Annotated in this window: 40 protein-coding genes, 4 tRNA genes and 1 pseudogene (1 of these 45 running past the window's edge); 17 read left to right on the forward strand and 28 right to left on the reverse strand. The window is 68.7% G+C overall.

From position 1 onward, the window contains the following. Window positions 1-195 precede the first annotated feature (195 nt). A complete protein-coding gene (locus JOL79_RS28650) occupies window positions 196-1,350 on the reverse strand; it encodes a YopA family protein (protein ID WP_210159028.1) in 1,155 nt (384 codons plus the stop codon). A 378-nt stretch (window positions 1,351-1,728) separates the two neighbouring features. Between JOL79_RS28650 and JOL79_RS28655 the strand changes: the two genes are divergently transcribed. Then, window positions 1,729-2,145 (forward strand): helix-turn-helix domain-containing protein, encoded by a 417-nt coding sequence (locus JOL79_RS28655; protein ID WP_210159029.1) that lies wholly within the window; start codon window positions 1,729-1,731, stop codon window positions 2,143-2,145. A 90-nt stretch (window positions 2,146-2,235) separates the two neighbouring features. On the opposite strand, the gene JOL79_RS28660 is transcribed toward JOL79_RS28655, so the two are convergent. The 5 genes from JOL79_RS28660 to JOL79_RS28680 all read right to left on the reverse strand — a co-directional run bounded on the left by JOL79_RS28660 (window position 2,236) and on the right by JOL79_RS28680 (window position 4,897). After that, a tRNA-Phe gene (locus JOL79_RS28660) sits at window positions 2,236-2,312 on the reverse strand. Between the two features lie 20 nt (window positions 2,313-2,332). Then, window positions 2,333-2,407: transfer RNA gene (locus JOL79_RS28665), tRNA-Asp, on the reverse strand. Between the two features lie 106 nt (window positions 2,408-2,513). Then, window positions 2,514-2,586 (reverse strand) — tRNA-Glu (locus tag JOL79_RS28670). Next, a complete protein-coding gene (locus JOL79_RS28675) occupies window positions 2,587-4,206 on the reverse strand; it encodes a metallophosphoesterase family protein (protein ID WP_210159030.1) in 1,620 nt (539 codons plus the stop codon). Beyond that, window positions 4,163-4,897, reverse strand: a complete 735-nt coding sequence (locus JOL79_RS28680) for a TetR/AcrR family transcriptional regulator C-terminal domain-containing protein (RefSeq protein ID WP_210159031.1) — start codon at window positions 4,895-4,897, stop codon at window positions 4,163-4,165. Before JOL79_RS28680 ends, JOL79_RS28675 begins: the two co-directional genes overlap by 44 nt. Before the next feature lie 68 nt (window positions 4,898-4,965). Between JOL79_RS28680 and JOL79_RS28685 the strand changes: the two genes are divergently transcribed. From JOL79_RS28685 to JOL79_RS28700, 4 genes are all read left to right on the forward strand, one after another. Then, entirely contained in the window at window positions 4,966-5,898 is a 933-nt protein-coding gene (locus JOL79_RS28685; RefSeq protein WP_230985670.1) for an ATP-binding cassette domain-containing protein, read from the forward strand. After that, window positions 5,895-6,728 (forward strand): ABC transporter permease, encoded by an 834-nt coding sequence (locus JOL79_RS28690; RefSeq protein WP_210159032.1) that lies wholly within the window; start codon window positions 5,895-5,897, stop codon window positions 6,726-6,728. The genes JOL79_RS28685 and JOL79_RS28690 overlap by 4 nt, the downstream gene beginning before the upstream one ends. Window positions 6,729-6,807: 79 nt before the next feature. Continuing rightward, window positions 6,808-7,149 (forward strand): metallopeptidase family protein, encoded by a 342-nt coding sequence (locus JOL79_RS28695; RefSeq protein ID WP_210159033.1) that lies wholly within the window; start codon window positions 6,808-6,810, stop codon window positions 7,147-7,149. Between the two features lie 126 nt (window positions 7,150-7,275). Beyond that, a complete protein-coding gene (locus JOL79_RS28700; protein ID WP_210159034.1) occupies window positions 7,276-8,568 on the forward strand; it encodes an MFS transporter in 1,293 nt (430 codons plus the stop codon). A 1-nt stretch (window position 8,569) separates the two neighbouring features. Here the strand turns inward: JOL79_RS28700 and JOL79_RS28705 are convergent, their stop codons facing one another. Further along, window positions 8,570-9,100 (reverse strand): PspC domain-containing protein, encoded by a 531-nt coding sequence (locus tag JOL79_RS28705; RefSeq protein ID WP_210159035.1) that lies wholly within the window; start codon window positions 9,098-9,100, stop codon window positions 8,570-8,572. Window positions 9,101-9,185: 85 nt separating this feature from the next. Here JOL79_RS28705 and JOL79_RS28710 point away from each other — a divergent pair, with 85 nt between their 5' ends. The 4 genes from JOL79_RS28710 to JOL79_RS28725 all read left to right on the forward strand — a co-directional run bounded on the left by JOL79_RS28710 (window position 9,186) and on the right by JOL79_RS28725 (window position 12,667). Next, entirely contained in the window at window positions 9,186-10,343 is a 1,158-nt protein-coding gene (locus JOL79_RS28710; protein WP_210159036.1) for an acyl-CoA dehydrogenase family protein, read from the forward strand. A 96-nt stretch (window positions 10,344-10,439) separates the two neighbouring features. After that, window positions 10,440-10,511 (forward strand) — tRNA-Lys (locus JOL79_RS28715). Window positions 10,512-10,745: 234 nt separating this feature from the next. Then, window positions 10,746-12,038: an aminotransferase class I/II-fold pyridoxal phosphate-dependent enzyme gene (locus JOL79_RS28720; protein ID WP_210159037.1), complete on the forward strand. Its 1,293-nt coding sequence runs from the start codon at window positions 10,746-10,748 to the stop codon at window positions 12,036-12,038. Between the two features lie 101 nt (window positions 12,039-12,139). Further along, the gene (locus tag JOL79_RS28725; protein ID WP_210159038.1) at window positions 12,140-12,667 is read left to right on the forward strand and encodes a TSCPD domain-containing protein; all 528 of its coding nucleotides are present in this window, start codon (window positions 12,140-12,142) and stop codon (window positions 12,665-12,667) included. A 61-nt stretch (window positions 12,668-12,728) separates the two neighbouring features. On the opposite strand, the pseudogene JOL79_RS34625 reads toward JOL79_RS28725, so the two are convergent. Together JOL79_RS34625 and JOL79_RS28740 are read right to left on the reverse strand one after the other, a co-directional pair. After that, window positions 12,729-13,491 (reverse strand): annotated as a pseudogene (locus JOL79_RS34625) (IS3 family transposase); the annotation flags it as partial. Window positions 13,492-13,603: 112 nt separating this feature from the next. Beyond that, window positions 13,604-17,407, reverse strand: a complete 3,804-nt coding sequence (locus tag JOL79_RS28740) for a tetratricopeptide repeat protein (RefSeq protein ID WP_210159040.1) — start codon at window positions 17,405-17,407, stop codon at window positions 13,604-13,606. 547 nt (window positions 17,408-17,954) lie between these two features. On the opposite strand from JOL79_RS28740, the gene JOL79_RS28745 reads away from it, so the two are divergent. Both JOL79_RS28745 and JOL79_RS28750 read left to right on the forward strand, forming a co-directional pair. Further along, a complete protein-coding gene (locus JOL79_RS28745) occupies window positions 17,955-20,753 on the forward strand; it encodes an AfsR/SARP family transcriptional regulator (RefSeq protein ID WP_210159041.1) in 2,799 nt (932 codons plus the stop codon). 175 nt (window positions 20,754-20,928) lie between these two features. Further along, window positions 20,929-21,339, forward strand: coding sequence for a hypothetical protein (locus JOL79_RS28750; RefSeq protein WP_210159042.1), 411 nt, complete (start codon window positions 20,929-20,931; stop codon window positions 21,337-21,339). Between the two features lie 169 nt (window positions 21,340-21,508). Here JOL79_RS28750 and JOL79_RS28755 read toward each other — a convergent pair whose 3' ends face one another. Next, window positions 21,509-25,597 carry a golvesin C-terminal-like domain-containing protein gene (locus tag JOL79_RS28755; protein WP_210159043.1) on the reverse strand — a complete coding sequence of 1,363 codons (4,089 nt, stop codon included), beginning with the start codon at window positions 25,595-25,597 and terminating at the stop codon, window positions 21,509-21,511. Window positions 25,598-26,235: 638 nt separating this feature from the next. Further along, complete coding sequence (locus JOL79_RS28760; protein WP_210159044.1) at window positions 26,236-27,288, reverse strand: helix-turn-helix transcriptional regulator; 1,053 nt, start codon at window positions 27,286-27,288, stop codon at window positions 26,236-26,238. A gap of 196 nt (window positions 27,289-27,484) precedes the next feature. Between JOL79_RS28760 and JOL79_RS28765 the strand changes: the two genes are divergently transcribed. From JOL79_RS28765 to JOL79_RS28775, 3 genes are all read left to right on the forward strand, one after another. After that, a complete protein-coding gene (locus JOL79_RS28765) occupies window positions 27,485-28,351 on the forward strand; it encodes a polysaccharide deacetylase family protein (protein WP_210159045.1) in 867 nt (288 codons plus the stop codon). 124 nt (window positions 28,352-28,475) lie between these two features. After that, window positions 28,476-29,414, forward strand: a complete 939-nt coding sequence (locus JOL79_RS28770; RefSeq protein ID WP_210159046.1) for a MerR family transcriptional regulator — start codon at window positions 28,476-28,478, stop codon at window positions 29,412-29,414. A 283-nt stretch (window positions 29,415-29,697) separates the two neighbouring features. Continuing rightward, entirely contained in the window at window positions 29,698-30,195 is a 498-nt protein-coding gene (locus JOL79_RS28775; protein WP_210159047.1) for a GNAT family N-acetyltransferase, read from the forward strand. Between the two features lie 147 nt (window positions 30,196-30,342). On the opposite strand, the gene JOL79_RS28780 is transcribed toward JOL79_RS28775, so the two are convergent. From JOL79_RS28780 to JOL79_RS28795, 4 genes are all read right to left on the reverse strand, one after another. Next, window positions 30,343-31,815: an amino acid adenylation domain-containing protein gene (locus tag JOL79_RS28780; RefSeq protein WP_210159048.1), complete on the reverse strand. Its 1,473-nt coding sequence runs from the start codon at window positions 31,813-31,815 to the stop codon at window positions 30,343-30,345. A 53-nt stretch (window positions 31,816-31,868) separates the two neighbouring features. Beyond that, complete coding sequence (locus JOL79_RS28785) at window positions 31,869-32,105, reverse strand: phosphopantetheine-binding protein (RefSeq protein ID WP_210159049.1); 237 nt, start codon at window positions 32,103-32,105, stop codon at window positions 31,869-31,871. A 16-nt stretch (window positions 32,106-32,121) separates the two neighbouring features. Next, on the reverse strand, window positions 32,122-33,420 hold the full coding sequence (locus JOL79_RS28790) for an MFS transporter (RefSeq protein WP_210159050.1): 1,299 nt from the start codon (window positions 33,418-33,420) through the stop codon (window positions 32,122-32,124). A gap of 85 nt (window positions 33,421-33,505) precedes the next feature. After that, complete coding sequence (locus JOL79_RS28795; protein WP_210159051.1) at window positions 33,506-34,342, reverse strand: hypothetical protein; 837 nt, start codon at window positions 34,340-34,342, stop codon at window positions 33,506-33,508. Between the two features lie 111 nt (window positions 34,343-34,453). Here JOL79_RS28795 and JOL79_RS28800 point away from each other — a divergent pair, with 111 nt between their 5' ends. Beyond that, a complete protein-coding gene (locus JOL79_RS28800; RefSeq protein ID WP_210159052.1) occupies window positions 34,454-35,212 on the forward strand; it encodes a thioesterase II family protein in 759 nt (252 codons plus the stop codon). 1 nt (window position 35,213) lies between these two features. Here the strand turns inward: JOL79_RS28800 and JOL79_RS28805 are convergent, their stop codons facing one another. The 10 genes from JOL79_RS28805 to JOL79_RS28850 are packed head-to-tail and all read right to left on the reverse strand — an operon-like array spanning window position 35,214 to window position 45,522. Further along, on the reverse strand, window positions 35,214-35,474 hold the full coding sequence (locus JOL79_RS28805; protein ID WP_210159053.1) for an acyl carrier protein: 261 nt from the start codon (window positions 35,472-35,474) through the stop codon (window positions 35,214-35,216). Beyond that, complete coding sequence (locus JOL79_RS28810; RefSeq protein ID WP_210159054.1) at window positions 35,467-36,441, reverse strand: TIGR03560 family F420-dependent LLM class oxidoreductase; 975 nt, start codon at window positions 36,439-36,441, stop codon at window positions 35,467-35,469. Before JOL79_RS28810 ends, JOL79_RS28805 begins: the two co-directional genes overlap by 8 nt. Before the next feature lie 7 nt (window positions 36,442-36,448). Next, window positions 36,449-36,787, reverse strand: coding sequence for a PqqD family protein (locus JOL79_RS28815; RefSeq protein ID WP_210159055.1), 339 nt, complete (start codon window positions 36,785-36,787; stop codon window positions 36,449-36,451). Further along, complete coding sequence (locus tag JOL79_RS28820; RefSeq protein WP_269143953.1) at window positions 36,784-39,144, reverse strand: type I polyketide synthase; 2,361 nt, start codon at window positions 39,142-39,144, stop codon at window positions 36,784-36,786. Before JOL79_RS28820 ends, JOL79_RS28815 begins: the two co-directional genes overlap by 4 nt. Further along, window positions 39,141-40,094, reverse strand: a complete 954-nt coding sequence (locus JOL79_RS28825; protein WP_210159057.1) for a hypothetical protein — start codon at window positions 40,092-40,094, stop codon at window positions 39,141-39,143. Before JOL79_RS28825 ends, JOL79_RS28820 begins: the two co-directional genes overlap by 4 nt. Next, on the reverse strand, window positions 40,087-41,076 hold the full coding sequence (locus JOL79_RS28830) for a M20/M25/M40 family metallo-hydrolase (protein ID WP_210159058.1): 990 nt from the start codon (window positions 41,074-41,076) through the stop codon (window positions 40,087-40,089). The genes JOL79_RS28825 and JOL79_RS28830 overlap by 8 nt, the downstream gene beginning before the upstream one ends. Beyond that, on the reverse strand, window positions 41,073-41,858 hold the full coding sequence (locus JOL79_RS28835; RefSeq protein ID WP_210159059.1) for a GNAT family N-acetyltransferase: 786 nt from the start codon (window positions 41,856-41,858) through the stop codon (window positions 41,073-41,075). The genes JOL79_RS28830 and JOL79_RS28835 overlap by 4 nt, the downstream gene beginning before the upstream one ends. Next, window positions 41,855-42,439 (reverse strand): HAD-IA family hydrolase, encoded by a 585-nt coding sequence (locus tag JOL79_RS28840; protein ID WP_210159060.1) that lies wholly within the window; start codon window positions 42,437-42,439, stop codon window positions 41,855-41,857. Before JOL79_RS28840 ends, JOL79_RS28835 begins: the two co-directional genes overlap by 4 nt. Further along, the gene (locus JOL79_RS28845; protein ID WP_210159061.1) at window positions 42,432-43,898 is read right to left on the reverse strand and encodes a coproporphyrinogen-III oxidase family protein; all 1,467 of its coding nucleotides are present in this window, start codon (window positions 43,896-43,898) and stop codon (window positions 42,432-42,434) included. Before JOL79_RS28845 ends, JOL79_RS28840 begins: the two co-directional genes overlap by 8 nt. 10 nt (window positions 43,899-43,908) lie before the next feature. Continuing rightward, window positions 43,909-45,522: a B12-binding domain-containing radical SAM protein gene (locus tag JOL79_RS28850; RefSeq protein ID WP_210159062.1), complete on the reverse strand. Its 1,614-nt coding sequence runs from the start codon at window positions 45,520-45,522 to the stop codon at window positions 43,909-43,911. Window positions 45,523-46,150: 628 nt separating this feature from the next. On the opposite strand from JOL79_RS28850, the gene JOL79_RS28855 reads away from it, so the two are divergent. Continuing rightward, window positions 46,151-49,150, forward strand: coding sequence for a non-ribosomal peptide synthetase (locus tag JOL79_RS28855; protein ID WP_269143954.1), 3,000 nt, complete (start codon window positions 46,151-46,153; stop codon window positions 49,148-49,150). Between the two features lie 17 nt (window positions 49,151-49,167). Here JOL79_RS28855 and JOL79_RS28860 read toward each other — a convergent pair whose 3' ends face one another. Both JOL79_RS28860 and JOL79_RS28865 read right to left on the reverse strand, forming a co-directional pair. After that, window positions 49,168-50,157, reverse strand: a complete 990-nt coding sequence (locus JOL79_RS28860) for a pyridoxamine 5'-phosphate oxidase family protein (RefSeq protein ID WP_210159064.1) — start codon at window positions 50,155-50,157, stop codon at window positions 49,168-49,170. A 54-nt stretch (window positions 50,158-50,211) separates the two neighbouring features. Beyond that, window positions 50,212-53,481, reverse strand: a complete 3,270-nt coding sequence (locus JOL79_RS28865; protein ID WP_210159065.1) for an ATP-binding protein — start codon at window positions 53,479-53,481, stop codon at window positions 50,212-50,214. Between the two features lie 352 nt (window positions 53,482-53,833). Between JOL79_RS28865 and dnaE the strand changes: the two genes are divergently transcribed. Beyond that, window positions 53,834-57,418: a DNA polymerase III subunit alpha gene (gene dnaE, locus JOL79_RS28870; RefSeq protein ID WP_210159066.1), complete on the forward strand. Its 3,585-nt coding sequence runs from the start codon at window positions 53,834-53,836 to the stop codon at window positions 57,416-57,418. Between the two features lie 55 nt (window positions 57,419-57,473). Here dnaE and JOL79_RS28875 read toward each other — a convergent pair whose 3' ends face one another. Next, window positions 57,474-57,671: the end of an MFS transporter gene (locus JOL79_RS28875; RefSeq protein ID WP_210159067.1), read on the reverse strand. It continues 1,236 nt past the right edge of the window; 198 of the gene's 1,434 nt are visible here — the last part of the coding sequence; its start codon lies beyond the right edge, outside the window — the gene reads right to left on this strand; it ends in the stop codon at window positions 57,474-57,476.

Raw genomic sequence — 57,671 nt, forward strand, 5'->3', positions numbered from 1 at the left:
CCGCGGGCCCGTGGAACCCCGCCCACCCGGCGCGACAGCCGGGCCACCACCCTGACCACGGCCGCGATTTCACACTCCAGCCGAACCGCTCAGCCAGCCACCGGATGGGCACGAAAGATCGAGGCTAACTATCGGACCAACAGCGCCTCTGACCTTCGTAGGCCGAGGCGCTTTTTCTCTTTTAAGCAGGGCACGTCAGAGCCACGGCACCGACTCGACGTCTCCCGCCCATCGATCGTTTTTAATTGCCTTCTGGTAGGAACCGCTGTACTCCATGTGGTGCAGCAGGAGTAACGTCAGATAGTGATAGCAGAGAAGCCAGGCATCGCGGACGAGGCCTTTGGATTCATATAGCTTCTTCTGAGGCTGTTTGGGATGAACAATCTCATTGCGTATTCGTGTTATCGCGGCAGGACCATCCAGATTGGCATCTTCTGCAAATTTGGCCAACCCTTGCAGAACATCAGCGTCTATATCACATCCAACGTTCGCCCGATTAAGGAGTTCTCGAAGGCGACCGACAGCCTTCAGCCTATCATAGTCTTTTTTACTCATTCCATCTTGCGCCCTCAAGGTTATCCAGGATAAATGCTCGATGGCGGCAAACGCAGTCATAATTCTTTGCTCAACGAACCCCGCAAAATTCATGAGAACCGCAGAAGTCATAAGGAACTGCGTTGAGAATCTCCTATCGGGGTCACTGAAGCGGACAATCGCCTCGTTCAGGTAGTCCCTGATGTCGACCCCTTGCGGCCACCACCAAGCAAGTGCGCCGCTCCGGCCGTTGGAACAGTGGTACGGGGCCCATTCTCGCCAGACCGGCCGATCTTCACCGTCCAGGCCCACTGGTAGAGCTGGAGCCACCCAACGACCCAAGGCGAAAGAAAGTGCGAATTGTAATGCCTTCAGCACTTGCTTCGCGTCCGCGGCCGTGAAGTCCCGCTCGTCCGCGCGCCGCACCTCCATCACATGAGTGACGGCAATCGAGTGCGCTTCTCCCAGTGCACGCCAAACATCCGCATGATCAGGACGTCTATCTATAGTAAGGCGCCACTCTCCAAGAGCGGCTGTCCATCGACCAGTGAACCACTCCAATTGGCTGCCGCCATTAATTCGGATTGGACTTCTCAGGGCCGGCAAGTTCAGCCAGTGAGCGACAATGCGCTTGATTGGCGCTTCCGTAGAGCCGATCTCAAGCCCGTCGAGCCAACCCTCTCGAAAGTTCCGGCGGTGCGCAACGAAGGAGCGGTCGCCTTCCTGTCTCAAAATCAACTCAAGATCATCTATATCCAGAAGATTGGCCCTAAGGCTACCCGGTTCCTCTCCTTCCAACCGCCAGACAAGATCCATGTTTGGAGAGCAGCGGAGCTCTACTACTCCATGTAGGTCAGGATCGGCAAATCCGCCTATTGGACCGTCATATAGGGTTACCGGTTCACCCGGTGCGTTGAACGGATAGATAGGGTCAACGGGAGCGCGAACCGCTCCAATGTCATCCGCCGAGTCATCTGGGGCCATACAGACACGGTAGGCCTCAACGGTAGGGCGCGTAGCCCTCATCGAAGACACGGCCCGTTTTCGCATCCCCCTGATGGAGCCGACTCCGCGAAGCTACAGAGCCGTCCCCGAGGCCGGCTGAGGGACACGGGTCACCGTCCGACTGTTGCGAGGCGGAGCCTTAGGTTCACGGGCTTGAACGTTCTGTCCATCTGTTCTAACGTAATAGCCGTGACAGAGGAACCGTTCACAGACCACGTGCGCCGCCTTCGTTCTGACGGTCTCACCTACAAGGACATGGCCCTCCGTTCGAGCGGAGCACGGTCGTCTGCTTGGTGGCATGGCCTGGTTACGGGGAAGCCCTCACAGCCACCAGAGCCGGAAGTGATTCCCGACATTGCCAAACTGTTTGACCTACCGGAGGAGACGGTGTCCGAGATGATCGCCCTTCAGTGGTACAGCGTTAGGCCATCACGCGGACATAGCGACATGGCTGACAAGGTTGCCCACTTCTACGACCAACTGCCGGAGATGGACCAGCAAGCCGTCAGAGCGGTCGTCAGCGCCTTCTATAGCCATGTAGTGGAAAAACAAGCGCAGGAACTGCAGCGCAGGTACGAGGCCGGAGAGGATCTCCTCGCCCCCTGATCACGTGTGACGTTGCTGTCAGCGTTGCTGTCACTAGAGATCAAAAAGCCCCGGGCCGTGATCGCTCGGGGCGTTTGGGCTGTTCAATGGTGGTGGTCAGGGGCAGGGTCGAACTGCCGACCTTCCGCTTTTCAGGCGGACGCTCGTACCAACTGAGCTACCTGACCTCGGCGGCTGCCGCCGTGCGCGGTCCTGACGGGACTTGAACCCGCGACCTCCACCTTGACAGGGTGGCGAGCACTCCAAACTGCTCTACAGGACCTTTATGTCCGGGAGATTTTCGCTCCCGTGTTGTTCGGCTTGCCTAGCGTACCAGTTCTTCGGAGGTCTTCGACCTTCGTGTCCCCGGTGCGCTCAGCGCCCCGTTGTGCCCCCAACGGGATTCGAACCCGTGCCGCCGCCTTGAAAGGGCGGTGTCCTAGGCCGCTAGACGATGGGGGCTCAGGGACGATGCCCTGTTCCGTGACGCCTTCCGTCGGAGACCTCTGAAGCATAGGGGACGTTTGCCCCCGATGCCAAAGCGGTTGGCGACGGCGAGCCAGTGATCGTTTCCACAGGCGAGGGAACGCTCCCCGGCTCTGGGGAAATTGTACGGCCGGGGTTCGGCTCGATATGCCGCTGACACTGGATCCACTGCTCGCCCAGACCGCCCACGGTGATGTCGTCCCACGCCTGGAGCCGGTGGGTGCTCTTGCTGAAGTAGAGCACCGACGCGGTCAACGGGGTGGGCTCGTCGTGCTCCAGCCCGCGCAGGCCCGCGCCTCCCGTGGAGCCCTGGATCATCAGCCGCGTACCGGTCGGCAGGAGCTCGGTGGAGCGCGCGTGGACGTGCCCGGCCAGGACGAGCGCGACGCGTCCGGACAGTCCGCGGCCGATCGTCGGGTCGTGTACGGCCGCGATGTCGGCGGCGATGTAGTCGGCAGACGACGTGGCGGGCGATCGGGGCCACTCGGGCGGGGCGAGGCGCTGGGCCTCGGTCCGGCCGAGGTTCAGGAGCGACTGGTCGGAGTCGTTCGGCAGCTGTACGGCCTTGTCGGGGGTGAATCGCGGGTCCCCGATGCCGAACACGCGCAGGCCCTTCACGGTGGCGGCGCCGCCGTCCAGCACGATCGCGTTCTTCTGCTTGGCGACCGCCCGCTGGGTGGTCATGGAGTCGTGGTTGCCACGCACGTAGATGTACGGCACGCCGAGGCCGCCGATCTCCTCGACGAACTCGTTCTCGGCCTTGGTGCCGTGGTCGCTGATGTCTCCCGTGTCGATGATCATGTCGACCTTGAACTGGTCCTTGAGCGACCGGATGACACTCCAGCCCACCGGGTTGATGTGCAGGTCGGAGACGTGCAGGACCCTGATCATGTCCGGGTCGGGATCGAAGATCGGCAGGGTCGACCCGGCCTCGTAGAGCTGCGAGACGTTGGTCAGCAGCTTGGTGAGCTGGCCGCGATATTCGGAGAAGCGGTTCACGATGGACTCCGCGCTGCCCACCAGGGACGGCACGCCGGTCAGCAGACCGGTGTAGCGGGGCTCGTACACCGAACGGGGATTGAACGTCAGCGCCGACACGCAGCCGATGACCCCGGCCAGCACCAGGGAGACGGCCCCCGTCCAGCTCGCCGTGGAGACCCTCCGGAAGACCACCAGGCCGGCGAGGAAACCCGCGGCGACCGCGAAGATCACGGCACGGATCACCAGCCGGCGGAGCCCGTCCAGCACGTTGTCCTCGATCAGCCGGGGCAGGTCGACGGTCCAGCGCGGGTTCTGCAGGATCTGCTCCGCCGCGTCGGGGTGAACGGCCTCGATTGTGAGGCTGAGCCGGATCGGACCGTTGTGGCTGTTGAAGTCGAGCGTGCCCAGCGGCCGTACGTCGACGACCGTCTCGCCCCGCCACGACGGCTGGAGTGACATCCCGATGTCGGCCGGGCCCACCGCCGTCTCCACGGAGGCGCCGAGGGCCAGGCCGAGCCAGCCCCCCGCGACCGCCACCAGGACGACCGCGAGGGCCCGCGCGACCCTCCCACTAGCCAGACGTCGGCTGTACGCCTTCCACCGAGAGATCTCCATCTCCTTCCCGACCGACAAAACCGACAGAACCGATGGCACCCGCAGAATCCGCGGGATCCGCAGGGCCGGACGCCAGCCGCGCCCGCATACCCGCGATGATCAGGGACAGGCCATGCTCGAACGAGGCGTCGCTCTGGGGCCCGCCGGTCTCCGCCATGACCGCCCGCAGGTGGGGGTACGGCGCGAGATCTTCCATGGCTTTGTCGAACTGCGACTGATCACTCAGCCCCCGTTCCCGATCCGCCTGCTCCTCATGCACGAACCCGCCCAGAAAGCTCGCGAGCGTGCCGAGGCCCCACATCGCGTCGACTCCGGTGAATCCGGCCCGCTGCAGCGACTCCAGGATGAGCTCGACGGCCTCCAGGGTGGCCCGGCCCGGGTGGGTACCGGCGATGAGACGGGCGGCGTCCCTGTGGGAGTTGAGGACCTCACGCCGGCCACGGATCCAGTCGCCCAGCCAGCTCTCCCATGACTCACCCTCGGCGAGGGGTCGCAGCGGCGGCGACTGCCCCACGCTGATGACCTCCGTCATCTCGTCGAGGAGCTCCTGCTTGCTGCGGAAGTGCCAGTAGAGGGCGGGCGCCTGCACGCCGAGCTCGGCCGCCAGGCGGCGCAGGGTCAGCTTGTCCAGCCCCACCTCGTCGAGAAGCCGGAGGGCGGTGCCGACGATCCTGTCCCGTTCGAGAGCCACGCTTGACAGCTTAACCAGGGCCGAGGAAGCTTAACGTCGTTAAATTTAACGACGTTAAGGAGGCCCTCTTGATACGGACGGAAGGGCTGCGGAAGCGCTACGGCGCCGTCGAGGCCCTGGACGGCATCGACCTCGACGTGCCCGAGGGATCGGTCTGCGGCCTGCTCGGGCCCAACGGGGCGGGCAAGACGACGCTCGTACGCGTCCTCACGACCCTCCTGAGGCCCGACGGCGGCACCGCTCGGGTCGCCGGCTGCGACGTCGTGGCGGACGCGGCCCGCCTGCGTCACCGCATCGGCCTCGCCGGGCAGCACGCCGCCCTCGACGAGGTGCTCACCGGCCACCAGAACCTGGAGCTGTTCGGCCGGCTCTACCACCTGCCCCGCCGTACGGCACGGCGGCGGGCCGGTGAGTTGCTCGACCGCTTCGGCCTGACGGACGCGGGCGGACGGCCCGTACGGACCTACTCGGGGGGAATGCGCCGGAGGCTCGACCTGGCCGCCAGCCTGATCGTGGCGCCGCCGGTGCTCTTCCTGGACGAGCCGACCACCGGCCTCGATCCGCGCAGCCGCCTCGCGCTGTGGGACATGCTGCGCGAACTCGTCGCGGAGGGAACGACGTTGCTCCTCACCACGCAGTACCTGGACGAGGCCGACCACCTCGCCCGGCAGATCGTGGTCATCGACGCGGGACGGGTGGCCGCGGCCGGCTCGCCGTCCCAGCTCAAGGCCAAGGTGGGCGGCGACCGGGTCGACGTCGCCTTCCGGGAGGCCGGCGACCTGGCCCGCGGCGTGGAGGTGGTGCGCGGCGTGCTGCCGGGCGAGCCCGACATCGACCACGGCGAGCGCCGCCTCGCCGTACGGGTCGACGAGGGGGTGGCGGCGCTCGTCAAGGTCGCCACGGCCCTCGACGCGGCCGGGGTCGGCGTCGAGGACCTCGGCCTGCGCCGGCCCACTCTCGACGAGGTGTTCCTGCGGCTGACGGAGGCGAACGCGGCATGACCCTGCTCCTGGAGCCACCGGTCACCGTCCTGGACCGGCTGCGGTGGGGCGTGCACGACACGCTCGTCATCGCGGGCCGCAGCTACGCGCGCCTGCGCGCCCAGCCGGGCGAGCTCGCGGGCGCGCTGATCTTCCCGATCATCATGACGGTGCTGTTCGGGTACGTCTTCGGCAGCGCGATCAAACTGCCCGGCGGGGCCGACTACCGCAGCTACCTGATGCCCGGGATCTTCATGCAGGTGATGGCGCTGGGCGTGGTGGCGTCCGCGACCGCGGGCGCCGAGGACATGGCGCGCGGCGTCATCGACCGCTTCCGGGTGCAGCCGATCGCGCGCGCCGCGGTGCTCGCGGGCCGGAGTGTCGCGGAGATCTCCCGGGGCTTGCTCTCGCTCTGCATGATGGCCCTCTGCGGGGTGCTCATCGCGGGCTGGCGTCCCCACGGCACTCCGTTGGAGACGCTGGCGGGCTTCGCGCTGCTCGCCCTGTTCGGGTACGCCATGCTCTGGGTCGGCACCTACATCGGGCTGTTCGTGCGGAACGGCGCCCAGGCGGACGCGGCCACATTCAGCTGGGTCTTCCCGATGACGTTCCTGGCCAACGCGTTCGTACCGCTCGACGGGCTGCCGGGCTGGCTGCGCCCGCTGGCCGACTGGAACCCGATGAGCGCGGTCGTGAGCGCGGCGCGGCTGCTGTTCGGCAATCCGGGATCCGCGGCGGCCTCATGGCCCCTGCGCCACCCGGTCGTGGCGACGCTCGGCTGGTGCCTGGCGATCCTCGTCGTGTTCGTGCCGCTGGCCGTACGGCGCTACCGGACGACGACCTCCCGTTGATCCACGGCCCTCGCGGAAGGGGCGGATCCGGGCGGGGCGGCGCTTCCGCCGGGGGACGCGGCGGTGCCACGATGACAAGGTGATCGGCATCCCACGCGCGAGGTTCGAGGAGCTCGTCTCCGACGCTCTCGACACGATCCCGCCCGAGCTCGCGCGGGTCATGGACAACGTCGTGGTCGTCGTGGTCGACGACCCGCCCGAGCCGGGGCTCCTCGGTCTCTACACCGGCGTGCCGCTCACCGAACGCGGCGACTGGTACGCCGGGGTGCTGCCGGACCGGATCGAGATCTACCGCAACCCCACGCTGGAGATGTGCGCGAGCGAGGAGGAAGTGGTCAAGGAGGTCCGGGTCACCGTGGTTCACGAGATCGCACACCATTTCGGCATCGACGACGAGAGGCTCCACGAACTCGGCTGGTAATCACCGGTCCGCAAAGCATCGCCACGCCGGATACTTTAAGTAACATGTTGACCACGGCGTGTCAGGCTCGGTGTCGAAGCACGCCCGCGCGATCCCACCCCAGCGGAGACGTCAGCGGAGCGACATTTGGCGGCGACCAAGCCCGGCAGGCTAGCAGGCAGACATCGTCGTCCCCCCGAGGCGCGGGCCACCTATCGGGAGGTCCTCGCGATCAGGGAGTTCCGCGCGCTGTGGCTCGGGCAGGGGATGTCCCTGCTCGGAGACCAGCTCGCCCAGGTGGCGCTGGCCGTCCTCGTCTACGACCGCACCCGGTCGCCCCTGGCCACCGCCGCCGTCTACGCGCTGACCTACCTGCCGCCGATCATCGGGGGGCCGCTGCTCGCGGGGCTGGCCGACCGGTATCCCCGCCGCCGGGTGATGCTCAGCTGCGACGTGCTGCGCGCCCTGCTGCTCGCCGTCATGGCCGTGCCCGGCATGCCGTTCGCCGCCCTGTGCTGCCTGGTCTTCTGCGTGGTGCTGCTCAGCGCGCCGTTCTCGGCCGCGCGGGCGGCGCTCCTGCCGGAGATCCTCGACGGCGACCGGTACGTGGTGGGCTCCGCCGTCCAGAACGTGACCAACCAGGCCGTCCAGATGCTCGGGTTCGCCGTGGGAGGGGCGGCCATCGCGACGCTGGGGCCCTACCGGGCGCTGGCGCTCGACTGCGCCACCTTCCTGGGGTCAGCCCTGATCATCGTCGCCCGCGTGCGGAGGCGTCCGGCGCCGCTGCGCTCCGCACAGGGGAAGCCGTCCATGTGGCGGATGACCCTGGCCGGCTCTCGGCTCGTCTTCGGTGACCGGCGGCTGCGGACGCTCGTGATGTTCGCCTGGCTGTGCGGCTTCTACGTGCTGCCCGAGGGGATCGCTGTGCCCTACGCCGAGAGGCTGTTCGACGGCACGCTGTCCGTACCCGTGATCACCGGGCTGCTCATGGCGGCGATGCCGAGCGGGACGGTCGTCGGGGCGTTCCTGTTCGGCCGCTTCGTCAGCCCCTCGGGGCGGCTGCGGGCCATGGGGTGGCTCTCGATGCTGACGTGCGCGCCGCTCGTGGCCTGTGTCGTACGGCCGCCGTTGGAGGGGGTGCTGGCGCTCTGGGTGCTGTCCGGCATCGGCGGGGCGTACCAGCTCGCCGCGAACGCGGCGTTCGTCCAGTGTGTGCCGGCCGAGGGCCGGGGGCAGGCATTCGGGCTCGTCCAGTCCGGGCTTCTCGCCGCCCAGGGGATCGCCATCCTCATCGGCGGCGCCGCCGCGCAGCAGCTCGGTCCAGAGCCGGTGGCCGCACTCGCCGGAGCCGCCGGGCTGTCGGCCGCCGCCGTGCTCGCCGCGCTCTGGACCGATTCTCGTACGGAGATCATCGCTACGGCCCGGGCCACGGTCACCTGACTCAGCCCTGCGGCCCGTCCTCGGGGCGGGGCGCCGGGGGACCCTGAGGAGCGTCGGGGATGGTGGCGTCGGGCGGCGTCGCGGGGGCGCTCGGAGCCTGGGGAGCCTGCGTCGTGGCGGCACCGGGCCGGCCGTACGGGTGCTGCTCGTAGGACTGCCCCGGGGCGTGCGGCGGGTACGGCGACTGCGGCGCCTCGCCGGACGGCCGGTTCTGGCTCTGCTGGGACCAGTTGCTCTGGGCCTGGTCCCACTTCGACTTCACGTCCTGCCAGACGTGGCCGTCCTTGTTCTTGTCGATCAGGTCCTGCACGATCGAGGCGTCCCTCCCTTCCTCGGGCAGCAGCAACCACGCCACGGCGTACACGCCGATGCCGAGGCCGCCGAAGAAGCTCGCGACACCGAGCGCGAGGCGCAGGATGTTGGGGTCGACGCCGATGTACTGGCCGACTCCGGAGCACACACCGGCGATGATCCTGCCGTTTCTGGTGCGCTGCAGTTGCTTGCTCGAACCGTTGAAGTTCATTTCGCTCATGCCTCCACATTGCGCCGTGGGCGGCGTTGGGGACATCGGGATTCCCCCTGGCCCTACCCCGAGGGCGCCCGGATACCCTGACCGCATGGACGACCTCCTGGATCTCGACGATCAGCTCTCGGCCGAGCAGCGCATGGTCAGGGATGCCGTAAGGGATTGCGTCGCCGACCATGTCCTCCCCTATGTGGGCGACTGGTTCGAACGGGGCGTCTTCCCCGCCCGCGAGATCGTCCCGCGGCTCGGATCGCTCGGCGTGCTCGGCATGCACCTGGAGGGATACGGCTGCGCCGGCCTCGACGCGGTCTCCTACGGGGTGGCCTGCCGGGAACTCGAGGCCGGCGACTCAGGGCTGCGGTCCTTCGTCTCCGTGCAGGGGTCGCTCGCGATGTTCCCGATCTGGAAGTACGGGTCGGAGGAGCAGAAGAGCGAATGGCTGCCGCGGCTCGCGTCCGGCGAGGCCATCGGCTGCTTCGGGCTGACCGAGCCCGATCACGGCTCCGACCCGGCGGGCATGCGGACCACCGCCAAGCAGGACCCTTCCGGAGACTGGATCCTGAACGGCGCCAAGATGTGGATCACCAACGGCTCGATCGCGGACGTCGCGGTGGTCTGGGCCCAGACCGATCAGGGCGTCCGGGGCTTCGTCGTCCCCACGTCCACGCCCGGCTTCTCCGCCCCCGAGATCCACCGCAAACTTTCGCTCCGGGCATCGGTGACGTCCTCGCTCTACCTCGACGACGTACGGCTGCCCGCGTCGGCCGTACTGCCCGGCGTGTCGGGCCTGAAGGGCCCGCTGTCCTGTCTCAACGAGGCGCGCTTCGGCATCATCTGGGGAGTGGTCGGGGCCGCCCGCGCCTGCCTTGAGGCGGCGGCCGACTACGCCACGACGCGGATCCAGTTCGGCAAGCCCATCGGGGCCTTCCAGCTCACGCAGGAGAAGCTGGCGTGGATGGCCGTCGGCCTCGGCCAGGCGGGCCTCACCGCCCTCCACCTCGGCCGCCTCAAGGACGCGGGCGTTCTCAAGCCCCGGCAGGTCAGCTTCGGCAAGCTGGCCAACGTACGCGCCGCCCTCGACATCGCCCGCCAGGCACGATCGGTGCTCGGCGCGAACGGGGTCACCCTGGAGTATCCGGTGATCCGGCACATGAACAACCTGGAGTCGGTGCTGACCTACGAGGGCACCCAGGAGATCCACACTCTCGTCCTCGGTGAGGCGATCACCGGACTGCAGGCCTACCGGTAAGGCCCATTGACGTCGCCGAAGAGCGATACTCTCTGTACCCTGCATCTAGGAGTGTTCCGTAGCTCTTGTCATGGTTCACGGGACACGTCCTGCCCAGGGGCGCTAGCTCAATGGCAGAGCTGCGGACTTTTAATCCGTCGGTTCAGGGTTCGAGTCCCTGGCGCCCCACCGACCAACCACCTGCGAAAACATACTCCTGGAAGATCGCTCCGAGCGGCCGGTGACAGGAGAGATTGACAGGGCACAGCCCCCAGAACAGAACGGGCGGGCGCGGAAAGCCCGCGCCCGCCCGTCACACCCCCACGATCACCCCAGCGCCGGCCCGACCGGAAGGTCGAACACCCCGCCCCTCACGCCCTCGACTTCGACCACGGCTACCAGCCTCGCGTCCCAACCAGGTCTGTGCTCGACCTGCTCACCGAGCACATCGGCCGGGCCGACGAGACACCACGCGACGTGCTCAACTACGTCACCTCCCGCACCCACAAGCTCGGCGCCTACCGCGGCGGCACCAGCGGCTACGACGACGAGGCGCAGGCGTTCGCCGCCGCGCACTTCCACTCCTGCGGCATCCCCACCAGACCCTCGCAGGTCATGATCTTCGCTGGCGGCGCGAAGGGCGCCTTCGCCGCGTTCTTCGCCGCGCTGATGACCCGCCGCGATCACGATCAGCTCCACCACGCCGGCGGAGTGATGCTCGCCCCGGCCGGGTACTACCAGAGCCTGCGGCTGATCCCAGCCCTGTTCGGCGGCAGCATCGACGTCGTCCCGCACCTGACCGGCACGTCCGTACGGGCGTGGCTGTACTCCACCGCCGGACATCCACATCGCTGCATCTACGTGCCGCTGGTCAACAACTTCAGCGGAGAGGTCCTCACCACGCCACGGGCCCGGGCGATCGCCCGTACTGTGCTGAGGTACAACGCTCGCCACCCTCGTACCCCCGTGTACGTGCTGGCCGACGACGTCTACGTAGACAGCTACCTCGACGATGTGCAGGGCCACCCGATCGGCTCCATCACCGGCGAGGACCTTCAAAACCCGCGCCTGGGCGCGATGAGCGACTGGACCCTGTCGGTCGTCACCGCCTCCAAGACGTTCGCCCTGCCCACCTCCCGCATCAGCTTCGCCACCACGACCAACCCGCGGCTGCTCCAGGCGCTCGCGCACTACCGCACCGTCCTCGCGCAGGGCAGGGTCCCTCAGGTGACCGAGCTGACCGCGGCCGCGGCGCTGTGCCTGACCCCACCCAGCTGGGTGGCTGATTGGAACCGCCGCTACCGGCGCCGGCTGGACGATCTGTCCAGCCGCCTCGACGAGATCAACGCCGTCGCTGGGTTCCCCGCCCTCACCATCGGACGCCCCCAGGGCGGGTGGTACCTGCCGCTGCGGATCAACCCGAAGCTGATGCCGGGTGCCACCAGCAGCATGGACGCCTTCTCGGTTCTGCTGCACGCGGCCAGGGTGGCGCTGCTGCCCGGCGAGCTGTTCGGCTACCGCGACTACGCCAACGGCTACGTCCTACGCGGAACGCTCGCGGTCAGCCCGGACGACCTGGCGCGATTCACCGCCGCGTTGAAGGCCACCGTGGTGAAGCTCATCGGCCCCGACGGTCCGGAACAAGTGGAGCTGGCGAAACGCAGAGCACGCCAAGTCGCCGATGTCGACGCGATCCTCGCCAGCTGCACCTATTGATCTTCAGTGATCGCCGGGACAGGCCACACTCGTCTCACTAAGCTCGTTGCCCCCACATGTGGGGCCAGCGATCGGGCATAACACAAGACTAGGAGGGATGCATGGGCGAGGCAGCCACACGCCGGCGGGTGCCAAGGCGGCGGCAGGGCCGCACCACGCAGGTCACCATCAGCGGCGAGGACATCACCCTCATCGCGACCGCCGACGATGACGGACTGCTGGCCGACGTCGCCATCCACTGGGGCAAACACGGCACCGCCACCTCCGGCCTCATGGACATGTACGCCCTCGCCGTGACGATCGCCGTGCGGCACCATGTGCCCCTCACCGAGCTGGTCGCCGAGCACCGCAGCATGTACTTCGCGCCCAGCGGCGCCACCGACGACCCGGACCTCCCGGTGGTGCGCTCCCCGATCGACTGGGTGGTGCGCCGCCTGGCCCTGGACTGGCTGCCGTACGCCGAGCGGACCCAACTCGGCGTGCTGACCTTGCAGGAGCGCCTCGGCGTCGCCCAGGAGCACCTGGACGCCGAAAGCTTCGCGCTGACGTCCGGAACGGCGCCCGCCGACCCGCTGGACGGCGACCGCTGGATGCTGGCCACGACGATCGGCGCCCCACCCGGGCAGTAACCCGCGCCCAAGAAGCTCCAGCCCCTACGGCTGAATCGCGCCGGGTTCCGTGGAGACTCGGCTACTTGGTTTGTGCCGCGGTGAGTGCGGCCTGTTGGTGACGGTAGTAGATGGCTTCGTACTCTGCGGGCGGGATGTCGCCGCAAGCGGTGTGCAGCCGGCGGTGGTTGTACCAGTCGAGGTACTCCAGGGTGGCCAGTTCGACGTCGTCCATGCCTTTCCAGGGGCCATAGCGGCGGATCAGCTCCGCTTTGAACAGCCCGTTGAAGGATTCGGCCAGGGCGTTGTCGTAGGATTAACCGGCTAATGATCTTGTTTTCTGGTGTTGGCCGGTTATAAGAGGGAGTCGCCGCGGCTGCCAACGGAGGCGACCGCGCCGGCGTCGGCCAGGCGCTCGGTGTAGCGAATTGCCAGATATTGCACGCCGCGGTCGGAGTGATGAACCAGTTGCGACAGGTCCGCACCGCTGTCGTGGCCGCGCCGCCAGATGGCCATCTCCAGTGCGTCCAACGCCAGGTCGGTGCGCAGGTGCGTGGCGACCTGCCACCCGACGACCATCCGGGAGTACACGTCGATGACGAAAGCCGCGTATACCCATCCCGACCAGGTACGGACATAGGTCAGGTCGGCAACCCACAGCCGGTTCGGCGCCGGCGCGTGGAACGCGCGCGCGACCAGGTCGGCCGGTCGCTCGGCCTGGTCGGCGGTGATCGTGGTGCGGCGGGCCTTGCCGCGGACCAGGCCGGTGATGCCCAGCTCACCCATGCGCCCACCGCGCGCATCACCCGCCGTATCCAACACCCCGCCGCACCAAGGCCGCGCCGCCACCCCAGCTCAAGGTACTTTCGCGCCTCCGGCGGGGGCCTCCGGTTCCGGGATGATCACCCGCGTACGAGCCGGGGCGTAGGTGGTTGCGGTGCTGATCGGGCGACCGCTTCACGATTCATTGACACTCTTCTGATGACCGCGAAGGAGCGCTTGCGCTTCATTGGATGCTGCTTCCGCCTCTGCGGGGCGATCCAGCGCCGAGAAGGTGGCGCCGAGATTGGACAGCGAGGCGGCGAGGTCGGGACGGTACCGGTCCGGGTAGGCCTCGGCCAGCTCCCGATAGATGGTCACCGCATCCTGCGCCGGGGGCAGGGCCTCAGCGGGGCGGTCCAGCTCCAAGAAGGTGGCGCCGAGATTGGACAGCGAGCGGGCGAGGTCGGGACGGTACCGGTCCGGGTAGGCCTCGGCCAGCTCCCGATAGATGGTCACCGCATCCTGCGCCGGGGGCAGGGCCTCAGCCAGGCGGCCCAGTTCCGAGAACCGCACGCCCAGGTTGGACAGCGAGGCGGCGAGGTCGGGACGGTACCGGTCGGGATAGGCCTCGGCCAGCTCCCGGCGAATGGTCACCGCCTCCTGCTCGACCGGCAGGGCCTCAACAGGGCGGCCCAGCTCCGAGAACCGGATGCCGAGGTTGGACAGCGAGGCGGCGAGGTCGGGACGGTACCGGTCCGGGTAGGCCTCGGCCAGCTCCCGATAAATGCTCACCGCCTCCTGCTCGACCGGCAGGGCATCGTCGGGCCGCCCCAGCTCAGAGAACCGCACGCCCAGGTTGGACAGCGAGCGGGCGAGGTCGGGACGGTACCGGTCGGGATAGGCCTCGGCCAGCTCCCGGCGTATGGTCACCGCCTCCTGCGCCGGGGGCAGGGCATCGTCGGGACGGCCCAGCTCAGAGAACCGGATGCCGAGATTGGACAGCGAGCGGGCGAGGTCGGGACGGTACCGGTCGGGATAGGCCTCGGCCAGCTCCCGGCGAATGCTCACCGCCTCCTGCTCGACCGGCAGGGCCTCAACAGGGCGGCCCAGCTCCGAGAACCGGATACCGAGGTTGGACACCGAAGCGGCGAGGTCGGGACGGTACCGGTCGGGATAGGCCTCGGCCAGCTCCCGGCGTATGGTCACCGCCTCCTGCGTGGGAGGCAGGCCCTCAACGGGGCGGCCCAGCTCCGAAAAGGTGGAGCCGAGATTGTTCAGCGAGGTAGCGAGGTCGGGACGGTACCGGTCCGGGTAGGCCTCGGCCAGCTCCCGATAAATGCTCACCGCCTCCTGCTCGACCGGCAGGGCCTCAGCCAGGCGGCCCAGCGCCGAGAAGGTGAAGCCGAGATTGGACAGCGAGTCGGCGAGATCGGGACGGTACCGGTCAGGATAGGCCTCGGCCAGCTCCCGGCGAATGCTCACCGCCTCCTGCGCCGGGGGCAGGCCCTCAACGGGGCCGCCCAGCTCCAAGAAGGTGGAGCCGAGATTGGACAGCGAGCGGGCGAGATCGGGACGGTACCGGTCAGGATAGGCCTCGGCCAGCTCCCGATAAATGCTCACCGCCTCCTGCTCGACCGGCAGGGCCTCAGCCAGGCGGCCCAGCGCCGAGAAGGTGAAGCCGAGATTGGACAGCGAGCGGGCGAGATCGGGACGGTACCGGTCAGGATAGGCCTCGGCCAGCTCCCGATAAGTGCCAACCGCCTCCTGGGTGGGAGGCAGGGCCTCAGCCAGGCGGCCCAGCTCCAAGAAGGTGGAGCCGAGATTGGACAGCGAGCGGGCGAGATCGGGACGGTACCGGTCAGGATAGGCCTCGGCCAGCTCCCGATAAGTGCCAACCGCCTCCTGGGTGGGAGGCAGGGCCTCAGCCAGGCGGCCCAGCGCCGAGAACCGCACGCCCAGGTTGGACACCGAAGCGGCGAGATCGGGACGGTACCGGTCGGGATAGGCCTCGGCCAGCTCCCGATAAGTGCTAACCGCCTCCTGGGTGGGAGGCAGGGCCTCAGCCAGGCGGCCCAGCTCCGAGAAGATGGAGCCGAGATTGGACAGCGAGCCGGCGAGATCGGGACGGTACCGGTCAGGATAGGCCTCGGCCAGCTCCCGGCGAATGGTCACCGCCTCCTGCTCGACCGGCAGGGCATCGTCGGGGCGGCCCAGCTCAGAGAACCGCACGCCGAGATTGGACAGCGAGGTGGCGAGATCGGGACGGTACCGGTCGGGATAGGCCTCGGCCAGCTCCCGGCGAATGGTCACCGCCTCCTGCGCCGGGGGCAGGGCATCGTCGGGACGGCCCAGCGCCGAGAACCGCACGCCCAGGTTGGACACCGAAGCGGCGAGATCGGGACGGTACCGGTCGGGATAGGCCTCGGCCAGCTCCCGCAAGATGGTCACCGCCTCCTGGGTGGGAGGCAGGGCCTCAGCCAGGCGGCCGAGCTGGCTGAGCAGGGCGCCCTTGATCATGAGCCATTGACCACGCTCGGCACTACGATCAGCCGGGGGAAAGGTGTCGAGAACCTTGCCGGCGATGATGGCGTCCGCCTCGGCGAGGGCCAGCGACGGATAGGGCATGGCGTTTGAGATCGCGATCAGCGTCTCCCGGGGCGCTTGCAGCTCGGCAGCCACGCGACTGACCAGAGGCAAGATACGTTCCAACAGGGACTCAGCGGCCTCGTAGTCGGTCGAAGCCCGACCCAGCACGATCAACGCCTGCTGAGTCTGGATGTCGTCCAGCTTGGTCAGGCACGCCCGCGCCAAGTCATCGGAGGCGGCAAGCTGGTGGGTCACATGCAACTCCGCCAGCCGATCCGGGCGCAGGCTGCCCAACCAGCCCTCTCCACCATCAGGGGGATACAACCCGCGCAACCACTCGGCGATCTTCCTGCTCTGGGGCACGCCCGGCACCCGACCGACTATCGCCACCGCCTCAGCGGCCGTTCGCGCCCCGAGCAGTGCCCCCGCGGCGACGATCTGGGCCAGCATCTCTCCAGTCAGACCGGCTGGCCCGTCACACAGCCCCATCGCTTCAGCGCTGCCCCGCCAGAACCGCGCCTCATGTCCCAGCAGATCCTCAAGGACCATGCCAAGATCCACGCGTACGGTACGCAACCCTCCCGACTCTCGGGCAGTCAACAGGCCCACCAGCGCCGCCGCATGCAGGTCGAGGATGCGCGCCCGACCGACGGTGTCGCCAAAGACAACCTTCGGGGCCGCGGTTACCCCCAACTCTCGGGCGAAGTCCACAACCGCGGCGTCCACCACCTCGGCGTCGGTCATCTCCGCTTTCACCTGCGGCGACAAGACCATCAGCTCAACGGTGGCACGGGCATGCGCCTCGCGAACCGGGCGCTCTGCCGAGCCCAGCCGATCCCACCACTCGCCGACATCACGGGCCAGCAACAGCAACCGCACCCGCTTGCCGTCATCGGCCACCACCGACCGCAGCAACGCCTCCAGCCCCCGGCGCGTCTCGGCATAGTCCACGACCACCAGCACGTTCGCCTGGGAGACCTCCCGCCACCGCTCCAGTGCTGTGGCCTCCGCGCGCGCTCCCACTTGGATCACGCCCCACGTGCGCGTATCCAGGCGTGAGATCAATCGAAGCATCAGCCGTGTCTTGCCGACACCGCCCGGCCCGGTCACCAACCGCACCCGCGCCGCCGATGGGTCCGCGCACCAGGCCTCCAACGCGGCCAGCTCCACCTCACGGCCGACGAAGTCAACCGCTTCACGATGCGGCGCGAGCAGACTCGCCGGCCCGGTGTCGCCACTGGTCAACTCGGCCACCGACCGCGCCGTCTCCCTGGCCCGGCCACGCTCACGGACCGCGTCGTAGACGGTTGGGGCGAACGCCCCCGACACCGCACCGACGATGCCCCCCACCCAGGCCCAGGACGTATCGCCGAACACCTGCCCGACCGCCGCCCCCGCGCTGGCCAGTCCCACTCCCAGGCCTCCGGCAGCCAAGGACCGTTTCGCACCGCCCATGGCCTCCATAGTGGAAGCCGCCCATACGCCTGTCGCCCTCCGTCACCACAACGTGATCCAGGGGCGGTGGAGGGCTACGTTTCCTACCCAGTGCCGTTGGTTGCAGTTTGGGTTGCAGTACGAGGCCGTCCAGGACGGTTCAAGACGGACCCCGCAGGCCCGCTGACCTGTAGTGAACTCTCTGGAACCATGATCGGCCGAGCTTTTTATCCGTCGGTTCAGGGTTCGAGTCTCTGGCACCCCACCGAAATGTGAGTGATCTGTGCGGTGAACAGGTCGGCGAGCGACCACCGGCGCGCTCCGCTTCCGCGCCCGGGATGGTGGTCCGCATCGGGCCGTACGGGCCGCGTGAAGGCGCCCGGGGACAAGGGGTTCTCACGGCGCCGGGCACTGCCTTGATCATATGTCGGCGGGCACGAATAGACTGTGGGCCGCCACCGTCGCGGAACGCCGATGACCCGCCGCCGCCCCACGGGAGCGGCCGTCAGCGGGCGGGGAGGTCAGCATGGATTTCCGGCTCCTCGGCCCCGTCGAGGTATGGGACGTCGACGGACAGGTGGCACTCGGGCGGCGGGCGGAGCGGTGCCTGCTCGGGTTGCTGCTGCTCGACACCGGGCGGGTCATCCCCGTCGGGCGGTTACTGGACCTCCTGTGGGAGGGCGAGCCGCCGGACAACGCGCGCGGCGTACTGCAGAGCCACGTCGCGCGACTGCGCGGCACACTGGACCCGGACCGCACCGGCGGACGCGGGTTCCGGCTGCTCCGCCGAGGCGACGGCTACCTGGCCGAGACCGACCCCGGCGCGGTGGACGTCCACCGGTTCCGGGAGGGCGTCGGACGGGGGCAACGCACGTCCGACCCGGGGGAGCGGGCCCGGCTGCTCCGGGAGGCTCTGTCCTACTGGCGCGGTCCGCTGCTCGCCGACGTGGCGAACGAGCGGATGCGTGATCGGGTCGGCGTCGGGCTCGAGGAGCTGCGGCTGTCCGCGCTGGAATCCTGCCTGGAGGCCGAGCTCGACTGCGGCCGGCACCGGGAGCTGCTGCCCGAGCTCGCCGACCTGGTGCTGCGGCACCCCGACAGGGAGAGGCCGATCCGGGCCTACATGGTGGCGCTCTACCGTGACGGCCGTCCGCCCGAGGCGCTGGCTGTGTACCGCAGGGCGCGTGCCCACTTCAGCCGCGAGCTGGGCCTGGAACCCACCGCGGAGCTGCGCCGGCTCCACCAGATGATCCTCGCCGGAGACGCCTCGCTGCATGCCCGGACGCCGGACCCGGCCCGTACGGCCGTGGTGCGGCCCCGCCCTCCGGTGCCGGCGCAGCTCCCGCCGGACCTCCCCCACTTCGTCGGGCGGACGGCCGAGGTCGCCCGGCTCGACACCGTCCTCGCCGGGGCCGCGTCGATGACCGTCTGCTGCCTGTCGGGGACCGCCGGGGTGGGCAAGACGACGCTGGCCGTCCACTGGGCCCACCGAGTGCGGGACCGGTTCCCGGACGGGCAGCTCTATGTGAACCTGCGCGGCTTCGATCCGGACGCCGCGCCGGTGGATCCGTTCGACGCGCTGCGCCGCTTCCTGGGCGCGTTGAACACCCCGCCCGAGCGGATCCCCCAGGACTCGGACGCGCTGGTCGGGCTGTACCGCAGTCTTCTGGCCGGACGGCGCGTGCTCGTGGTGCTCGACAACGCGCGCGACGCCGAGCAGGTCCGTCCCCTGCTGCCCGGCGGGGCGAGGTGCCTGGTCCTGGTGACCAGCCGCGATCCCCTCACCGGGCTGGTCGCGGCGGAGGGCGCGCAGCCGCTCACGATCGGCCTGCTGTCGCCCGGGGAGGCCCGGGAGATGCTGGCCGCCCGCCTCGGCGCGCCGCGGCTCGCGGCCGAGGGAGAGGCGGCCGACGATCTGGTCGCGCTGTGCGCGCGCCTGCCCCTCGCCCTCGCCGTCCTGGCGGCACGCGCGGCCACCGAGCCGGACCTGCCGCTGGCGGACCTGGTGGCGCGGGTGCGCGGCGCGGGCGCCGAGCTCGACCCGTTCGGCGGCGAGGACCGGGCGACGGACGTGCGGGGGGTGTTCTCCTGGTCGTACCGCACGCTCGGCGCGCCGGCCGCGCGCCTGTTCCGCCTGCTGGCGCTGCACCCGGGGCCGGACGTCTCCACGCGGGCCGCCGCCGCCCTGGCCGGGCTTCCGCACGGGCGGGCGGGCGACCTGCTCACGGAACTGGCCCGCGCCCATCTGGTCACCGAGCATCTCCCCGGGCGGTTCGCCCTGCACGACCTGCTGCGCGCCTACGCCAGGGAGCTCGCCGACCGGGACAGCGCCGACGAGGGCCGTGCCGCGCCGCTGCGGCTGCTCGACCACTACCTGCACACCGCGCACGTGGCCGCGATGGTCATCAATCCGCGCCCGGACCCACTCGGTCTCGCGCCCCCCGCCCCAGGGGCGGCCCCCCAGGAGCACCCGGACTACGACCACGCCATGACCTGGTTCGCCGAGGAACGTCCGGTGTTGCAGGCGATGGTCCCGTGGTCGGTGGCGAAGGGCTTCCCGGCGCACGCCTGGCGACTCGCCTGGACCATGGTCGACTTTCTCGACCGGCGCGGCTTCTGGGACGAGTGGGCCAAGGCCGAGACCGTCGCGCTCGACGCGGCCCGCCGGACCGGCGACCTCGCCGGTCAGGCCCTGTGCCACCGCGACCTCGCCTCCGCGTACACGCAGATGCAGATGTTCGAGGCGGCGGAGGCGGACCTGCGCGCCGCGCTCGCGCTGTTCACCGAGCTCCAGGACGTGCGCGGCCAGGCGGGCTGCTACAACAACCTCGGCTGGCTCTACGGGGTCCAGGACCGTTACCAGGAGGCGCTGGAGAATGCCGAACAGGCGCTGCACCTGGTCAGGCTGATCGACGACACGGTGGAGGAGGCCCGGGCGCTCAATTCGGTCGGTCAGAGCCATGCCCTGCTCGACCATCCCGAGCACGCCATCCTCTACTGCAGGGAGGCGCTGACGCTGTTCGAGCGTGCCGGCGACCTGCACGGGCAGGCCGCCGCTCTCGACGGGCTCGGGCTGGGGTATCAGAAGCTGGCCGACCACGCCGAGGCGGCCTCGTGCTACGAACGCGCGGTGGGCCTGTTCAGGAAGGCCGGCGAACGCTACTTCGAGGCGGACACACTATCGAAGCTCGGCGACGTGCTGCGCGCGGCCGGCGACGACCGGGGCGCCCGTCTGATCTGGCGTCAGGCCCTCGACATCCTCAGCGAGCTGGACCACCCGGACCGGGCACTGCTCCAGGAGAGGCTCGCCGGCCCGGGCGTGTGACGCCGCGGTTCGGGCGACCGGCCCCGGGAGCACCCCGGGGCCCGCCGCTTGACATGCCCTTGACGCCCCGGGTCGCGGCGACCGCCCGTCCCGCCCGCATGCCGCCGCTGGTGGCAAGCCCACGTCAAGCCGCCCCCGCGATGCTCTCCGGGGAAACGAAAGAAACGGAGACAGCATGAAGACCACCCGGAAGCTCGCCGCAGCGGCGACCACGGCCGTCCTGGGCCTCAGCGTCCTCCCCGCCTCGCCCGCGCACGCCGCCGCCACCCGCAGTTTCAGCGTGTCGGCCTACGACGGCGCCGCCTGGGGCACGGTCACCTTCAACAGCTACTCGTGGACCGTGGACGCGTACATCTACCGCGACTCCAGCGCCTCGATCTCGTTGGAGGTGTGCGGCTGGCAGACCTTGAACAACGGCAGCTCCGCTCAGCTGGTCTGCAAGACGGCCAGCAACGGTGGCTCGGTCGGCTCGACCCGGCACGTCACCACGCTCGGGGCGTCCGCGAACTGGGCCCAGGTCTACGCGGCCACCGCGTACCTCTACGTCAACGGTGCGTACGTCGCCGGACAGTGGGTCTACAAGTAGTCGTGCGACCCGGTAGGACGGCTGGCGCCCGGTTTCACTCTCCGCGGCCCGGGCGCCGGTCAATGCCGATCACGAGGCGGCGGCGACCGCGCCGCCCCTCGTGACGGGGGCATGGTGAAGGCGGGGCACCTCCGGACGAGGTGCCCCGCCTTCACCGTTTCTCCTGTGTCTACCAGCCTGTGTAGTTCACCCCGGAGCTGCGAAGGTGGTTGCCGAGCACCGTCGCGAACTCCGTCGCCCCTCTCTTGGTGGGGTGCATGGAGCTGCGGCTCGCGCAGCGCACCCCGTCGGTGATGCAGCCGTCCCAGAGGTCACCGAAGTCGCCGGGGCCGGTCTTGGTGAACATGACGGGGTTGATCCACCTGTCGCTGTCGCACACTCCGTGCCCGGTGAACGCCGGCATGGAGTCGGCGAAGGACACCTCGAGCCCGGCGTCCCTCAGGACCCGGATGGTGTCCTTCGTCTCGTTGACCAGGTATTCGGCGACCCCGTGCAGGGTCGCCCGCTCGTAGGTGTCGAAGTGCGCGCAGTCCGGCGCGCTGCCGAACACGTCTGGGTAGCCCATGAGCACGATCTTGGCCTTCTTCCCGCGTGCCGGGCTGCTGTTCTCCGTCTTCGTCTCGATCCGCTGGAGGATGTCCGCGACATTCGCCGGGTCTCCGGACACCGTCCGGTAGTTGAGCACGGCGGGGATGTCGGCCTCGAAGTGACCGTCGTCGTCGTTGCAGTTGAGGGCGTAGCACTCCGCGATGACGTCGGACCACCTCGCGTCGTTGGCGCCGACCGACAGGGCGACCAGCGTCGTGTTCTTGTTCAGGAAGCCGCTGTTGAGCTGGGCCGCCTCCCGGAACCGACCGTCCGCGTTCCCCCGGTAGTCCGACCAGGATCCGATCGGCTGATCCATCCAGTCGTACTGCCCCACGGTCATGTCGCGTGTCCAGGCCCCGGAGCACGCCACGAACGCGAAGTCGAGCTTCGGGTCGAAGGAGTCGGCGAGCTGGCCGATGGTCTGGGTCTCACCCGGGAGGACCGTCTGCCTGATCCAGGCGTCCTTGCTGCGCCGGCAGGCGTTCCACCGGGGGGTCTGATACTCGAAGTCGGTCTCGGGGTAGTAGTTGCCGACTCCTTCGCCTGAGGTGATGGAGTCACCCATGGCGACGACGAAGTGCTTGGGCCGTTTCGCGAGCACCTGGAAGGCGATCGCGTCCCAGGAGATGGCAGCCGTGCCGTCGCCTTCCAGGTTCAGGTTGGTGAGGGACACCTTCGGGGTCCCGGCGAACTGGAAGACGCCCAGGTTGTACCACTGGTTCTGCTCCCGGCTCTGGTTGAGGTAGCGGGTCTCCGTGACGCCGTTGCCCAGGTCGACGGTGTACGGAGCCTGCTGCGTCTCCGCGCGCCGTTTCGGGATGTGGACGAGGACACGGGCCCACCCGTTGATGGCCTGGTCCGGCTCCCAGGTGCCGGTCACCTGCATCACGCCGCCGTTCCTGGACCACGTCCGCGTGTACCCGAACCACTCATGGCCGCCGAACCCGTTGCCGAGCTGCTGGAAGTCGGCCCTGGCGGGCACTCTGCCGGCGGAGTCCTGGGCGAACTCGAAGGTCAGCGTGCCGTGGTTGGTCCACCCGGAGTTGTCGCAGCCGCCGCGGATCGCCGGGACGGTGACGTCGTCGACGATCAGGACCTTCGTCGTGTCCCCGGTGACCGGTGGGAGCCCCGGCGTCAGGCACGGCGTCCACTGGTCGGTGGGCTCGACGCGTTCCGTTCCGGCCCAGGTCGAGTCGTACCGTAGTGACGCCTCGTTGCCGCACGCCGACGGGCAGGTCTTCCACGTCTTGGGCAGGTGCCACCAGCACTTGGAGTCCGCCCGCTGGCACGTGCCTGGCCTGTTGTTCGAGGGCGGCTGGCATTCGTTGTTGTCGGGTCCCGCGGAAGTCGGCACGCAGAAGGCGTTGACGTCCACGAACGACGTGTTGAGGACGGTGGGCACGACATTGGTGCGGTCGCTGGCGGCGGTCCACCAGGCGTAGTTGTACCCGCCCTCCGTGACGAGCTTGTTCGTGGCGGGGTCCAGGTAGGTCTTGGCGATCGGCCACGCCGCCCAGCCCAGCACCTTCTCCTGGTAGGGCCAGTCCTGCGGGTGCGCGGCGTCGGCGTAGCTGTTGCCGTCCAGGAACGGGTGCCGGTCCTGCCGGTACGCGGGGTTGGCGGGGTTGTTCAGCCAGCCCACACCCCACGCGCCGTTGTTCGGCTGGTTGTCGGCGTCCCGTCCCCACGCGTCGGCCTTGACGTGCCAGCCCGAGTTGTACGCCCAGACGGCGAGATACCAGTTCTCGATCTTCGACGGGTCACCGTCGTTGATCTTCGCCATCCCGTTGGTGTCGGTCCAGATCTGGTTCCACTTGCTCGCCAGGGTGGACATCCCCGCGGCGATGTTGGTGACGTAGTCGAGGGCCACCCGCTTCTGCTTGTTGGCGTCCCACCCGGGGGCGCCCTTCCTCATGTTGTCGGTCTGCTGGGAGATGCCGTACCCGCAGTCGGCCTTGGAGAAGTCGACCGCCCAGTCGTTGGTGGGGTCGCTGTCGTAGATGTTCACGCCGTAGTAGTTGCCGACGAGCGGGTTGCCGGTCTCGCCCTCCTGCACACTCCGCTGGGCCTGCCAGAGGTTGGACTCCTGCGCGAGGATGCCGAACATGATCGACACAGGGATGCGGCCGCCTCCCTGCAGGTCCGGGGCGGGGAACTCGGTCTGCGGGTTCCACCCGGGCAGCCCCGAGCCCTTCCAGTTGTTCGGGCGCGTCACCTGCAGCCGGTTCTTGAAGACGAGCTGGTCCACCGCCCACTCCACCTGGCGCCAGTGCGGCTGGTACACCTGGATCGCCGGGTCGTTGCGCGGGACGGCGCAGGTGTAGCCCTGGTCGACGGTCCCGGTGACGGCCGCGGTCACGGCGGCGCCCGCCGTCTTGGAGGTCAGCGCCAGCCGGGGGTTGGCCACGCGTCCCGAGGAGGCGTCGGGGGCGAGGTCCGCGCCGGGCTGCACCTCGAAGCCGACGTCCGCCTTCGTCGCGACGACCCGCGCGGTGATGTCGACGGGCTCCCCGTCCGGCATGTCAGGGCTGACGCCGCGCTTGTCGTCGCCCTGGGAGGCCGCGGGGTCCGGCCGCCCGGCGGGTGGGGCGCCGGGTCCGGCGCGCAGTCCTCGCCGCGCCGCCGCCGTGATCGCCAGACCGCCCTCCGAGGACACGTCGGCCGTCGCCGGCGCGTCCAGCACCGACACGGCCTGGGGCAGGGCACCGCGCCGCTCGGTCTTGCCCACGAGGAAGACGCGGCCGTTCGTGCCGGCGTGCACCGCCAGCTCGCCCAGGGGGCCCGACGCCAGCTCCCGGGTCTGTCCGCGCAGGTACTGCCGGATCGTCACGGTCGCGCCGTCGCGCGCCGCGAAGGCCACGCCGCCGTCGGCGGTCGCGCGGAGGTCGAAGGGCACCGAGCCCGTGTCCGCGAGCTGCTTCAGCTCGCCGCCGGTCCGCACCTCCACGAGCCGCGGCCCGTGCGCCGCCACCAGCGTGTCTCCCACGGGGACGGCCGAGGTGACCTGGCCGGAGGCCACGACGGCCCGCGTCACGCGCGCGGTGGCGGTGTCCACCATGAGCAGGCGCGTGGTGTCGCGCTGCTCGCTGACGCCCTGCGTGAGCGCGACCGTGTCACCGGCGCCGCAGCCCGGGTTGAAGTAGGCGAGAGTCACCTGGTCCTTGAGCTTGGTGACCGCGCCGGTCTCGGCGTCGATGATCGCGGCGAACGCGCCCCGGCTGAACAGCCAGGACCGGTTGGTGAAGTGGCGCGGCGCGTAGACGGCCACGATCTTCTTGCCGGATCCGGTCAGGCAGGCGTTGCCGATCCACTGGTCGGTGTCCATGCCGGGCTCGCTGAGCGTGGCGACGGTCCGCCACTGGTAGCCCGTTCCGGCCGCCGCCGTGAGCACGTGGAACCCGGTCGCGTCGCCGGCCGTGGTGACGGCGACATCAGTGGACTTCTGCCAGTTCGCGCCGAGCACGCGGTCACGCTGGGCCGGCTGGACGGACGATCGGTCGAGGTGTTCCGGCCGGTCCGCGGGCGGCTGGGCGGACCCCGGGGCGGCGGAGGCGGCCGGGGCGGTGGGCGCGGGGGCGGCCAGTGCGATGTTCGCGGGGGTGGTCAGTAAGGACAGACAGGCGGCGATCGTGGCGCCGAGAAGCGGCAGCCGTCGCCGGTGGTGTCTCATAACGCTCCAGGGGTCGGTATGACGGGGAGACAGGGGAGGGGAGAACCGAAGGCCGAAACCGGCACGCCGGGCGACGCCGACCTATAAGGTCTCCGACAGCATCGCGAGACCGGCTTGACACGGGCTTGCCATGCGCGGCCGTGCGCGCGCCTCACCAGGCCCGCGCGGCCGGGGCGTGCGGCCCTCGGGGCCAGGGGCGTCAAGGTCCCGTCAAGCGTGCCCAGACGAGATCCCGGTCCTACCACCTCTCCCCCGCCGCCGCGCGCCCGGCCTCCTGGGCTTCACGGTGCAGCTTCAGGAGCGGGATCAACGGCGGAGGAAGCGGGACCACCCTGTCAGCCGACTCCGGCATCGTTTATCCGCCACGGCTGAATCTCACCGGCACGGACAAGGATGTATCCCCCAGACCGTGGGACCGTTCGGCATGGAGCTCTCGTCCGGCGACAGTTGTCGCCCCAATTGCCTGTCATGGGCGTTGATCGCATCGATGTAGGCCGCCACCACCCGCTGAGGTGACGCGCCGGCAGGGTGATCGCCCTCCTGCAGGACCTGTCCGACCGGGACCGGCAAATCCTCGCCGAGCTGATCAAACAGTTGGCAGGAATTCCGGCTTCTCATACGTTCTCGCCCAGAATTGACTACGTTGGGCCACTCGCGCGGACGGCGGCCGGTCCGTGACCGTACCAGCGGTTGATGGCTCGCCGCAGGGCCCGGGAGTCGGTGAAGCCGACCCGCGCGGCGATGGAATCCACGCTGAGTGACGTCTCCCGCAGCAGGCGGTCCACCCGCCGCTGCCGAAGCTTCTCCAGCTCCTCCCGCCAGCTACTGCCCTCCTCACGCAAGCGGCGCTGGAGAGTCCGGGGGCTCATCGCCAGCCGCCGAGCGACTTGGTCAAGGCCCGGCGCGCCATCGGCTATCGCGGACTGGAGGATGGCGTGGAAGCGGTCGAGCCAGCGCCCCACCGGACGGGCGGCCGCGGTGGACAGGTGCGCGTGGTCGTCCAGGATCGCGGCGAGCAGAGGATCGGCGCGCGGCAGGGGTGCGTCGACGTCCGCCTCGGCGAACGTGATCGACGGATAGTCGGCCTCGAAGTCGATGCGCCTGGTGTCGTACAGCTCGGCCAGGCGCTCAGGCGAGATGGACGGGCGGTGTGGCAGCCCCACCTGTGTCGGCGTGAGCCGCCGACCGGCCCCCGAACTTGCCACCATGAGCAGCATGTACGGCACGAATTCCGCTATCAGCGGATATTCGGGGTAGTCCAGGTAGGGGCCCTGCCAACCGACCGTCAATCCGCCATCGTGACGTGTGACCAGGAGCCGGTCGGCGGGGTCGGCGATGGCCGTGAAGCGGCGGCCGGCCACGCGGAACGCGTCGTCGAGGGTGCTGGAGGCGGAGAACAGGTAGTCCCATACGCCCAGCGTGCCCGGTTGCCACAGTTCCATGATCCTGTCGCTGCCGCCCGCCTTCCACACCGGGCCGGCGACCAGTTCCCAGACCCGCAGGATGGTGGCGGTCGGGATGCGGATCCCGTCCTCATGCAGTACGGCCAGGCCGGGAACGCCGACCAGGCATGACCGATCCAGGCCCGTCGCGATGCCCGCGCGGACCAGCAGGCGGGTTAGGTGAGGCGAGACGGTGCCATTCACGGTGTCGCTCACCGCGCCGCCGTCCTGCATCGCGTTGTTCACCATGACGGGCCCTATCTCCCAGGGACGGTGCCGACACCCTTGGCATGACATACCGAACAAGCAGGATATGCCGCAACGGAGATGGCGCCTTCGGCCCTCCTCGTGACGTGTTCGGCCCTCTTGGCCCGCACCTCGGGCTCCTACCTTCATGGACAGGCGACCCCTTCACAGGGCGCGGAAGCAATCCAGGAGGAACGCTATGAAGAACACGCTGTTCGACTACAGCCCGATCGTCGGGCGCGAACCGATCAGCTGGCCGGGCGGCGCCCGCGTCGCCTTCTACGTGGGCCTCAACGTCGAGCATTTCACGATTGACCGCCCCTCCACCAGCATCAACGAGGCGACCGCGGCTCTCGTGCCCGATCCCCTCAACTACGGCTGGCGCGACTACGGGCCGCGGGTGGCGATCTGGCGCGTGATGGAAGTCCTCGACCGGCACGCCATCCGGGCAAGCGTGCTGCTCAACGCCGACGTGTGCGAGCAGTACCCCCAGATCATCGAGGCGGGCAACGCCCGCGGCTGGGTGTGGCTCGCCCACGGTAAGAACAACTCCACTCTCCAGGCCGACGTCGACGACGAGCGCGCCTACCTGACAGAGGTGGTCGAGACCATTCAGAAGGCCACCGGGCGGCGGCCGCGCGGCTGGCTTGGGCCTGCGCTCACCGAGACGTTTCAGACACCGCCCCTGCTTGCCGAGCTCGGCCTGAGCTACGTGCTGGACTGGACCAACGACGACCAGCCATACCGGCTGAACGTTCCCGGAATGCTGAGCGTGCCGTACTCACTCGAACTCAACGACCTGGGCATCTTCACAATGCACGGCAGGAACGGCGGCGACTTCGTGCAGATGGTCAAGGACCAGTTCGACCAGCTTTATGCCGAATCCGCCGACAGCGGGCGCGTCATGGCACTGGCGCTGCACCCGTTCGTCATAGGCCAGGCGTCCAGGGCGAAGTACCTCGACCAGGCGCTCGAGTACATCGCCAACCACCCCGGCGTATGGCTGACGACAAGCGACGAGATCGCCGAGCACTACGCGAGCATCGTCACGGCCACACCCGCCTGACAACTCCCGGACGGGGGCATGGGGAAGCTCGCACGCCCACCGCCGTGCCGATCCGCTGGAGTGGAACAGCGACCGGGAAGAGGAGCTTGAGTCTCCAGCAGGGGGAGACGCGAGGGTGAGGGGTATGGACGGCGGCACGTTTTACTCGATCGGCGATCTGGCTCGGCGGACCGGGCTGACGGTCAAGACCATACGGTTCTACTCCGACTCGGGAATCGTGCCGCCGACTGACCGCAGCCCGGCCGGCTACCGGCTCTACGACATCGATGCCCTCGCGCGTCTGGACCTCGTGCGGACGCTGCGCGACCTGGGACTCGACCTTGCCGCCGTCCGGCAGGTCCTGGACCGGGAGATCTCGCTGCCCGAGGTCGCCGCAGCACACGCCGAAGCACTGGAGGTGCAGATCCGTACCCTGCGACTGCGGCGTGCGGTGCTGCGAGCGGTAGCCAAGCGTGGCTCCACCCCTGAGGAGATGGACCTGATGCACAAGCTCGCCAAGCTCTCCGACGACGAACGCCGACGTCATATCAGCGACTTCATCGACGACACCTTCGGTGGTCTCGACGCCAACCCCGACCTGGTGGCCATGATGCGCTCGGCTATGCCCGACCTGCCCGACGACCCCGCGCCGGAGCAGGTCGAGGCCTGGGTCGAACTCGCCGAACTCTCCCAGGACCCGGACTTCCGCGCCTCCGTGCGCCGGATGGCCGAGTATCAGGCGGCCGAGCGCGCTCAAGGCGACACCACGGGCCTGCACCATGACCTCACCGACGCCGTTCGCGACCGGGTCGGCCAGGCGCTGGCAGCCGGTGTCGCCCCGGCCTCGCCCCAGGCCGCCCCTGTGATCACAGCGCTCATGACCCGCTACGCGCACGTCTTTGGCCGCCCCGACGACGCCAACCTGCCGCGTTGGCTGCTGACGCGCTTGGAGACCGCCAACGATCCCCGCGTGGAGCGGTACTGGCAGCTGCTGGCCGTGATCAACGGCTGGCCGGTCCCCGAGAGCCTGGCTCCGGTGTTCGATTGGTTCGTCCGGGCTCTGCGTGCCCACGTGGAGCGGTAGCGCGAGTCCGAACAGGACGCGGCATGGCCCGACCATGCACCCCCAGGGCGTCGATCAGCTTCTGTTCCTTCGGTTCAGGGTTCGAGTCCCTGGCACTCCGCCCTCAATGAGCTGGCCAGACTCCCGAATCATGATCGATCGAAAGCCTGCCCGGCCGCGTTTCTGGCTGAACGATCGACCGCTCCCGAAAACCGTTGGACACCGTCCAGGGCGCTCCGCAATCATCCGCGCTGTGACAGATGAGCCCGAACGCCGGCCACCAGCCCGTACCGACCTGAGGTCGGTGAGACTTGTCGATCTGACGAGCAAGGCCATGGCCGCCTTGCTGGACGACGACCTTGCCCAGGCCAGTGCCGAGGCAGGAGTCGAGCTCACGGACTACTTCCTCACCGATCAGGCGAAGTGGGTCTGGCGGTATCGGATCAATCAGCTGACCTCGAACCCGGGTAGCGCGGGGTGGCTCACCCGAGCCGTAGTGGCCGAGCCCGAGGGCGTCGTGGTGGGGTATGCCGGGTTCCATGGGCCGCCGGACGAGACGGGCATGGTGGAGATTGGTTATTCGGTGGCTCCCAGCCACCGTCGTCAGGGGTACGCCAGGACGATATTGACCGAGTTGATGCGTCGAGCCGCAGCCGAATCCGGAGTCAGGACTGCGCGAGTGACGATCAGCCCCGAGAACACCGCGTCTCTGGCCACGATTTCCGGATTCGGCTTCGTCGAGGTCGGAGAGCAGTGGGACGAGGTGGACGGCCTCGAGCTCATATTTGAAGTCCCTGTCTGAACGAGCCGCGGATCTCGTTGTCGCTCGTCGTTCGCTCACCCTTGCGGGAGGCCAACCGAAGAAGACATCTGAGATCGCTCCGACTGCAATGATGACCGCATGAGCGACATGGTCCTGGAGATCGCAGACCTCCGCTTCGGCGGAGTCTCATCGAAGGGGTTCGCGCGGGGTGGGTGCCATCCATTCCGGCACGGGTAGCGCGCGCCGGTCGACCTTGCCGTTCCTCGTGATCGGCAGATCGTCCAGCACCACGTATCGGGCCGGCACCAGGTAGGACGGCAGCCGCGCCGACAACGCACGCCGAAGCTGGGGAACGCGGAGGTCGGCGCCGGGCGAGAGGACCAGGTAGGCCACGAGGCGCTTGTCACCGGGCCGGAACTCCTGGGCGGTCACCACGGCCCTGCGTATGGTGGGCTGCTCGACAAGAGCGGCTTCCACCTCGGCGGGCTCGATGCGGTATCCGCGTACCTTCACCTGGTCGTCGATCCGTCCGAGGAATTCCAGCAACCCGTCGCCGCGCAGCAGCACCAGATCGCCGGACCGGTAGGCGCGGGAATCCGGTCTCCCCGGTTCGGGAACGAATCTGCGGCTGCTCTCGTCCGGATCGCCCAGGTAGCCGAGTGACACCCCATCGCCGGCGATCCACAGCTCGCCCGCCTCCCCGGGGGGCGCGGGCACACCCTCCTCAGTCATGATCCATAACCGGGCGCCGGGGATCGCGCGGCCGATCGGCACCGGATGTCCGACGTCCTCGACCGCGGACACGCGATGACAACAGGCGAAGGTCGTCGTCTCCGTCGGGCCGTAGCCGTTCACCACGGCTCGGCCCGGCACCGCCGCGAGCGCCCGCCGCACGTGATCGGCCGAGAGTACATCGCCGCCGGCCAGCAGCTGGGTCACCGGTTCGAGTGCCGGTAGGTCCGTGTCGACGATCCGGTGGAACAGCGCCGAGGTCAGCCACATCGTGTCGACCTTGTGGTGCGCCAGCATCTCGCCGATCCGGTCGCTGCCGAGGAGATCCTCGGGTGCGACCACCAACTTGGCGCCGTTCAGCAGGGCACCCCAGATCTCGAACGTCGACGCGTCGAACGAGATCGGCGCGAACTGCAGCAGCGTGCGGGCCGGGCTAAGATCCACATAGTCGGCACCGGTCGCCAGATTGACAATGTTGTGATGTGAGACCACGACGGCCTTGGGCCGGCCGGTGGTGCCCGACGTGAACATGACGTACGCCGGGTCCGAAGGCCGGCGCTCGGGCTCGGCGAACGGGCCGGCCGCCGCGACGTGCCGTTCCTCGTCGAGGAGGATCAGGTCCACGCCGAGGTCTCCGGCGGGGTCGTGAGCGGCGGTCGTCAGCACCAGCGTGGTGCCGCACTGCTCGATCAGCCCCAGGAGCCGTGCCTGGGGGTACGCCGGATCGAGAGGCACGTAGGCCGCGCCGGCCTTCAGGACGGCGAGCAAAGCGACGATGGTCCGCGTCGAGCGGCCGAGCAGAACTCCTATGAACCCGCCCTGCCCTCCACGGTCGACGATGAGCCTCGCCAGCTCCGTCGCCCGCTGATCCAGCTCGGCGTAGGTCAGACAGTCCTCGTCGTCCTCGACGGCGACCGCTCCAGGCATCGACTGAGCGAAGCCGGCGAAAACTCCGTGCACCGTCCGTGGCGAAGCCCGAGTCACGCTGTTCCCCTTCGCACCGCGTCGGCGAGCGCCGCCACCGTCGGATGGCGCAATACGGCCGCCGGTTGCATTGGCATCCCCGCCGCGGCCGCTTGCCGAGCCACCGCGAGCGCCAGCAGCGAATCACCGCCGAGGTCGAAGAAGTCGTCGTCGGGGGCGACGGCGACACCCAGTTCCGCCTCCCAGATCGCCGTCAGCCTCGGCACGAGTTCACCGCCTGCAACCTGTGACATGACCAGGCTCCTCTCATCAATGCGATGCCGGATCCGCGGCCTGGTTCCGCATTTCCTGATTGCTGGGCACGGCGCGCGATCGGGCCCAATGCCTCTCGATCAACGCACAGATGAATCCGGCAACGGAGACCACCAGGCCGAGCGCGGCCCAGCCGTATATTCCTCCGTTGACGCACAACGTGATGACGATCACCGGCGCCACTGCGGCGGCAATGGCGTGGCCCAGGCCCATGACGCCCTGGTACTGTCCCTGCGCCTCGGGCTGCGCAAGGGCGAAAGACAACTCGAAGGTCCCACCGGCCTGCCATACCTCCGCCAGCGAGTGCACTAGCACACCGAGCAACAGCAGCACAACGGCGATCCACTCGGCGGGGCCGGCCGACAAGGCCATCAGGAGCCAGGCGACCAGGAAAAGTGGTCCGGACAGCGTGATCAGACGTGCAGCCGATTGTGGGCCGTCAATGGATCGCGTCGCCGGCATCTGCATCAACGCGACGGCGATCGACGCGACGAAGAGCATCAGCGCCGCTGCCGAACGCGGCGCGTCCGTCTTGAACACAATCCACACGGGAAGGGCTTGGACAAGCACCCAATACTGCAGGCTGGCCACCGACGACGCGACCGTCAGGCCTAGATAGTGACGGTCACGCAGGGCAATCCACTTACGTTCCTTCTTGGCGGATTCGTCGATTTTGGCGACCCGCGTCGGCGGAAGGTGCGGAAGCCGGGACAGAACGGCGGCGGCGAGCAGGAACGTGACCGTGTCGGTGACGATGAGGAAGAGGTAGGCCGGGCGAGTATCGATGGACAGAGCGACAGCGGCCGACAGCATGCCGATCGCGAGTCCGACGTTCGTCACGGCACGCAGGTACGAACGCAACCGTGCGCCCTTGCCCGGTTCGGCGAGCACACCGATCATCGCGCCGCGGGCGCTGCTGGTCCCTCCGTTGCCGATGGAGGCGAGGGCGGCGACGGCTATCAAGGTCCACAGATTGTCGACCAGCAGAAGGCAGATGCTTCCCACGGCCTCCAGCACCATGGCGGCGATGACAACCTCGCGTGAGCCGCGGCGATCGGCCAAATCACCGATCAGCACGCCGGCCCCGACACCGATCAGGGATCCGATCGTGAGCCCGGCACCGACCGCGGCCGGACTCAGTCCGGTGAATTTGATCAGGAAGATCGTGCCGGCGGACAGGAACATTCCCATGCCGATGGTGTTCACGATCGTCGCCCGCGCCAGCAGTCGCTGACGACGTTCCGCCGGACCGCGCAGCGCGGCGCGTAACCGGGTCAGCCGGCCGGTACCGCTCATCGGCCGCCCCTCTGTGACAGGTCCGACAGTATCCAGCTCGATCTCCTCGTCATTGTTCGCGAACTCACGATGCGCCGTGGCCCGGTCAGGAGCCCGTCAGGAATTCGCCTTCGAGCCGGACGAGGTGCCCTTGGGCCCAACGGGCCACGCGCAGCGCGCAGTCGCCGTCGGACTCTCCCGGGCGGGCGCCGTCCAGCACCGCGGACCGGAATTCGTCGGCGTCTATTCCGCACTCGGGCTTGCTCCGCAGACGGCGCATCGTCCATTTTTCGTCGTGGCAGTAGTCCCCGTACAGGGCGAGACAGGCGTCGGCCGCACGGAACGCCGCGACTCGGGCGGAGATGCGCGCGGAGGCCTGGTCTCCGGCATCCAGCTGACCCGCCACATCGGTGAGGGAGTTCTCCGCCCATACCTTGGCGGTCCGGGCGCGTGCGCGACGGAACGACGACCGGTCCAGCAGTTCGCGCGCTTCCTTGAAGAAACTGTCGTTCTTCAGCGGGATGGCGATGGACATCCGGTAGACGAAAGCCAGCATGCCTTCGCTCGTGCCGCAGAGTTCGAGCTCGTCGTCGAGGTAGGGCTGCAGCACCTTGGCGAAAGTGCCGGTCGGCCACACCGTCAGATCGACGCGTGCCTTCTCGTACTCGCCCATCCAGTTGTCCCAGCGGATCCCGCTCTTGTCGACCCCGGGCCACGCCTCCATGGTCTCGTCCACGGGGAGCTCGAGGGTCCGATCCGAGAACGCGAACAGATCGTAGTCGCTGAAAACGTTTCCCCAGCCGATCGCGGTCGATCCGGTCCAGCAGACGGCGTCCGCCTCCGCCAATCCGGGGAATCGCTTGAGGATGCTGTTGAAACTCATGTCCGGAGGCTGCCGGAATCTCGGCTGAGCCACAATGACTTCGATAGTGGGGTTGAACATCGGAATCCCTCCGGGTCGTCGTCAGAAGACTTTTGAAATGCAGTGGAAAGCTGACTGGAAACGCCTCTCCGGCACTACACATCGGACGACCGGCGACGTAGTATCCACGCTATGAAGCAGGCCGATCCGACACCGGAAAAGGGAAGATCGCTCGTTTCCTGGGGAGCGCCGGCGAAAACTGAACTGGCGCTCGTGTGTATTCCGTGGGCCGGTGCCGGAGCCGCTCCTTTTCGCTTGTGGAGTCCGGTGCTCGGCGACGTGTCCACCGTTTACGGTGTGCGACTGGCGGGGCGCGAGAGCCGCCGGACGGAACCGCCGGCGGACACGGTCGCCGAGGTTGTCGGCGACATCGCCGGCGAGCTGGTCGATCTGGGCGTACGGCGCGTGGCGCTGTTCGGCCAGTGCTTCGGAGCGGTGCTGGCGTTCGAGCTGGCGAAGGCCCTGGCCAGATCCGGTCATGACATCGAGGTGGCCCACCTTCTCGTCGCGTCGCAGCTGCCGCCCCCCTGCTTCGCCGAGGCCGATCCCGAAGCGGAGCACGACCTCATGCAGTACGTGCCGGAGAATTTCCGGGAGGAACCCGACTTCGTCGAGTTGCTGCTTCCCGTCATCGCCGCGGACATCGGCCTGGTGTCGCGCTACGTCTACGAGCCCGGGGTCTTTCTCGCGGTGCCGCTCACCGTCGTGTACGGCGCACATGACAGTCAACTGAGCAGGGCCCAGGTCGATGCCTGGCGCCGGGAGACGACGGGGCCGACGAACTTCCGCGAGATCGCCGAGGGTGATCACCTGTTCGGGGGTGAGGCGTGGCTGCGGCTCGCGGAGACGGTCCGTGCCGCGTTGACGTGCCGGACCGCATCCGGGGTCTGACCTATTCATCGTCGAGGAACGCCGCGAGCTGCGCGACGGTCGGGTGGGAGAAGACGTCCACGATCCTGAGTCGGGGCCAGCGCCGGCGGAGAACGCGAACCACGCCGAGGATCATCTCCGATGTCGCTCCGAGGTCGAAGAAGCCGGCGTCCGGGTCGACCTCCGCGACGCCGAGGGCATCCGCCCAGACGGCTTGAAGGATCTCGGCCGGGGTGCCGTCGAGGTCAAGACCGTCCTCCGGGACGCGTGTCCGATCAGTCATCCAGTGCCTCCCGCAAGGTCGTGCCGACGGCATGCAGGTGCGCGACATCGGTGGGGTCGAGGACGGCCAGGATGAATCCATCCACCCCTGACTCGCGGTACTTCCGCACCTGACGCCGCACCTGGTCCCTGGTGCCGCAGAGGGCGAAGCCACGAGCGGCACTCGGTGTCAGATCCAGGAGTGTTCCGAGCCGATCCAGCGCCTCATGGAGCTCCCACTCGGAATCTGTGATGATCACATGGCCCAGCCACGTCTTCGTGATCTCGCTGCTGTCGCGGCCCGCGGCCACGCATGCCCGTTCCAGAACGTCGATCTTGTGTCGTACGGTCGCCGGCCCGCCGAAGAAGTTGCAGGCGTCGCCGAGCCTGGCGATCATCGGAATCAGCACCCGCTCACCGCCACCCCCGATAAGGATGGGCGGCCCGTCGGGATTGATGGGTCCAGGCATGTTGAGTGGCTCGTCGATGCTGTGGTAGCTCCCGGAGAACCGCGGCGCGTACTCAGTGAACATCGCCCGGCAGATCTGTACCGCCTCGGCGAGCTCAGCCAGGCGCTCCTTCGCGGACGGGAAGTCAAGCCCGTACGCGCGGTGCTCCTCCTCGTGCCAACCGGCACCGATGCCGAGGATGGCCCGGCCACCGCTGATGATGTCGATCGTGGTGACCATCTTGGCCAGGACGGCTGGATTCCGGAATCCGCAGGCGGAGACGAGCACCCCGAGACGTGCGACGGAGGTGACGGCCGCGAGGGCGGCGAGGGTGGTGTACGCCTCCAGGATGGGCTCGTCCCGGCCCCCCACCGACGCGATCTGGTGGAGGTGATCCATGGTCCACAGGCTGTCGAAGCCGGCGGCCTCGGCCGCCAGTGCGGAGTCCGCGACGCGCTGGAAAATCTTGTCGTCCGTGACGCCTGCGAACGAGTAGCCACTGAACTGGAGGCCGATGCGGGTGATCGGTTGGCGGGCCATCCGAGACCTAACGGCTGGTCAGGGCGCTGACATCGGCAGGCGTGGCGACGTCGACGAGGCCGAGTTCGAGCAGCCGCTCGCAGAACCGGTACGTCGGCTGCCGGATCTGTTCGAGCGGCAGACCCGACGCCTCGGCGACACCGTCGAGCAGTTGACCGACACTGCGGCGACCATCCATCAGCAGCCACGCCAGACGAGCGTCGCTGTCGAGGACGTAGCGGCCCGTCACGGTTTCCAGCAGGATGCCGCCGGCGGCACGGTCGCTGAGTTCGGCGACCGTCTTGGCGAGGCGGGCCGTCACGTCCAGCCCGCGGATGAGAATCGTGTTGTCGTTGATGGTGGTCATGAACCTGTCTCCTTGCAGGCCGAGGCCTCCTCGACGAAAGCCGCTGTGGCAGCGACTGTGGGTGCTACGTACGGCAGGTCGACCGGCAGTTCGAGCCCGAGCCCCTCGCGGAGGCGGGCTGTGACCTCCACCGCGTATATGGAGTCGCCGCCGAGGTCATCCGAGAAGTGCGCGTCCACCGGGATGTGGTCGACGCCGAGAACCTCGCGCCACACCTGCTCGACGTAGTCGACGATGTTCACACCGTTCCGGCGCGTTGATCCGCCCGGGGAGCTGCCGGCGGCGCCAGAGGATCGCACGGGACGGTCAAGCCAGAAACGGCGCCGGGTGAACGGATAGGAGGGCAGCGAGACACGCCGTCGCGGCTCTTCGGCGTAGTAGGCCGCCCAGTCGATCCCCGATCCCGCCTGCCACGCCGTGGCCAGCACTTCGTCCAGGTCGAACGACGGGCCGATCACCACTTGACCGGGGCTGTGCCGGGCGTCTCGAGCCTCGGCGGCGCCGGTGCAGGCGTCCAGGGCCGCGGTCAACGACGCGGTGTCGGCGCCCGTGGCGAGCCACTGTGCGATCGGCCGCGCCCACGCCTGCGCGTCCACTCGGGAGAAGGTCAGCCCCAGACGCCGCAGGATCCGGCCGATGACAGCCGCCACGAGCGCGCCTGCTCGTTCCGCGGGTAGGTCGCTCAGCTCCGCCGATCCGGTGAGTTCGACGATGCCCGACCGCACCATCGGCTCGGACGCCTGGAGCCGCTTCCCCAGCTCCGCCAGGTCAGCGGGCGCCCCGGCGATCGCCAGCGACCAGCGGGCAGTGGACCTGGCCGTCTCATCGGGTGCTCGTAATTTCGCGATCGCGTCGGCACTGCCGCTCACCACCGCCGACCACCGTCTGACGAAACGGCCGCGCCCGACGGCGAGCGTGTAGGCGATGTCGGCGAGTTCGGCGGAGTCGGCCGGCGTCACGGTCGCGAGCCGTTCGGCGAGCCGCTCGCGCATCCGATGCAGCTCGTCGTCGGTACGCGCGGACAGCGTCAGCACGGCACGGGGTCTCATCGTCGCCACGGCCGGCTCGGCGAGCGCCCTTTCGAGAACGACGTGGGCGTTGGACCCGCCCAGCCCGAAAGAGCTCACACCGGCGACACGCGGACCGTCCGTCCGCCATGGCCGGGTCTCGGTGGTCACGACGAAGGGCGTCGAGTCCATGTCGAGTTCGGGATTGGGAGCGGAGAAGTGCGCCGTCCCCGGTAGCGTGCCGCTCTCGACGGCCAAGATCGCCTTGATCAGCCCGGCTACGCCCGACGCCGCATCGGCGTGGCCGATGTTCGCCTTGACCGCGCCGAGGGTGACGGACCCGGGCGGCCGGCCATCGCCGGCGAAGACTCTGCGGAGCGCCTCGAACTCGACGGTGTCCCCGATGGCGGTACCGGTGCCGTGAGCTTCGACGTAGCCGACCTGGCCGGGAGTGAGACCGGCCCGGGCGAGCGCGGCTCGGATCACCGTCTCCTGACCGTCCACATTGGGCGCGGCGAATCCCACGCGCGCTCCACCGTCGTTGTTGACGGCCCAGCCACGGATCACGGCCCGGCGGTTGTCGCCGTCGGCCTGCGCGTCATCGTCACGTCTGAGGACCACGATTCCGGCGCCCGAGCTGGGCACGGTCCCCAATGACCCGGCGTCGAAGGGACGGCAGCACCCATCGGCGGACAGGATTCCGCCCTCGTGATAGGTGTAGCCGTCGACGTCCGGCGGCAGCAGACTCACACCGCCGGCCAGCGCGATGTCGCAGTCCCCCGCTGCCAGTGACGAGCATGCCAGCGCGACCGCGCTGAGGGACGTGGCACATCCGGTCTGCACGGTGATCACGGGTCCGGTGAGTCCCAGTTTGAACGCGAGCCGTGGCGCGAGAAAGTCCTTCTCGTTCGCCAGGGTGACCCGGACATCGTCATGGTGCCCGGCGTCGGCCTCGGCGGGAGCCAGGAAGTCGCGGTAGTACAGGTTCTCTCCGCACCCGACGAACACACCGACCACGGCGTCGCGCTCGCCCGAGTAGCCGGCGTCGTCCAGAGCCTCGGCCGCGACCTCCAGAAGGACCCGCTGTTGCGGATCCAGGATGACGGCCTCCGCCGGCGGCACCCGGAAGTGGTCGGCGTCGAACCGATCGACGTCGCCGACCTTCCCCACCGCGCTCACGAAGCCGCCGTCGCTCACACCGCCGGGCGCAGGCCGCTCACCGGTCCGGCTGACCGATTCGACGCCGTCGAGAAGGTTCCTCCAGTACTGCGCTATGTCGTCCGCCCCAGCGAAGCGACCGGCCATGCCGATCACCGCGACAGGGCGGCTACGAGGTGGCTCATTCCTCATCGGACCGCCCCCTGCCCCGTCAGCAGCCGGCGCTCGATGATCAGCGGTTCGAGCGCCGCGGTCAGCTTCTCGACGACCGCGCCGGGCAGCGTCCCGGGATGCCACCCGCGGACCCAGAACGGATGGCAGGCGTCCTCGTCCCAGTAGATGTTGGCGTTGAAGTCCGCCAGCGAGGTGCAGACGACGCGGGCGACCGGATACCAGGTCTCGTAGTCGACGTCGAACCGCTCGGCCACCTCGGGCGCCCGCAGCCGGATCTTGTCGTGATCGCCGAGGCCGTGGTGCGGTATCGGCAGGTCCAGGGCACGGATGGTGCCGCAGCCGATGTTGACCGGAAGCGGGAAGCTCCGAACCTCAAGGGCGCCGTCGCGCAGTCGCAGGAACGCCCGATCGTTGGAGAGGAACGAGCTGCCGGCCCGGACGTTGCGGAACAACTCAGTCGACTTGCCCGCGCCCGAGCTGCCCACCGCCAGAGTGGCACGCCCGTCGTCGAGCCACGCCGCGCAGTGCACCTGGACCGCGCCGTTCGCCCTGCTGCGGCAGAGCAGCCAGTCCTCGATCACGTCACTCAGCAGCATCTGCGGGAGGCGGTCGGCGACGATAGTGGCGGAATCACCTGCCACGACGAGCAGCGCGTCGTCCTCCGCGTAGACGTCGCAGCCGGACCCCTCACTGACGATGGTGATGTCGCGCTGTTGTTCGGCGCCGTCGAAGGGTGTTCCGTCGAGGAAGTATTTCCCGGCCGGCGAGCCGCCTCGGTGACGTGACCGGCGCTCGCCCGCCCCGGCTGCGCTCCCGTGCTGCCGGTGCACTGTCAGCTGCGGTTCCCGGCCGTCGGCGATGACGTCGATGCTGCCGCCGAACGTGTCGAACACCTCGGCCAGCTCCTCATCCGCGAAGCCGGTGAGCTTGATCGCCTGACCCCAGATGCGCAGCGCCGCCTCACTCATGACCGTTCCCCTCCGTCTCCAGGGCGTCCAGCACTCGGCGCAGGACGTCTTGGTGATGTTCGATCTGACCGATGTGAATGAACTCGTTCGGCTGATGGTTGCGGTTGTCCGGCTCCGCACCCGGAACGACGACGAGACGGTCGACCTTCAGCGGCCCGAGCTGCCCAAGCCGGTTGGAGAACGGTGCGAGACCACCGGTGACCAGCCCCGGTACCGAGATCGCCCGAGCTCCCGCTACGGGGGCCATCGACTGACGCGAGGTGTGTGGCCACGCCTCCAGCAGGGCATCCACCGCGGGCTCCTCGTCCGGGCCGTAGCGGATGTCGAACCGGACGTCGATTTCCTGCACCGCCAGCGAGCGCTCGGTGTGCGGCGCCGTGATCCCGGTCAGGGTGAACCGCGGGCAGCCGGCGACCGCGACGAGCAACGCCCGCAGCAGGTCGGCCGCGTCACCACCCGGCCGGGCCGGATGGTGTGTCGCGCGCCCGGTCCGCAGGTGGAAAACCCCGTCGGCCTGACCGCTGTAGCCGGCGTAGAGGTCGGCGTCGCCGCGTGCGCCGTCGCAGATCAGGAGTGTGGCCGGGAGGTGCCGGGCGACGAAGGCCGCCGCGCCGGGCGCCCCGTCGGTCTCCTCACTCGTGTCGATCAGGACGAAGTGCCGGGCCGGGTCCGCCACCGACAGCGCGTTGAGCAACTGGAACTTGGAGTCCGAGACGCCGAGCCCGTACAACATCCCGTCCCGCTCGGTCAGGGTCAGCGGCTCGGTGTTCCAGGCCGTACGAGAACCGATCGGCTTGGTGTCGAGGTGGCCGTAGAGCCAGACCGGCGCAGCGGGGTCGCCGAAGGCGAACAGACGGTCACCGACCGGCCGGCAGCCGTACCGGCTCAGTTCCGCGGCGCAGCGCTCGAGCTGCTCGTCGTCGATCGGGCTCACCGTGTCCAGGGCGACCAGCCGGGAAAGGGAGTCCAGGTAGTCGATCACAGCAACTCCTCCAGCCGCAGCCGCGCCTCCAGGGGCGCCGGCATGACGGCGATCGCGGGTTGCTGCCGAACGCCCTCCTGGTACGCCTCGTTGCGGGCCTGGAAGCAGTAGTGCCACTGCGCGTCCACGGCGTCGTACTCGTGTCCCGCGAATCGGAAACCCGGCATCCGCGCCATCCGCCGGTGTCCGACCGAGCCGGTCAGCACCTCGGCGAAGTCGTCGGGGGGCAACGCGTCGAGAACCGCCGGCTTCGGGTCCGCGGAGACGTACCTCGTCCGCCGCAGCACCTCGTCGCGCATGATCGAGTCGACTCGGGGCTCGGCCACCTCGATGGGGGCATCGGTGAAGACCACGGCACTGCCGCGCTCACCGAGCCGGACCACATCCGAGCGGTAGCCGATCTTGAAGGCCACCGGGCGAAGCCCGAGCTCGAGCTTGAGCATCTGACTCGTCGTGTCCTCGCAGGTGCAACTGACGTAGCAGGACACGCCTTTTCCACGTATGTAGTCGTAGCGGACCCGTTCCAGCCGGCGGCCGAGCCCGGTGCCGCGGCTGCCCATATCCACCAAGAGGTTGGCGAGACGGTAGAGCTTGCCCGCCTGGCTGGCCGAGGCGTAGCCGCAGACCCGGCCATGCGCCGTAGCGACGAACTTGACCCGGTCGGTCGAGGCGACCTCGGCCAGGTAGTGGTACCGGTGGTACGACACCCGGAAGAGTTCCTGGACAGCGGCCAGCGTGCCTGGCGGCAAGTCAGTTCCCGGCTCGTATACGTTCACGTTCATCGCGCCAGCGCAGCGGTGAGTTGGTCGAACGAGGTGACGTCCCGGCCGTAGTGGATGGCGGTGAAGCCGATCTCCCGCGCGGCTGCCACGTTCGCCGCCCGGTCGTCCACGAACCACACGCCGTCGGCGGCGATGCCGAGGCGGCGCAGCATTTCGTGGTAGATGGCCGGTTGCGGCTTGCGGACGCCGATGTCGGCGCTGATCACCCAGTCACGGATGGACTCGGTGAGGCCGAAACGCCGCCGCAGAAGCTCGGACCACCGGGACACATCGTTGCTCAGGCACGCCACCCGCACCCCGGCCGTGTCGGCCGCCTTCAGCAACTCGTGGACCCCGGGCGTCAACGTGTGCCGGGCGCAGTACTCCTCGTCGTCCGCGGAACCGGCGACGCCGGTCGCCTCCCAGAACCCGGCCGAGGTCAGCTCGCCCAGGCTGGCTCTCCGGTAGGCCTCCTCGATGTCGGCCGTGTCCAGCGCGCACCCGTGTTCGCGGAGATAGGGGACCAGCAACTCGCCGACATCGTCAGCCGACTCGTACAGCACACCCATGGCGTCCAGGACCACGGCTGTGGGTTCAGGCATACCGATCCTGTTCGAAGAACATCCCGTACTTCATGCCCAGCGCGGAGAGCTGAGCCGTCACCGAGGGCGAGTAGAAGGAGACACTCAGCTCGTCGCCGAAGAAGTAGCCCAGCTCGGTCGGGCGTACCGCGGCCTCCGTCACCTCGAACAGCCCGTGCTGTTCGGCATGACGAATGGTGGGACCGAAGACATCGAGCGGGTCGGCACCGAACTTGGCCGCGAACCCGGCGCGGGAAACGCCCGTGCTGGTGTGCACTCCCAGCACGAAGGTCTTGCGCATCAACTCCTCCTGGCCCAGCGTCTGGCCCATCCAGGTCGGATGCAGGCCTTGGCGGACCTGTGCGCCCCATTCTCCGAGCGACTTCGTGTTCCAGTAGAAAGTCGAGTTGAGAAAGCCGTACGAGCCGCAGCCCGCGCTGAGCAACTGCGTCTGGTCCACGCCCCGCTTGAGCTCGGTCTGCTGCTGCATCTTCTCCCGCGCCTTGGCGTACTTGTGACTCTGCACCCGTACATAGTCCGCGTCGCCCATCATCAGACCGTGAGCGAGCTGCATCCGCAGCCCATCGTCGTACGACGGGTAGAGATCCTGCTCGAGTTTCGAGATCCGCTTCATCGGGTGCCGCCGCAGCCGGTACACACTGACCGACTCCAGATCCCACGCGATGATCTGTTTCAGCGTCTCCACCCACGAGGCGAGCGACTGCCCGGGAAGCGCGTAGATCAGGTCGACATTGATGTTGTCGAATCCGGCCTTACGCATGTTCTCGATGCCGCGAAGCGTCATGTCCGCACCGTGCCGGCGCGCCATGATCTTCAGCACCCGGTCGTCCAGGCTCTCCACGCCGAGGTTCACACGGTTGACGCCGTTGTCCCGAAGGATCAGCAGCTTGTCGAGGTTCGCATGGATCGTCTCGGGCGCGCACTCGAAGGTGACTTCCAAGCGGTCCGACACCTTCAGAGACCGCAGATACCCCATGATCCGCTTGATCTGCCGCTCCTCCAGGATGGAGGGCGTCCCGCCGCCGAAATGGACTGTTCCGATCGTCGCATCCGGGTTGTATCGCTGCAGCTTGGCGTCGATCTCCCGAATCAGGAGCTCGATGTACTCGTCCTTGTCGACCGGCGCGTTGTCGTTGTCGACGACCTTCGCGAAATAACAGTAGGAACAGATCCCACTGCAGTACGGGATGTGCAGATACATGTTCAGCACGTCCGCCGGAGGTTCCAGGTCGGACCGCGCGAACATCGCGTCGTGCGGCAACTCCTCCAGTACGCGCACCGGCGGATAGCTGTAGATGAAGCAGTAGTCGCCGTGCTTGTCGAAACCGGCCGCCGAGAGCCTGTCCCAGTCGATGCCCCGGTACGCCGCCTCGACCGCATCGCCCACGGCCTCGTCGAGCACAATCCGTGCGTTGTCCTCATGGACGCGCCGACGCAGGTCCTTCGCCGCAATGTACATGTCGAGTCCCTCAGTCCGTGCAGATCGACAACGAATAGTTGCGCTGACGTTTCAGAGCGATTTCCTTCCATTCCGACTTGACCTCGTACCCGCCGATGAGCGCTTTGTAGGTGTCCGTCGGAGCCGGCACCCAGAACAGCGGGTAGGCCTCTTTGAGGAATTTGAGCGCCGCAGGCACGGCGTCGTAACGGCTGATGGTGTCGAGCAGGAAGAAGGGATCGGTGCCGGCGAAACCGATGCCGAGGTCGCTGCACGCCCGGGAGATCCGCTCGACCCGCTCCACCACGAGGTCCGCGTCGGGCACCGTGCCGTCCGAGTTCTGGTACTGCCACCAGCCGGAGTCGAAGGTGGTCAATTGGATCCCGAACTCCTCGGGAGCGCGGGCGATGGGAGTGTCCGGTGGGAGGTAGAAGGGGTTGATTCGGACGGAGTGGATCGTGTCGACGTTGGCCGCGAGAAAGTCGATGGTCCGCTCGATGTCGTCGGCGATCTCGCCCGGGAAACCCACCAGGAAATTGACGTGGTTCCAGATGTCCTCCGCCGCCGCGTTGCGCAGCGTGGCCGACATCGTCGGTACGTCATAGTCCTTGCGCATCAGGTCGAGCAGCCGCTGGGACCCGGACTCGACGCCGTACCGGGCGAGGCGCCCACCGTTCCGGCGGATGCGTCCGAAGTCATCCGCTTCCAGCCGGTCCGCGCGTACGTACGTGAACCAGTTGGTGGACCCTCCCCCGCCGCGGGCCTCGAGCTCGTCAAGGAATCGCAGCAGGTATTTGCGTGACGGGTTCAGCTCGTTCGTCATGAAGTTGAGCTGGTCCACCTCGGCCTTCACCAGGCCGGCGAACGAGTCGATGGCCACCTGGGGCGGGGTCAGAACCGCCCGGCTACCGGTCGCGACCCGGCAGAAGGCACACCGGAAGTTGCATTGCTTGTCCCAGACGTACAGATGGGCGCGTCTCGCCGGTGTCGGGTTCTTGTACGTCGCGACACCGAAGTTCTCGTACTGCTCCCACGGCACCCAGTCGTACACCGGCTGCGGGGGCAGTGACTTGGCCACCTTCCGCGGGCCCGTGACAATGGCGCCGCCCGGCGTGGCGCTCGTGGTGTAGCTGTTCGGGATCGTCTCCGGCGCGGCTCTCTCGGCGAAGGCGGTAACCGATTCCCAGCCGTCGCCTACGGTGACCGTGACCGAGCCGAAGGGGGCGAGTGCGTGGATTACCTCGGAGGCCGACCGTTCGGTCCAGAACTGGCCGCCGAAGATGACCCGCATGCCCTGGGCCAGGGCCAGCCGGGCCAGCAGCAGCGCGGAGGCGCTCTGCTCGAAGCCCATGACCGAGATGCCGAGGACCTCCCCGCCGCTCGCCCCTCCGATAATCCGCCAGAGCTGATCCCCATACCCGCGAACGGGCTCGGACAGGTCCGGTGAGAGCACGTCCGCGGTCGACAACACGCCGTCGTACAGCAGCACTTTCTCGCCTTGCCGGCGAAGGTCGGCGAGCTGCATCTCGAGGTCGAAGACCTCCGCCTCATGGCCGGATAATCGGAGATTCGACGCCAGCAGTGAGACCCCCACCGGCGGGTACGGAATGATGCGCTTGGCGGATGGGGCAAAGACAAGCTTCAACGCGGTCCCCCGACGATCGGCCTATCGCTACATTACAACTCTGATTACCGCAGGAAGTTTCGCTACAGCAAACTCGCGCCTATTGCAATAGCGATCGCCTCGGCCCAAGGAGAGCACACTTCAGGCCCGGGAAGGCACCGCCCGTGATTCATCTTGCGGTCAACTGTTATTACGTTGATATTCATACAGATATCACCTGATGTCGCGGCTGTCACCCCGGGCCCGAAGGTGTTCTCACATCGTGAGACCAAGGACGGTCAGGAGGGCGCGGAGTTCATCGAGTCGCTCGAACACGATTTTCCTGGTCAGCGGCGTAAGTGCGCCTATCTCCGCCCACGGACCGGACGTCCGCCGACAGGAAGCTGTGGCCGAGTGGCGCCCATGTTCACCGTCTCGCTCAACCAAGGTGGAGCCCGACTGTGACCCGGCGGCATCGCCACGAGTACGCCCGGCGCTATTCATTCCATACGACTCACCTGCTTATGATGCGTCATACCCGACCGGACGGGAGGCGAGAGGCCGCATTCACAAGTGCCTTTCACCTACGTTCCTTGAACCCTTCCGTTGGCGACGTCCGATCGAACGCCCACCATCCCCACCGGCCCGATCCGTGGCATGGAGAGGAAACATGAGCGACGCTGCTGTTGGGCAAGCCTCCGACAGGACGCGGAATGTCGTCGATCTCGTCCACCTTCAGGTACGGCATGACCCGGACCGGCCGGCCGTGCGAGGCCGGGCAGAATCCTTGAGTTACGGCGAACTGTGGCGCCGCTCCGGCATGATCGCCACGCGGCTGAGGGGCCACGGCGTACGGCCCGGCGACGTGGTCGGCCTCTGCCCGCTGCGCTCCCCCGATCTGGTGGTCGGCATCCTCGGCATCCTGCGCGCCGGCTGTGCCTACCTGCCGCTCGACGCCGGATATCCGCGGCGGCGACTGGAGTACATGCTCAGCCAGGCCGGCGCTTCTGTGCTGGTCGGGCACCGCGAGAGCGCCGAGGTCCTGGCCGGGGAGCGGACGCTGATCTCTCTCGACGAGGCTCACGACGGACCATCGGCCCTGGATGATCCAGCGATCGCGGGCGGCGATGTCGCGTACGTCATGTTCACCTCCGGGTCGACCGGCGTGCCCAAGGGGGTCATGCAGACACACGGGGCACTGGCCAACCTGATCCAGTGGCAGCTCCGCGATTCGGCGGTGGGCGCGGGCGAAGTCACCGCACAGTTCGCCCCGATATCGTTTGACGTCTCCTTCCAGGAGATCTTCGCGACCCTGGCGGCCGGAGGCGTGCTGCTCTGCCTCACCGATGAGGAGCGTCGTGACCCGGTCCTGCTGTGGAAGCTGCTGACACGGAACCGAGTCGCCCGGCTGTATCTGCCGTTCGTCATGCTGCAGACGATGGCCCTGTTCGCCGACGACCTGGCGGCCGACGCCCCGCCTCTGCGGGAGGTCATCACCGCCGGTGAGCAACTGCGCTGCGACGACCGGATCAAACGCCTGTTCGCCGCCCTGCCCGGGTGTCGCCTCGTCAACCAGTACGGGCCCACCGAGACGCACGTCTGCACCCGGTATCCACTTCCCGCGATACCCGACCAGTGGCCACTGCTACCACCGATCGGAGTCCCGATCGACGGCGTCCGGGTGCACGTCCTCAACGCCGCCGGCCATCCGGTTCCGGACGGTGAGCCCGGCGAGTTGCATGTCTCCGGCATCGCCGTGGCACACGGGTATATCGGGCAGCCGGAACTGACCGGCAAGCGGTTCCGCCCCGAGCCGGGTGGGGGCGCCGCCGTCATGTACGCCACGGGGGATGTCGTCCGGTGGCGGGACGGACAGCTGCACTACCTGGGTCGCAACGACGATCAGGTGAAGATCAACGGCATCCGGGTGGAGCCCGCCGAGATCGAACGCGCCCTGCTGGCCTTCCCGGACGTACGCGAGGCGGCCGTGGTCGCGCGCGAGGACGCCGGCGGCGGCACCCGGCTCGTCGGCTTCGTCACCGGCCACCTCGATACCGACCGCATCGCCGTGATCCGAAGGCGGGTGGCCGAATCTCTGCCCGCGCACCTGGTGCCGCACCGGATCCTGCCACTGCCGAAGCTGCCCATGACACCGAGCGGGAAGCTCGATCGCGCCGCGCTGCTCGACCTCGCGTCGCAGGACCGAAAGCCCACACCCCGCGATCTCGACGCGGCGGGCCTCGCGGCGATCTGGCACACGGAACTCGAACTGCCCGACGAGCATGTCGAAGATCTGCGGGCCGCCGGGGTGAACTCCCTCGCCGCGGCGCGCGTCTCAGCCCGAATCTCCCGAGAGCTGGGCGTGCTCGTCGCGACCGACCAGTTGCTGGCCGCGACGTCCCTGCAGCACTTGGCCGAGATCGTCGCATCCAGCCCTCCGGTGCCGGGCCGCACGGCGAGCGAGCCCACCGGTCCGCTGCCGGTAACCGTGATGCAGCGGCAGATCTTCATAGACGAGCTGCTCACCGAGAACGGGCCGTCGCACTGGGTACTGGCCGAGCTCGACATCACCGGGCCTTTCGATCCGGCCGGCGCCGAGCCGGCGGTTCGCGCACTCACCCGCCGTCATGCCGCACTCCACACTCGTTACGACCTGGCCGGCCGGAACATCACTCAGACATACGTGGCCGATGCACCGCCGGTGGTCACGTACGCCGACGCGACCGACCTCGCAGCGCTGCGCGGGCGTCGCCTGGCCGAACGCTACGAGTTCGGTGAGGTCGCCACGCCGGTGGTGGACATCGTCCGGATCGGCGAACAGCATCACCGGATGCTGTTCCGGCTGCATCACGCCAGCTGCGACGGCTGGTCGATCGCGTTGTTGTTCGAGGAGTTCGCGGCTCTTTACGCCGGGAACACCCCGCCGCACGCGATCCAACCCTGGGAGCTGCCGGCGGCCGACCGTGATGCCGACAGAGATCTCTCCTACTGGGTGGAGCGCCTGACGCCGTCGGCCGGCAGGCCGCCGGCCGACTGGGGGCGGGAACGCGATCCGGCGCCGGCACTGCGCCGCGCCCCGGTCGTACTGAACGCGGATGAGGTCGATGCCGTCCGGAAGCGGGCCACGGACGCCCAGGCGACACCGTTCGCGGTGCTGCTGGCCACCTGGGCCACCCTCTTCGGAGACGACGACGCCGAGGTGTGCGTGGCGGTGCCGATCTCCATGCGAGTCACGGCCGAGGAGGCGAGCTGCGTCGGCCTGTTCCTCAACACCGTCGTGCTGCCTCTGGCGACCGGCGCGGAAAGCCTGACTGTGCTGGTCGACCGGACGCAACAGGACGTCACCGCGGCCCTGCGGCATCGCGCCGCGACCCTCCCCGACGTCCTGCGACGCCTGCGCGTCGACCGCGTCGGCAGGCACCATCCGCTCGCCCAGATGATGTTCACGCTGCAGCCACCGGGGCCGCGGCAGTGGCGGCTGCCCCATGGTGCGCAAGCAGAGCTGATCCTCGATGTCGGCAGCCCCGAAGTCACCAGGTTCGACCTGGTGCTGAACCTCGACGACCGTGGTGACCGGATCGTTGGATGGGTCGACTACGACGCGGGATCGATCGATGCTTCGCATGTCACCGAGCTGATCGCTCGATGGCGCCTGGCACTGAAGAGCTGAGTGCCGCTTGGGTCGTCTCAGGCGTGGGGGCGGCGGACGCGGGGAACGGGCTGACCGCGGCGGGCGGCCTCGGCCTTCAGGCGTTTCCTGAGCATCCTGCCCTGGCCGAGGAACGAGCGGTTCCGCTCGCGGCGGTTCCCGGAGAGGCTCCAGTCGTTCAGGGCCCGCTCGACCCGCACGCTCAGCCGGTCGCCCTCTCCGGTCGCGGTCCCGACGAACACCACGTTCTCCTGCCATTCCATGGCCGGGCCGTGCCGGTGGAACGTCAGGCACACCGGCCCACCGGCCGCCTCGACACCCGCGGGCAGCCGCAGGTCGAAGCCGGCCTCGGCGCGTACGGCCGAGCGGGTCCGCACGGCCAGCGGCATGCCGTCGGAGACCATGGTGACGACGGGCTCGCCCAGGCGGGCCGCACGGTCGGCGAAGGGCCGCCAGTCCATCGGCGGGGCCGACCGGCTCGGCAGCCGCGGGCCGGTGGGGGCGGGATCGGAGGCGGGGACCGTGACGTCCCCGGGGGCCGTCCAGACCTCGGGTGTCCCGGACAGGTCGCCCTCGGGCCACCAGACGATCCTCTCGGGGGTGACCTCCACCCAGATGCGGGCGAAATACCACCCCAGCCGTTTCACGAGGAACCACGGCATCCCGGCGAACCCGGCGCCGGTCTTGGCGAGCGACTCCCGGACGTACCGGTCGGTGTTGGCCTGCAGGTCCGCGTCGCGTACGGTCGCCCGGCCCTGCACGAGGACGATCGGTGCCCGATCCGGTTCCGTGCTCTCGGCGCTGGAGCAGAGCAGCGCGACGCGCGGGTCGCGCCGGGCGCGCTCGGCCTTGTCGGGATAGGTGAGCCCGGTGCTCACGTCGAGCGTGCCGCCCGCGCCGACGTACGGCGTGACGGGCCAGGTGACGGGCCGGCCGTCACGGGTGAGCGAGGCGTACTCGCAGACCATCGAGCGGCCGAAGATCTCGGCCGCTTCGCGCGGCCACGTCGTCGATGCGGATGTGGTCATCACGACTCCAGGAGGGCGATCGCGGGGGGCGGAAACAGAGTGCGCGACCCGCCTCTACGTGCACTTGTCGAGGGCTTGGCGGGCCCTTGCCAGCCAGTAGCCCCCGCCCGCCTGCTCCAGCAGGCGCACCGCCTCCCGCAGGTGGGCCCGCGCCCCCTCGCGGTCCCCGAGCGCCAGCAGCGCCTCACCCATGTGGCCGTCATACGCGCCGTCGATCGTGGTGCAGGTGCCGCTCACGTGCAGCAGCCCGGCGAAGGGACGGAACGCGTCGTACACCTCCCGCACGACGTCCAGCTCGCCGAGCCGGATCGCCGCGTGCAGCCGGCACATGGTGGCCATCGCCCAGTGGTAGTCGCGCGGCGGCGGAGTGGTATCACGCAGGAGCCGCCGGGCGCGCTCGCGCTCGCCCCGGTCCGCCAGCGCGTACGCCAGGACGTAGGCGAGCCCGGCCATGCCGGTGCGCCGGAACATCTCTTCGATCCATTCCGCCTCCTCGCTGAAGCGGTCCTCCTGGATGAGCGTCTCGGCCCGCACGGCGAGCATGCCCACCTCGAAGTACGCGAGGTCGGAGAAGGACAGCGTCGCCCTGACGGGCTCGAAGTGGCGAGTCGGGTCCGGCACGCCCTGGAACAGGTCGAGACCCACGTGTGCGATAGCCGCCTGCAGCGCCAGCGTGGGGTTGTGCAGGTCGCGCAGCAGCGCGTCGGTCTCCGCCAGCAGCGCGCGGGCCTGCGGCACCCTGCCGTGCTCGACGTGATCGGCGACGAGGTGGAGCTGTGCGATCGCCCTGAGCTGGGCAGACAGGTCCGGCTCGGCCAGCAGGCGCCGCGCGGTCGCGGCGAGCTGCTCGATGAAGTCCTGCCCCTGCATGGCGAGCAGCCGCAGGTGGAGCGCGCGCCGCAGCAGGGCGGGGTCGCCCAGGCGCTCGGCCGCCGCCACGGCCCGCGACGAGACCGCGTCGACCTCGTCCTCGCGGCCGATCTGGGCGAGCACGACGGCCCGGACGGCCTGCGCGGTCGCCCAGTCGGACGTGTCCGGGGGCAGCTCGCGCCCGGCGCGGTCCATCGCGTCCCGCAGGGCGGTCACGTCAAGGCCGTACCGGAAGGGCACCCAGACGCCGTGTCCCATCGCGATGTCGGCGGCCCTGACGGCCCTGTCCAGGTCGGCGCCGGCCATGGCGAGCGCCTGCTCGACCGCCTCGTAGCCCTCGTCGAACCTTCCGGCGGCGTAGCGGCTCTCGGCCAGCCCGACGGCGAGCTCGAACCGCTCGGCCGGGCCGGCCCCGGCCGGCTCGGCCGCCGCCAGCGCCTCCTGCCATGAGGTGGCCGCGTCGTCGGGCGCGTGCCGCCGCAGGGCCGCCCGCGCGGCGCGGGCGGCGTAGTCCATCGCCATGCGGGCGGGCTCCGCGCCCAGCTCCGCCGCGGCCAGCCAGTGCAGGGCGATCACCGCCGCACGGTCGTCCCGCTCCCCGTAGGCGCGGGTCAGGACGGCGGCGACCTGCTCGTGCACGCGCGCCCGCCACAGCCGCGATCGGCGCGACAGCAACGCGTCGGTCACCAGGGCGTGCGCGAACTCGTACACGCCCAGCCGGTATGACGACTCCCGGATCAGCCCCGCGCCGAGGGCCGCGTCGAGCGGCGGCAGCAGGTCGCCGACCGTGCCGCCGGCGACCTGGGCCAAAACGCCCGCCTCGAACTCGTCGCCCATCACGGCGGCGAGCTCCAGCACGCGGGCCGCCTCCTCCCCCAGGCGCGTCACCCGGTGCAGCACGACGTCCAGCACGCCCTGCGGCAGTTCCTCGCCCGCCCGGGCCAGCTCCGCCAGGAAGAACGGGTTCCCCGCGGTGCGCCCGCGCAGCTCCTCGGCCTTACGGCTGCCCGGGTCGCGGCCGGACACCTCCCGGACGAGCGCGCGGACCTCCTCGGTGGCGAGCCCGTCGAGCCCGAGCCTGCGCGCGCCGAGCCGCGACAGCGCCGACAGGGTGCCGGTGAGCGGCGACGCCTCATGCCGCCGGAAAGTCGCCACCAACAGCAGGCCCGGCCGGGCGGTGGACGCCACGTGGACCAGGAGCCGCAGCGTCGCGTCGTCGGCCGCGTGGATGTCCTCCAGCACGACGATCACCGGGCCGACGCCGGCCAGGAACGTGCCGACCGCCTCGAAGAACCGCAGCCGCGCCCCCTGCGCGTCGGACGCCGGTATCGCCGCCGGCCCGCCCGACAGGAACGTGCTCACCTCGTCGGGCAGGACGGCCTCCGGGACCACGGCGGCGAGGTCGCGCAGGACCCGTTCCCAGGGCCACAGGACGGGCGCGGTCTCGTGGTCGGGACTCGAACCCCAGCCGACCGGCACGCCGGCGTTCGCGCGGAACCGCTTCAGCAGACTGGTCTTGCCGACGCCCGGCTCGCCGTCCACCAGCACGACCTGCCCGGCGGCGGACGACGCCTTGGCCGCCTCGTCCAGGAGCTCCAGCGCGCTCTCCCTGCCGACGAAGACCGGCTGGTCCGCCGCGGGCTCGGGAGCCCTGCGTGTCGTCTGTGCCGTCGTCTGTGCCGGTTGCCGCTCCGGCGGGAGGAGCGTGGCGTCCTGGCGCAGCACCGCGCCTTCGAGTTCCCGCAGCCGCGGCCCGGGGTCGATGCCCAGTTCCCCGGCGAGCGCCTCCCGCACCCTGCGCAGGCATTCGAGGGCCGCCGCCTGCCGGCCCGCCCGGTAGTGGGCCAGCACCAGCAGTTCCCAGGCACGCTCCCGCAGGTGGTGTTCGCGGACGAACGGGTCGAGCCGCGCGACCACGTCCGTGTGACGGCCCAGCTCAAGCAGGGCCGCGGCCAGTTCCTCCACGGCGTCCAGCCGCACCTGGTCCAGACGGCCGATCTCCGGCTGTGCCCACTCCTCGGAGCGCACGTCGGCGTACGGGTCGCCCCGCCACAGGTCGAGCGCCTCGGCGAGGGCGGCCGCCGCCTCCTCGTGCCGTCCCTCGGCCAGACGGCCGGACCCGTCCGACACGAGCGTCTCGAAGTCCCTCGTGTCGAGGCGGAGCCCGCCGGTCATCAGGCCGTACCCGTCGGCGGCGCTGACCAGGACGGTCGGAGTCGCGCCCGGCCGCCGGTCGGGCTCCAGCAGGCGGCGCAGATTGGAGACGTATACGTGCAGGCTCCCCCTGGTCGGCGGGTTGCCGGACCACAGCCGGTCGGCCAGCAGGTCCGTGGGGAGCACGCGGTCGGCGTGCATCGCGAGGAGGGCCAGGAGGGCTCGCTGCTTCGGCGGTCCGGCCGGTACGGCCTGCCCGGCCACGACGAGTTCCATGGGCCCGAGGACGTTCAGCCGCACGCGCCAATGGTAGGGAGGCGCCTTCAACCGGTCCAGTTAGCGCATTTCGCACCACGACGCGGAGCCCCCCCGGGACGCCACCATCACGATCACGACGACCGACACGGCCGGAGCGGCGGGCGAGACCGAACCCGCCGACTTCGCCAACTCCGCCCTCTGGGGCTGAGCGGCCGCCTGATCACGCGTCCATGTCAGAGGCCCCGCAGCCGTCCGGCCGCGGGGCCTCTCGCGTAGCCGGAGAGATCTACGGCCCCGGCGATTATCTGTTTCCAGATGAGCCACGACGGCCACTTCCGGCTCTCGATAGAGTTGGGTCTTCGCCCCGCCCACCACGAAAGGCCAGAGATCAACCGTGGCTGATTCGTTCGTTCACCTGCATGTTCACACCGAATACTCGATGCTGGACGGAGCGGCGAAGATCGGCAAACTGGCCGAGCGGGCGGCGTCGCTGGGCATGCCCGCGATCGCGATGAGCGACCACGGCAACATGTTCGGCGCCTACGAGTTCCAGTCGAAGATGAAGGCCGCAGGGGTCAAGCCCATCATCGGCATCGAGGGTTACGTCAGTCCGGAATCCCGTCATTACAAGCAGCCGGTGTTCTGGGGGGAGCCCCACCAGCGCAAGTCGGACGAGCGTACCGGTCTGGGCGGCGACGTGTCGGCCAGCGGCACCTACCTGCACAAGACGATGTGGGCGGTCAACGCCCAGGGACTGCGCAACCTGTTCAGGATCTCGTCACTGGCCTCGCTCGAAGGCCACATGAAGAAGTACCCGCGCATGGACGACGACCTGTTCGAGCAGTACCACGAGGGCATCGTCGCGACCACCGGCTGCCCGTCCGGCGCGGTGCAGACCCGGCTCAGGCTCGGGCAGTACGACAAGGCGCTGGAGCACGCCGCCAAATACCAGGAGATCTTCGGGCGGGACAACTACTTCCTGGAGATCATGGATCACGGTGGGATCCCGATCGAGACGGGTGTCCGCGAGGACCTGTTGCGGATCGGCAAGACTCTCGGCATCCCGCCCCTGGTCACCAACGACTCCCACTACGTCACCGAAGACCAGTCGACCGCGCACGACGCGCTGCTCTGTGTCGGCACGAACTCCCTGATCAGCGACCCCAGCCGGTTCCGCTTCTCCGGCAACGGCTACTACGTGCGCACCGCGGAGGAGATGTGGGCCCTCGACCCGAGCTCCGACGTGTGGACCGAGGGCTGCAAGAACACCCTGCTGATCGCTGAGCGGGTCGAGCCCTACGACGAGGTCTTCGCCCACCGTGACCTGGCCGCCAAGTTCCCGGTCCCCGAGGGGGAGACCGAGATGAGCTGGCTCCGCAAGGAGGCCCAGGCGGGCGCGGTGCGCCGCTACGGGGATCCCGTGCCGGCCGAAGTCGTGGAGCGGATCGAGTACGAACTCGGCGTCATCGAGAGCATGGGCTTTCCCGGATACTTCCTCGTCGTCGCGGACATCTGCCGCTACGCGCGGGACAACGGCATCTGGCTGGGCCCCGGCCGTGGATCGGCCACGGGGTCGATGGTCGCTTATGTCACCGGAATCACCGAACTCGACCCGATCGAACACTCTCTGCTGTTCGAGCGGTTCCTGAACCCCGAACGAATCTCCATGCCCGACGTCGACCTGGACTTCGACGAGCGCCGGCGCGGTGACATGATCCGTTATGTCACGGAGAAGTACGGCGAGGACAACGTCTCGCTGATCATCACCTACATGACGATCAAGTCGAAGGCGGCGGTGAAGGACGCGGCCCGCGTCCTGGGCTACCCCTTCCCGGTAGGCGAGAAGATCACCAAGGCGTTCCCGCCAGCCGTCATGGGCAAGGAGATCCCGCTCACCGGCATCTTCGACGAGAAGCACCCCCGGTACGCCGAGGCGACCGAGCTCCGGAAGCTCTACGGCGAAGACTCCGACGTCAAGCAGGTCATCGACACCGCGCTCGGCCTCGAAGGACTGACCCGGGGCACCGGCGTCCACGCCGCGGGCGTCATCCTCTCCTCGCAGCCGTTGATCGACGTCATGCCGATCTTCATGCGCCCCGACGACGGTGCCCGCATCACCGGCTTCGACGGACCGAGCTCCGAGTCCATGGGCGCCCTGAAGATGGACTTCCTGGGCCTGCGCAACCTGACCGTCATCGGCGACGCCGTACAGAACGTGAAGGACAACCGCGGCGTCGAGCTGGACATGCTCAGCCTCGCGCTGGACGACAAGAAGACCTACGACCTGCTGGCACGCGGTGAGACGCTCGGCGTGTTCCAGCTCGACAGCTCGATGATGCGGGACCTCACCAAGCTGATCGCGCCGGCCCGATTCGAAGACATCTCGTCCATCCTGGCCCTGGGCCGTCCCGGCCCCATGGGCGCGAACGCCCACACCAACTACGCGCTGCGCAAGGCCGGGCAGCAGGAGATCACCCCGATCCATCCCTCCCTCAAGGACGTCCTGGACCCGATCCTCGGAACCACCTATCACCTGGTGGTCTACCAGGAGCAGGTCATGGCCATCGCCCAGCAGCTGGCCGGCTACACCCTCGGTGGCGCCGACATCCTGCGCCGGGCCATGGGCAAGAAGAAGAAAGAGGAGATGGACAAGCAGTGGGCCACCTTCTCCTCCGGCATGATCGCCAAGGGTTACACCAAGGAAGCGGCCAAGGCCGTCTGGGACGTGCTGGAACCGTTCAGCTCCTACGGCTTCAACAAGTCCCACACCGCCGGCTACGGGCTCGTCTCGTACTGGACCGCCTATCTCAAGGCCAACTACCCGGCCGAGTACATGGCCGCCCTGCTCACCTCGGTCGGCACGAACAAGGACCGCATGGCGCTCTACCTCGCCGAGTGCCGGCGTATGCGGCTCAAGGTCCTGCCGCCTGACGTCAACGAGTCGGGCCTGCGGTTCACCGCCGTCGGAGAGGACGTCCGCTTCGGTCTGGGCGCCATCCAGAACGTCGGCGAAAACGCCATCAAGGGCATCATCGCCGCACGCCAGGAGAAGGGCGCCTACACCGATTTCAACGACTTCCTGACCAAGGTCCCTCAGGTCGTCTGCAACAAGCGCACGATTGAATCGCTGATCAAAGCGGGAGCGTTCGACGGTCTGGGCCATCCCCGGCAGGGCCTGATCCAGATCCACGACCAGGCCGTGGACGCCGTCATCGACGTCAAGCGCAAGGAAGCCCTCGGCCAGGATTCGCTCTTCGGCGCGTTCGACGACGACAGCGGAGCGGGAAACGTCTTCCATATCGCCGTCCCCGACGGCGAGTGGGACAAGAAGACGAAACTGTCCTTCGAACGGGAAATGCTCGGCCTGTACGTATCCGACCATCCCCTCAACGGCGCCGAACGCATCCTGGAACGCAACCGTGACCTGACCATCGCCCAGGTCCTGGACGGACAGGCCGGAGCAGGCAACGTCCGCATCGCCGGCATCATCTCCGGCGTCGACAAGAAGGTCACCAAGAAGGGCGACGTCTGGGCCATCCTCAAAATCGAGGACCACGACGGATCCATCGAGGTGCCCTGCTTCCCGCAGACGTACCAGCTTTACGGCACCAACCTCGCGCCCGACCTCGTCGTCGCGGTCACCGGCCGGATCCGTTCACGCGGTGACGGCGAAGACGCGACCATCTCCTTCAACGCCACAGACATCACGTTCCTCGACATCTCCGGAATCCAGGACGACGGCCGCGAACCGATCGTGATCGCCCTCCGCGAGGAGCGCATCAACAGTGACCTCGTCTACGAACTCAAGCGCATTCTGACCGTGCACCCGGGCGAAACCCCCGTCCGCTTGCGGGTGGAGCGGCTCAACCGGAAAATCAACGTCGTCGAGCTTCCCGATTACGCGGTGAACATCAGCAACGGCGCGTTCGCCGGAGACATCAAGGTCCTCCTGGGGGCGAACGCGCTCGTTGTGCCGTGACAGGTCGTCCTGCCTGAAGGACGTCGGGTGAGCGCCCGCCGCACCGGTGCGTGGCTCAGTGGACGTGTGGTGCCGCGCCGGCGGGTGCGACCCCCGCGGGCACGACGAACGCGCTCAACACGGCGGCGGCCAGGGCCGCGACGGCGCTGACCGTGAAAGCCAGGGCAACGCCGGCCGCGGTGACCTCGCCGGTCACGCCGGCGGCGGCGACGGTGGACAGGACGGCGACTCCGAACGCGCCGCCGAGTTCGTG

This window comes from Microbispora oryzae (genome assembly GCF_017896165.1).
GTDB lineage: Bacteria > Actinomycetota > Actinomycetes > Streptosporangiales > Streptosporangiaceae > Microbispora > Microbispora oryzae.

What these genes read in the sequence shown, in the direction of transcription:
- JOL79_RS28860 (WP_210159064.1), bottom strand. Translation starts at nt 50,157, where the DNA reads ATGACCACATCCGCATCGACGACGTGGCCGCGCGAAGCGGCCGAGATC.
- JOL79_RS28785 (WP_210159049.1), bottom strand. Translation starts at nt 32,105, where the DNA reads ATGTCACAGGTTGCAGGCGGTGAACTCGTGCCGAGGCTGACGGCGATC.
- JOL79_RS28825 (WP_210159057.1), bottom strand. Translation starts at nt 40,094, where the DNA reads ATGAGTGAGGCGGCGCTGCGCATCTGGGGTCAGGCGATCAAGCTCACC.
- JOL79_RS28690 (WP_210159032.1), top strand. Translation starts at nt 5,895, where the DNA reads ATGACCCTGCTCCTGGAGCCACCGGTCACCGTCCTGGACCGGCTGCGG.
- JOL79_RS28770 (WP_210159046.1), top strand. Translation starts at nt 28,476, where the DNA reads ATGGACGGCGGCACGTTTTACTCGATCGGCGATCTGGCTCGGCGGACC.
- JOL79_RS28780 (WP_210159048.1), bottom strand. Translation starts at nt 31,815, where the DNA reads ATGCCTGGAGCGGTCGCCGTCGAGGACGACGAGGACTGTCTGACCTAC.
- JOL79_RS28835 (WP_210159059.1), bottom strand. Translation starts at nt 41,858, where the DNA reads ATGAACGTGAACGTATACGAGCCGGGAACTGACTTGCCGCCAGGCACG.
- JOL79_RS28800 (WP_210159052.1), top strand. Translation starts at nt 34,454, where the DNA reads ATGAAGCAGGCCGATCCGACACCGGAAAAGGGAAGATCGCTCGTTTCC.
- JOL79_RS28815 (WP_210159055.1), bottom strand. Translation starts at nt 36,787, where the DNA reads ATGACCACCATCAACGACAACACGATTCTCATCCGCGGGCTGGACGTG.
- JOL79_RS28705 (WP_210159035.1), bottom strand. Translation starts at nt 9,100, where the DNA reads ATGAGCGAAATGAACTTCAACGGTTCGAGCAAGCAACTGCAGCGCACC.
- JOL79_RS28795 (WP_210159051.1), bottom strand. Translation starts at nt 34,342, where the DNA reads ATGTTCAACCCCACTATCGAAGTCATTGTGGCTCAGCCGAGATTCCGG.
- JOL79_RS28755 (WP_210159043.1), bottom strand. Translation starts at nt 25,597, where the DNA reads ATGAGACACCACCGGCGACGGCTGCCGCTTCTCGGCGCCACGATCGCC.
- JOL79_RS28845 (WP_210159061.1), bottom strand. Translation starts at nt 43,898, where the DNA reads ATGTACATTGCGGCGAAGGACCTGCGTCGGCGCGTCCATGAGGACAAC.
- JOL79_RS28765 (WP_210159045.1), top strand. Translation starts at nt 27,485, where the DNA reads ATGAAGAACACGCTGTTCGACTACAGCCCGATCGTCGGGCGCGAACCG.
- JOL79_RS28790 (WP_210159050.1), bottom strand. Translation starts at nt 33,420, where the DNA reads ATGAGCGGTACCGGCCGGCTGACCCGGTTACGCGCCGCGCTGCGCGGT.
- JOL79_RS28805 (WP_210159053.1), bottom strand. Translation starts at nt 35,474, where the DNA reads ATGACTGATCGGACACGCGTCCCGGAGGACGGTCTTGACCTCGACGGC.
- JOL79_RS28820 (WP_269143953.1), bottom strand. Translation starts at nt 39,144, where the DNA reads ATGAGGAATGAGCCACCTCGTAGCCGCCCTGTCGCGGTGATCGGCATG.
- JOL79_RS28750 (WP_210159042.1), top strand. Translation starts at nt 20,929, where the DNA reads ATGAAGACCACCCGGAAGCTCGCCGCAGCGGCGACCACGGCCGTCCTG.
- JOL79_RS28725 (WP_210159038.1), top strand. Translation starts at nt 12,140, where the DNA reads ATGGGCGAGGCAGCCACACGCCGGCGGGTGCCAAGGCGGCGGCAGGGC.
- JOL79_RS28650 (WP_210159028.1), bottom strand. Translation starts at nt 1,350, where the DNA reads ATGGATCTTGTCTGGCGGTTGGAAGGAGAGGAACCGGGTAGCCTTAGG.
- JOL79_RS28675 (WP_210159030.1), bottom strand. Translation starts at nt 4,206, where the DNA reads ATGGAGATCTCTCGGTGGAAGGCGTACAGCCGACGTCTGGCTAGTGGG.
- JOL79_RS28760 (WP_210159044.1), bottom strand. Translation starts at nt 27,288, where the DNA reads ATGGTGAACAACGCGATGCAGGACGGCGGCGCGGTGAGCGACACCGTG.
- JOL79_RS28810 (WP_210159054.1), bottom strand. Translation starts at nt 36,441, where the DNA reads ATGGCCCGCCAACCGATCACCCGCATCGGCCTCCAGTTCAGTGGCTAC.
- JOL79_RS28840 (WP_210159060.1), bottom strand. Translation starts at nt 42,439, where the DNA reads ATGCCTGAACCCACAGCCGTGGTCCTGGACGCCATGGGTGTGCTGTAC.
- JOL79_RS28855 (WP_269143954.1), top strand. Translation starts at nt 46,151, where the DNA reads ATGAGCGACGCTGCTGTTGGGCAAGCCTCCGACAGGACGCGGAATGTC.
- JOL79_RS28745 (WP_210159041.1), top strand. Translation starts at nt 17,955, where the DNA reads ATGGATTTCCGGCTCCTCGGCCCCGTCGAGGTATGGGACGTCGACGGA.
- JOL79_RS28710 (WP_210159036.1), top strand. Translation starts at nt 9,186, where the DNA reads ATGGACGACCTCCTGGATCTCGACGATCAGCTCTCGGCCGAGCAGCGC.